This is a genomic window from Planococcus sp. ISL-109 (assembly GCF_018613655.1).
In the GTDB taxonomy this organism is placed as follows: Bacteria; Bacillota; Bacilli; order Bacillales_A; family Planococcaceae; genus Planococcus.
Genome location: NZ_JAGGPW010000012.1, coordinates 1 through 55,444, shown reverse-complemented (window position 1 = coordinate 55,444; position 55,444 = coordinate 1). Strand labels below are relative to the sequence as shown.

The 55,444-nt window shown below is 42.3% G+C and carries 70 protein-coding genes and 2 pseudogenes (1 of these 72 cut by a window edge); 34 read left to right on the top strand and 38 right to left on the bottom strand.

The genetic code is table 11. The annotated features are described in order from the left end of the window. From J7E21_RS10300 to J7E21_RS10290, 3 genes are all read right to left on the bottom strand, one after another. Nucleotides 1-458 carry the 5' portion of a hypothetical protein gene (locus tag J7E21_RS10300; protein ID WP_215107287.1) on the bottom strand. It extends 64 nt beyond the left edge of the window, so the window shows 458 of its 522 coding nt (coding positions 1-458); the start codon lies at nt 456-458; its stop codon lies off the left edge, out of view. A 126-nt stretch (nt 459-584) separates the two neighbouring features. Next, on the bottom strand, nt 585-980 hold the full coding sequence (locus tag J7E21_RS10295) for a hypothetical protein (protein ID WP_215107285.1): 396 nt from the start codon (nt 978-980) through the stop codon (nt 585-587). Nucleotides 981-1,474: 494 nt separating this feature from the next. Next, nucleotides 1,475-1,849, bottom strand: a complete 375-nt coding sequence (locus J7E21_RS10290) for a hypothetical protein (RefSeq protein ID WP_215107283.1) — start codon at nt 1,847-1,849, stop codon at nt 1,475-1,477. Between the two features lie 116 nt (nt 1,850-1,965). Here J7E21_RS10290 and J7E21_RS10285 point away from each other — a divergent pair, with 116 nt between their 5' ends. The 6 genes from J7E21_RS10285 (at nt 1,966) to J7E21_RS10260 (ending at nt 5,167) form a co-directional block, all read left to right on the top strand. Further along, on the top strand, nt 1,966-2,253 hold the full coding sequence (locus J7E21_RS10285) for a YjcQ family protein (protein ID WP_215107281.1): 288 nt from the start codon (nt 1,966-1,968) through the stop codon (nt 2,251-2,253). 283 nt (nt 2,254-2,536) lie between these two features. Next, on the top strand, nt 2,537-2,782 hold the full coding sequence (locus J7E21_RS10280; protein ID WP_215107279.1) for a hypothetical protein: 246 nt from the start codon (nt 2,537-2,539) through the stop codon (nt 2,780-2,782). A 149-nt stretch (nt 2,783-2,931) separates the two neighbouring features. Then, nucleotides 2,932-3,201 (top strand): hypothetical protein, encoded by a 270-nt coding sequence (locus J7E21_RS10275; RefSeq protein WP_215107277.1) that lies wholly within the window; start codon nt 2,932-2,934, stop codon nt 3,199-3,201. A gap of 45 nt (nt 3,202-3,246) precedes the next feature. Further along, complete coding sequence (locus J7E21_RS10270) at nt 3,247-3,714, top strand: transposase family protein (RefSeq protein ID WP_215107275.1); 468 nt, start codon at nt 3,247-3,249, stop codon at nt 3,712-3,714. Further along, nucleotides 3,701-4,804 (top strand): ISL3 family transposase, encoded by a 1,104-nt coding sequence (locus tag J7E21_RS10265; protein ID WP_215107273.1) that lies wholly within the window; start codon nt 3,701-3,703, stop codon nt 4,802-4,804. The genes J7E21_RS10270 and J7E21_RS10265 overlap by 14 nt, the downstream gene beginning before the upstream one ends. A gap of 42 nt (nt 4,805-4,846) precedes the next feature. Continuing rightward, a complete protein-coding gene (locus J7E21_RS10260; RefSeq protein WP_215107271.1) occupies nt 4,847-5,167 on the top strand; it encodes a hypothetical protein in 321 nt (106 codons plus the stop codon). Nucleotides 5,168-5,445: 278 nt separating this feature from the next. Here J7E21_RS10260 and J7E21_RS10255 read toward each other — a convergent pair whose 3' ends face one another. The 5 genes from J7E21_RS10255 to J7E21_RS10235 form a co-directional block, all read right to left on the bottom strand. Then, nucleotides 5,446-6,351, bottom strand: a complete 906-nt coding sequence (locus tag J7E21_RS10255) for a site-specific integrase (protein ID WP_215107269.1) — start codon at nt 6,349-6,351, stop codon at nt 5,446-5,448. A gap of 87 nt (nt 6,352-6,438) precedes the next feature. Further along, nucleotides 6,439-7,950, bottom strand: coding sequence for a primase C-terminal domain-containing protein (locus J7E21_RS10250; RefSeq protein ID WP_215107267.1), 1,512 nt, complete (start codon nt 7,948-7,950; stop codon nt 6,439-6,441). A 454-nt stretch (nt 7,951-8,404) separates the two neighbouring features. Then, nucleotides 8,405-8,758, bottom strand: a complete 354-nt coding sequence (locus tag J7E21_RS10245; protein ID WP_215107265.1) for a DUF5388 domain-containing protein — start codon at nt 8,756-8,758, stop codon at nt 8,405-8,407. After that, nucleotides 8,751-9,605 carry a ParA family protein gene (locus J7E21_RS10240; RefSeq protein WP_215107263.1) on the bottom strand — a complete coding sequence of 285 codons (855 nt, stop codon included), beginning with the start codon at nt 9,603-9,605 and terminating at the stop codon, nt 8,751-8,753. The genes J7E21_RS10245 and J7E21_RS10240 overlap by 8 nt, the downstream gene beginning before the upstream one ends. 683 nt (nt 9,606-10,288) lie before the next feature. Further along, on the bottom strand, nt 10,289-10,513 hold the full coding sequence (locus tag J7E21_RS10235; protein ID WP_215107262.1) for a helix-turn-helix domain-containing protein: 225 nt from the start codon (nt 10,511-10,513) through the stop codon (nt 10,289-10,291). A gap of 451 nt (nt 10,514-10,964) precedes the next feature. Between J7E21_RS10235 and J7E21_RS10230 the strand changes: the two genes are divergently transcribed. The 22 genes from J7E21_RS10230 to J7E21_RS10125 all read left to right on the top strand — a co-directional run bounded on the left by J7E21_RS10230 (nt 10,965) and on the right by J7E21_RS10125 (nt 30,814). Beyond that, nucleotides 10,965-11,456: a helix-turn-helix domain-containing protein gene (locus J7E21_RS10230; protein ID WP_215107260.1), complete on the top strand. Its 492-nt coding sequence runs from the start codon at nt 10,965-10,967 to the stop codon at nt 11,454-11,456. A 294-nt stretch (nt 11,457-11,750) separates the two neighbouring features. Continuing rightward, a complete protein-coding gene (locus J7E21_RS10225) occupies nt 11,751-11,942 on the top strand; it encodes a hypothetical protein (RefSeq protein WP_215107258.1) in 192 nt (63 codons plus the stop codon). 27 nt (nt 11,943-11,969) lie between these two features. Then, the gene (locus J7E21_RS10220) at nt 11,970-12,197 is read left to right on the top strand and encodes a hypothetical protein (RefSeq protein WP_049694980.1); all 228 of its coding nucleotides are present in this window, start codon (nt 11,970-11,972) and stop codon (nt 12,195-12,197) included. Nucleotides 12,198-12,268: 71 nt separating this feature from the next. Next, nucleotides 12,269-13,390: a hypothetical protein gene (locus tag J7E21_RS10215; protein ID WP_215107256.1), complete on the top strand. Its 1,122-nt coding sequence runs from the start codon at nt 12,269-12,271 to the stop codon at nt 13,388-13,390. A gap of 24 nt (nt 13,391-13,414) precedes the next feature. Beyond that, nucleotides 13,415-15,985 carry a VirD4-like conjugal transfer protein, CD1115 family gene (locus J7E21_RS10210; protein WP_215107254.1) on the top strand — a complete coding sequence of 857 codons (2,571 nt, stop codon included), beginning with the start codon at nt 13,415-13,417 and terminating at the stop codon, nt 15,983-15,985. Further along, nucleotides 15,982-16,200 (top strand): hypothetical protein, encoded by a 219-nt coding sequence (locus tag J7E21_RS10205; RefSeq protein WP_215107252.1) that lies wholly within the window; start codon nt 15,982-15,984, stop codon nt 16,198-16,200. Before J7E21_RS10210 ends, J7E21_RS10205 begins: the two co-directional genes overlap by 4 nt. Nucleotides 16,201-16,241: 41 nt before the next feature. Then, on the top strand, nt 16,242-16,640 hold the full coding sequence (locus J7E21_RS10200) for a hypothetical protein (RefSeq protein WP_215107250.1): 399 nt from the start codon (nt 16,242-16,244) through the stop codon (nt 16,638-16,640). 31 nt (nt 16,641-16,671) lie between these two features. Continuing rightward, nucleotides 16,672-19,254: a pLS20_p028 family conjugation system transmembrane protein gene (locus tag J7E21_RS10195; protein ID WP_215107248.1), complete on the top strand. Its 2,583-nt coding sequence runs from the start codon at nt 16,672-16,674 to the stop codon at nt 19,252-19,254. 46 nt (nt 19,255-19,300) lie between these two features. Next, entirely contained in the window at nt 19,301-19,594 is a 294-nt protein-coding gene (locus tag J7E21_RS10190) for a DUF5592 family protein (RefSeq protein WP_215107246.1), read from the top strand. Nucleotides 19,595-19,596: 2 nt separating this feature from the next. Next, on the top strand, nt 19,597-20,226 hold the full coding sequence (locus J7E21_RS10185; RefSeq protein ID WP_215107244.1) for a hypothetical protein: 630 nt from the start codon (nt 19,597-19,599) through the stop codon (nt 20,224-20,226). Between the two features lie 11 nt (nt 20,227-20,237). Further along, the gene (locus J7E21_RS10180) at nt 20,238-22,196 is read left to right on the top strand and encodes a VirB4 family type IV secretion system protein (protein ID WP_215107242.1); all 1,959 of its coding nucleotides are present in this window, start codon (nt 20,238-20,240) and stop codon (nt 22,194-22,196) included. 1 nt (nt 22,197) lies between these two features. After that, nucleotides 22,198-23,313 (top strand): lysozyme family protein, encoded by a 1,116-nt coding sequence (locus J7E21_RS10175; protein WP_215107240.1) that lies wholly within the window; start codon nt 22,198-22,200, stop codon nt 23,311-23,313. A gap of 3 nt (nt 23,314-23,316) precedes the next feature. Further along, nucleotides 23,317-23,946 carry a hypothetical protein gene (locus J7E21_RS10170; protein WP_215107238.1) on the top strand — a complete coding sequence of 210 codons (630 nt, stop codon included), beginning with the start codon at nt 23,317-23,319 and terminating at the stop codon, nt 23,944-23,946. Then, nucleotides 23,947-24,792, top strand: a complete 846-nt coding sequence (locus J7E21_RS10165) for a hypothetical protein (protein WP_215107236.1) — start codon at nt 23,947-23,949, stop codon at nt 24,790-24,792. It begins immediately after the preceding gene. Between the two features lie 209 nt (nt 24,793-25,001). Beyond that, nucleotides 25,002-25,256 carry a hypothetical protein gene (locus J7E21_RS10160; RefSeq protein WP_215107234.1) on the top strand — a complete coding sequence of 85 codons (255 nt, stop codon included), beginning with the start codon at nt 25,002-25,004 and terminating at the stop codon, nt 25,254-25,256. Continuing rightward, a complete protein-coding gene (mobP2, locus tag J7E21_RS10155) occupies nt 25,246-26,388 on the top strand; it encodes a MobP2 family relaxase (protein ID WP_215107232.1) in 1,143 nt (380 codons plus the stop codon). The genes J7E21_RS10160 and mobP2 overlap by 11 nt, the downstream gene beginning before the upstream one ends. A gap of 15 nt (nt 26,389-26,403) precedes the next feature. Continuing rightward, entirely contained in the window at nt 26,404-26,859 is a 456-nt protein-coding gene (locus tag J7E21_RS10150; protein WP_215107230.1) for a hypothetical protein, read from the top strand. An 18-nt stretch (nt 26,860-26,877) separates the two neighbouring features. Then, nucleotides 26,878-27,162 (top strand): hypothetical protein, encoded by a 285-nt coding sequence (locus J7E21_RS10145; RefSeq protein ID WP_215107228.1) that lies wholly within the window; start codon nt 26,878-26,880, stop codon nt 27,160-27,162. 32 nt (nt 27,163-27,194) lie between these two features. After that, nucleotides 27,195-28,142: a DUF3991 domain-containing protein gene (locus J7E21_RS10140; RefSeq protein WP_215107226.1), complete on the top strand. Its 948-nt coding sequence runs from the start codon at nt 27,195-27,197 to the stop codon at nt 28,140-28,142. A gap of 8 nt (nt 28,143-28,150) precedes the next feature. After that, entirely contained in the window at nt 28,151-29,581 is a 1,431-nt protein-coding gene (locus tag J7E21_RS10135) for an ArdC-like ssDNA-binding domain-containing protein (RefSeq protein ID WP_215107224.1), read from the top strand. A 227-nt stretch (nt 29,582-29,808) separates the two neighbouring features. After that, complete coding sequence (locus J7E21_RS10130) at nt 29,809-30,138, top strand: hypothetical protein (RefSeq protein WP_215107222.1); 330 nt, start codon at nt 29,809-29,811, stop codon at nt 30,136-30,138. A 313-nt stretch (nt 30,139-30,451) separates the two neighbouring features. After that, entirely contained in the window at nt 30,452-30,814 is a 363-nt protein-coding gene (locus J7E21_RS10125) for a YolD-like family protein (RefSeq protein ID WP_215107220.1), read from the top strand. 270 nt (nt 30,815-31,084) lie between these two features. Here J7E21_RS10125 and J7E21_RS10120 read toward each other — a convergent pair whose 3' ends face one another. The 10 genes from J7E21_RS10120 to J7E21_RS10075 all read right to left on the bottom strand — a co-directional run bounded on the left by J7E21_RS10120 (nt 31,085) and on the right by J7E21_RS10075 (nt 35,288). Continuing rightward, nucleotides 31,085-31,387, bottom strand: coding sequence for a hypothetical protein (locus J7E21_RS10120; RefSeq protein WP_215107219.1), 303 nt, complete (start codon nt 31,385-31,387; stop codon nt 31,085-31,087). A gap of 1 nt (nt 31,388) precedes the next feature. Continuing rightward, nucleotides 31,389-31,592: a helix-turn-helix transcriptional regulator gene (locus J7E21_RS10115; RefSeq protein ID WP_215107217.1), complete on the bottom strand. Its 204-nt coding sequence runs from the start codon at nt 31,590-31,592 to the stop codon at nt 31,389-31,391. A 527-nt stretch (nt 31,593-32,119) separates the two neighbouring features. After that, complete coding sequence (locus J7E21_RS10110) at nt 32,120-32,332, bottom strand: hypothetical protein (RefSeq protein WP_215107215.1); 213 nt, start codon at nt 32,330-32,332, stop codon at nt 32,120-32,122. Continuing rightward, nucleotides 32,307-32,471 carry a hypothetical protein gene (locus J7E21_RS10105; RefSeq protein ID WP_215107213.1) on the bottom strand — a complete coding sequence of 55 codons (165 nt, stop codon included), beginning with the start codon at nt 32,469-32,471 and terminating at the stop codon, nt 32,307-32,309. Before J7E21_RS10105 ends, J7E21_RS10110 begins: the two co-directional genes overlap by 26 nt. Before the next feature lie 125 nt (nt 32,472-32,596). Further along, on the bottom strand, nt 32,597-32,737 hold the full coding sequence (locus tag J7E21_RS10100; protein ID WP_215107211.1) for a hypothetical protein: 141 nt from the start codon (nt 32,735-32,737) through the stop codon (nt 32,597-32,599). Between the two features lie 67 nt (nt 32,738-32,804). Beyond that, nucleotides 32,805-33,200 (bottom strand): hypothetical protein, encoded by a 396-nt coding sequence (locus tag J7E21_RS10095; RefSeq protein WP_215107209.1) that lies wholly within the window; start codon nt 33,198-33,200, stop codon nt 32,805-32,807. Between the two features lie 167 nt (nt 33,201-33,367). Further along, the gene (locus J7E21_RS10090; RefSeq protein WP_215107207.1) at nt 33,368-33,700 is read right to left on the bottom strand and encodes a hypothetical protein; all 333 of its coding nucleotides are present in this window, start codon (nt 33,698-33,700) and stop codon (nt 33,368-33,370) included. Further along, nucleotides 33,693-34,196, bottom strand: a complete 504-nt coding sequence (locus J7E21_RS10085) for a hypothetical protein (protein ID WP_215107205.1) — start codon at nt 34,194-34,196, stop codon at nt 33,693-33,695. Before J7E21_RS10085 ends, J7E21_RS10090 begins: the two co-directional genes overlap by 8 nt. Before the next feature lie 267 nt (nt 34,197-34,463). Beyond that, on the bottom strand, nt 34,464-34,826 hold the full coding sequence (locus tag J7E21_RS10080) for a hypothetical protein (protein ID WP_215107202.1): 363 nt from the start codon (nt 34,824-34,826) through the stop codon (nt 34,464-34,466). A gap of 60 nt (nt 34,827-34,886) precedes the next feature. Further along, complete coding sequence (locus tag J7E21_RS10075; RefSeq protein WP_215107200.1) at nt 34,887-35,288, bottom strand: hypothetical protein; 402 nt, start codon at nt 35,286-35,288, stop codon at nt 34,887-34,889. 603 nt (nt 35,289-35,891) lie between these two features. Between J7E21_RS10075 and J7E21_RS10070 the strand changes: the two are divergent. Continuing rightward, a pseudogene (locus J7E21_RS10070) lies at nt 35,892-36,870 on the top strand (IS30 family transposase). A 402-nt stretch (nt 36,871-37,272) separates the two neighbouring features. Here the strand turns inward: J7E21_RS10070 and J7E21_RS10065 are convergent. The 14 genes from J7E21_RS10065 to J7E21_RS10005 all read right to left on the bottom strand — a co-directional run bounded on the left by J7E21_RS10065 (nt 37,273) and on the right by J7E21_RS10005 (nt 45,972). Beyond that, nucleotides 37,273-37,764: an SRPBCC family protein gene (locus tag J7E21_RS10065; protein ID WP_215107198.1), complete on the bottom strand. Its 492-nt coding sequence runs from the start codon at nt 37,762-37,764 to the stop codon at nt 37,273-37,275. Nucleotides 37,765-38,226: 462 nt separating this feature from the next. Next, nucleotides 38,227-38,352, bottom strand: coding sequence for a hypothetical protein (locus tag J7E21_RS16420; protein WP_285228744.1), 126 nt, complete (start codon nt 38,350-38,352; stop codon nt 38,227-38,229). A gap of 195 nt (nt 38,353-38,547) precedes the next feature. After that, complete coding sequence (locus J7E21_RS16295; RefSeq protein ID WP_251047948.1) at nt 38,548-38,784, bottom strand: hypothetical protein; 237 nt, start codon at nt 38,782-38,784, stop codon at nt 38,548-38,550. Between the two features lie 88 nt (nt 38,785-38,872). Then, complete coding sequence (locus J7E21_RS10055; protein WP_251047947.1) at nt 38,873-39,535, bottom strand: Crp/Fnr family transcriptional regulator; 663 nt, start codon at nt 39,533-39,535, stop codon at nt 38,873-38,875. Nucleotides 39,536-40,440: 905 nt separating this feature from the next. After that, nucleotides 40,441-40,584: a hypothetical protein gene (locus J7E21_RS10050; RefSeq protein WP_215107194.1), complete on the bottom strand. Its 144-nt coding sequence runs from the start codon at nt 40,582-40,584 to the stop codon at nt 40,441-40,443. 419 nt (nt 40,585-41,003) lie between these two features. Next, the gene (locus J7E21_RS10045) at nt 41,004-42,194 is read right to left on the bottom strand and encodes a LysM peptidoglycan-binding domain-containing protein (RefSeq protein WP_215107192.1); all 1,191 of its coding nucleotides are present in this window, start codon (nt 42,192-42,194) and stop codon (nt 41,004-41,006) included. 275 nt (nt 42,195-42,469) lie between these two features. Continuing rightward, entirely contained in the window at nt 42,470-42,622 is a 153-nt protein-coding gene (locus J7E21_RS10040; protein WP_215107190.1) for a hypothetical protein, read from the bottom strand. 336 nt (nt 42,623-42,958) lie between these two features. Then, complete coding sequence (locus tag J7E21_RS10035; protein ID WP_215107188.1) at nt 42,959-43,354, bottom strand: hypothetical protein; 396 nt, start codon at nt 43,352-43,354, stop codon at nt 42,959-42,961. 225 nt (nt 43,355-43,579) lie between these two features. Continuing rightward, nucleotides 43,580-43,738 carry a hypothetical protein gene (locus J7E21_RS10030; RefSeq protein WP_215107186.1) on the bottom strand — a complete coding sequence of 53 codons (159 nt, stop codon included), beginning with the start codon at nt 43,736-43,738 and terminating at the stop codon, nt 43,580-43,582. A gap of 154 nt (nt 43,739-43,892) precedes the next feature. Further along, nucleotides 43,893-44,324, bottom strand: coding sequence for a hypothetical protein (locus tag J7E21_RS10025; RefSeq protein WP_215107184.1), 432 nt, complete (start codon nt 44,322-44,324; stop codon nt 43,893-43,895). 21 nt (nt 44,325-44,345) lie between these two features. After that, nucleotides 44,346-44,453, bottom strand: coding sequence for a hypothetical protein (locus tag J7E21_RS16550; protein ID WP_215107182.1), 108 nt, complete (start codon nt 44,451-44,453; stop codon nt 44,346-44,348). 183 nt (nt 44,454-44,636) lie between these two features. After that, nucleotides 44,637-45,044 (bottom strand): hypothetical protein, encoded by a 408-nt coding sequence (locus J7E21_RS10015; protein WP_215107180.1) that lies wholly within the window; start codon nt 45,042-45,044, stop codon nt 44,637-44,639. Between the two features lie 508 nt (nt 45,045-45,552). After that, nucleotides 45,553-45,693: a hypothetical protein gene (locus tag J7E21_RS10010; protein WP_251047946.1), complete on the bottom strand. Its 141-nt coding sequence runs from the start codon at nt 45,691-45,693 to the stop codon at nt 45,553-45,555. A gap of 138 nt (nt 45,694-45,831) precedes the next feature. Further along, nucleotides 45,832-45,972 carry a hypothetical protein gene (locus J7E21_RS10005; protein WP_215107176.1) on the bottom strand — a complete coding sequence of 47 codons (141 nt, stop codon included), beginning with the start codon at nt 45,970-45,972 and terminating at the stop codon, nt 45,832-45,834. A 1,425-nt stretch (nt 45,973-47,397) separates the two neighbouring features. Between J7E21_RS10005 and amaP the strand changes: the two genes are divergently transcribed. From amaP to J7E21_RS09990, 3 genes are read left to right on the top strand one after another with little or no spacing between them, the layout of a single operon-like run. Continuing rightward, nucleotides 47,398-47,949, top strand: a complete 552-nt coding sequence (gene amaP, locus J7E21_RS10000; RefSeq protein ID WP_215107302.1) for an alkaline shock response membrane anchor protein AmaP — start codon at nt 47,398-47,400, stop codon at nt 47,947-47,949. A gap of 11 nt (nt 47,950-47,960) precedes the next feature. Continuing rightward, on the top strand, nt 47,961-48,170 hold the full coding sequence (locus J7E21_RS09995) for a DUF2273 domain-containing protein (protein ID WP_215107174.1): 210 nt from the start codon (nt 47,961-47,963) through the stop codon (nt 48,168-48,170). 25 nt (nt 48,171-48,195) lie between these two features. Beyond that, nucleotides 48,196-48,642, top strand: a complete 447-nt coding sequence (locus tag J7E21_RS09990) for an Asp23/Gls24 family envelope stress response protein (RefSeq protein WP_251047945.1) — start codon at nt 48,196-48,198, stop codon at nt 48,640-48,642. Nucleotides 48,643-48,886: 244 nt separating this feature from the next. Here the strand turns inward: J7E21_RS09990 and J7E21_RS09985 are convergent, their stop codons facing one another. From J7E21_RS09985 to J7E21_RS09970, 4 genes and pseudogenes are all read right to left on the bottom strand, one after another. Beyond that, nucleotides 48,887-49,732, bottom strand: coding sequence for an IS3 family transposase (locus J7E21_RS09985; RefSeq protein ID WP_215107172.1), 846 nt, complete (start codon nt 49,730-49,732; stop codon nt 48,887-48,889). After that, nucleotides 49,668-50,231 (bottom strand): helix-turn-helix domain-containing protein, encoded by a 564-nt coding sequence (locus tag J7E21_RS09980; RefSeq protein ID WP_215107171.1) that lies wholly within the window; start codon nt 50,229-50,231, stop codon nt 49,668-49,670. Before J7E21_RS09980 ends, J7E21_RS09985 begins: the two co-directional genes overlap by 65 nt. 79 nt (nt 50,232-50,310) lie before the next feature. Further along, a pseudogene (locus J7E21_RS09975) lies at nt 50,311-50,514 on the bottom strand (ATP-binding protein); the annotation flags it as partial. Nucleotides 50,515-50,789: 275 nt separating this feature from the next. Then, nucleotides 50,790-51,044 (bottom strand): SHOCT domain-containing protein, encoded by a 255-nt coding sequence (locus J7E21_RS09970; RefSeq protein WP_215107169.1) that lies wholly within the window; start codon nt 51,042-51,044, stop codon nt 50,790-50,792. Between the two features lie 627 nt (nt 51,045-51,671). Here J7E21_RS09970 and J7E21_RS09965 point away from each other — a divergent pair. Then, nucleotides 51,672-52,286, top strand: coding sequence for a recombinase family protein (locus J7E21_RS09965; protein WP_215107167.1), 615 nt, complete (start codon nt 51,672-51,674; stop codon nt 52,284-52,286). Between the two features lie 66 nt (nt 52,287-52,352). After that, on the top strand, nt 52,353-52,541 hold the full coding sequence (locus J7E21_RS09960; RefSeq protein ID WP_215107165.1) for a hypothetical protein: 189 nt from the start codon (nt 52,353-52,355) through the stop codon (nt 52,539-52,541). 564 nt (nt 52,542-53,105) lie between these two features. Here the strand turns inward: J7E21_RS09960 and istB are convergent. Both istB and istA read right to left on the bottom strand, forming a co-directional pair. Further along, nucleotides 53,106-53,849, bottom strand: coding sequence for an IS21-like element helper ATPase IstB (gene istB, locus J7E21_RS09955; protein WP_215107163.1), 744 nt, complete (start codon nt 53,847-53,849; stop codon nt 53,106-53,108). Then, on the bottom strand, nt 53,846-55,393 hold the full coding sequence (gene istA, locus J7E21_RS09950; protein WP_215107161.1) for an IS21 family transposase: 1,548 nt from the start codon (nt 55,391-55,393) through the stop codon (nt 53,846-53,848). Before istA ends, istB begins: the two co-directional genes overlap by 4 nt. Between the last annotated feature and the right edge of the window lie 51 nt (nt 55,394-55,444).

The following is a 55,444-nucleotide window of genomic DNA, read 5'->3' as shown; positions in this document are numbered from 1 at the left end:
AAAGCCTCTTCCTCGGAAGCATCCAGTTTATTATTGGCGCTTAAAATTCCCCAGTAGGTAACTAGATCTTGAAACAGCACCTCTTTAGACTGAATGAAACTGGAATCGAGGAAATGAGCATCATTTTCCATCGCTACTTCATTAATCGTACTTGCAGTTTCAAGTACATCAGAAGTGAAAATATCCGAAAGAAAAGCTCCGTCAATTTCGGTGTCTGTTTTCTGTTTATGGCTGACATTCGCGACTGCAAGAATTCGAAGAAAAGAAGAAATCTGAAGATCTTCCGTATTGCGGAAAGAATTGTTAAACCAAGTTTCAGCTCTTCCGGTTCCCTCGCTCAAGTCTCTGTGAGTCAGCTGGACTTCTTTTGACTTCAATTTCTCATCAAAATTCGTCATCAGCTGGTATATCGCAGCTCGTTTGATCATTTTCTGTACAATAGAAACGTTGATAAGCACTCCTCTTTTCGTTTGTATTAGGCCTTATCAAAAGAATAAATCATAAACAAAAGCAAGAAGTGACCTTATAAGGTCATTTCTTGCTTTTGTTTGAAATTTTATTTTCTACAGTTTTCTGTTGTGATATCAGTCTCTTATGACTCCAATTACTTGAATTTTAAGGTTTTCTGCTAACTTCCGGATTTCGGACAAGCTTAGCTCCCCTAAATCGACACTATCAGCTGTATATGTATTTCTTGCGAAGAGAAGGGTTCCCGCTAAACGGAGCACCGTATCATCAGGCGCTGTAACTTTAAAAACTGGCTTTCCTTCTATAAACATTCCGCGATCACTTACGACGATGGCGATATCATCACTATAGTCGACGATATCAATGCCATCACACTCAAGTACTGTGTTGATTTTCTTCATTTGTGCTGGACCGGTTGCCGAAGGTATCTTTTCTATTCTTGCGAAGGGACTCATTTTTTCCACATCAAATCCAACTATATAAACTTGAATTTCTTCAGGTAAAGGACTCATTTCATCACCTCAAAAAAAGTAAAATTTCCAGAAATACGGATTACCCGAGCTAGATTTCCTGCACATTTATGGCTATATCTTTAGAGCTGTTCATTTCCTTCAAGTACTCAAGAACGCATCTTGAATTAACTGTAAATCTCAAAACTTGAGACCTCTTCTTTACAATTTACACAATAGCCTCTTCCATTAATCAATGGAACCGGACATCCGCATTCACAGGTCCCCATTATTTTTACTGATTGATCTAAAGGAACAAATCTATTTCCGCAATACTTGCATTTTTTCATATAATGATTATTTTCTTTGCTGCACTTAGAACACTTCAATGTCATGACCTCCTTTTGAATTTATTCTCGCCAGGTTAGATTTGTTTATTTCTTCTAACCGAAAGCATGCTATTTGAAGAATATATTAATAATTCATAGGAAATGAAACTTCTTACTTATACATATTGTAATGAAGTCATTTATGCTTTAAGTCCAATATACTGTATCCTATTGATATTCTCTGATTAGATTTTTAATACTAGTTAAGGATCCTCTGCCTAAAGCTTCGTAATAAGCCACATGTTTTTCAACTGCTCGCAATGCAACAGTTAATTGGTTGTTCCCATAATCTCTTTTTATTCCATCTAAATAAAACTTTGTGGCCTTTTGATTGATCGTTCGCTTATACTCTGATCCTTCCATCATTTTACTGAATACGTAAATGTAATCTCTAGCTGAAGTTTTATTCATTTGTGCATTATCCACTAGGTGTTCAATCGCTAGATTTTTTTCTAATTCTAAATGATAAACTTTTCTAGCAACATGATACGCACGTTCAATCGTTTGATCATTGATCACTTTGCGACGGGTCGTTAACTCCATATATACTCCCCCAATATTCTTAATATTTAAAGAGTATCATAAAATATTGTAGCTGGGTCTTCGCATTTATTTGTAAAATGTGGCTATATAGTATTTGAAGTCAGGAGGTGATACTCATGAATAAAGAGAAATTACGCTTTGCCGTAGCCAAGGAGATAGATAGAGGGAATAAAATAATCTCTGAGAATGATTTTGGTGTTACTGAAGAACAGTTTGATGTAGCTGTTGGGTTTTTATCTAGAGAAGATTACTTGAAAGGTTTTTCATATGGCGATGACAGACCTATATTTATTGATGGTGCAGCGTATTTAACAGAAAATGGAGAGAACTACTTAAAAGAGAAGAATGGATGGTCAAGAACATATAACAGCTTAAAAGAAATAAGAGACTGGTTAAAATTATAGTCATTTTTTAAGTAGTGCAGTTTATATTGCACTACTTTTTTTGACTCTCTCCTCTTCATTATAAGATCGAATTGAAGGTAGTTTTCAATGGATAACTTCATACGAAGTAAGCAAAATCGAATAAAAGTCTTCGCGTAAAAATAGCGATAACACCGTTATTCCTCTGTTATCTATTTACCTTTATCAATCATGAAATGACAACTTTTGATTGATGTATAATGCATTTAGAAGCAAAAGATATTTATTTCATTTCTGAAGAATAAATCTATAGAGGGGGTAAAAAGTGGAACATAGAATTTTTAACACAGAGGTTATATTAGTAGAAATTGAAAAAAATAAACCTTTCGGTAATGGGACATGGTCTGAAACATGGGATTGGGAAATTATAATGGCTAACTATGAAGAAACCTATAAAGGAAGAGCTGTAGTGGATAGCAGGAAAGTTAATCTTCCATGGAGAGAATTAAACAGTATGGACCCATTGACAGAAATGATTGAGGCTTGCAAATATTATATGGAAACTCATTAAAACACAAAGTAACTCTCTTGATGTTTCCAATGTAGTTGTGAATTCACGGCTTACTTTCATGGTCATTTAAATAATTACACGATAAGAAAAGTTAACGTTCAGCAAATTTGCTAAGAGAGATAAAAATTTAAAAAATGGAGTGTGTTTTAATGGAAAAAGGATTTAAAGAATATTTAAAACAAGAAGGAATTAGCAATCCAGAAAATCCTACCAAGTCCGATATAAAAAAAACATTGCAACTTCTACCCTCTTCCGCAATTGCAACTAATAATGTATTAGATGAAACCTTGATTAAAGAGTATTATAAATACCTTACAGGTGCACTACCTACCATGATGAAAACGTTGAATGATTTAGCATCGCAAAGTGGTTCTTACGCTTTTTTGGTGATGCTTCTTTTTATTGTTTTTTGGGTATAGGAATACCAAAAACTTGAAAGGTCGCTGAACAAGATGAAGATATCAATGGAAGAAGCCCTTTTCCATTTAGACGAAAACCTCCATCTTCTTTATCATAACCAGACAGAAGAAGAACTCTTTTTCATTGTTGAAGTCCAATCCTTATCGGCCCTATGCCCCGTTTGCCATCAGCTTTCTCGTCGTAGCCACAGCCGGTATTGCCGGAAAGTGGACGATTTGCCCATTACGGACCGACATGTTCATTTTCAAGTCCTGATTCATAAATGGTTTTGTGATAACCCGGATTGTTCTACAAAAGTTTTTACGGAACGGTTAGCTTGGCTTCAACCTTATAAAAGAAAGACCGACCGTTTAGAAAATTTGATTGAAAAAATCGCTTTTTCCACGAATTGTTTAACTGCGGAAAAAGTTTGCCGGGCGATGCACATTCCCCTCAGCCACGATACATTGCTCAGACGAGTCAAAGCAGCTTCAGTTGAACTCACACCGTCGCCCTTTCGTGGGCATCGATGATTTTGCTTTTAAAAAACGGTTCACTTACGGAACCCTCTTCATCGATTTACAGACGCGTAAACCGGTGGATATGTTAGATACACGACAACCTACTGAAGTAACAGAGTGGCTCCAAAAACACCCGGAAATTGAGTTAATTACCCGTGATGGCTCCAAACTTTATGCCGCAGCTGTTAAAGCAGCTTCTCCAACCATACTGCAAGTGGCAGATCGCTGGCATCTTCTCCACCAGTTATTCGACGCGCTTAAGAATACAATTGGTACGATGTTGCCCGCTAAATGGGTGCCACCAGGCACCGCTGAATCAGTTTCCAATCAAGATGAAGTAACTATCAAATTGCGCAAACATGAACTGAAACGCATTCAGAATCAAGACCAAAAGTGGAGCCGTATCCAACAGGTCCAATCACTTTATAAAGAAGGTTATTCCAAAGCCGACATTCAGCGGCAGCTCGGTCTTTCGTTTGCGACAGTAGCTAAGTATCTGGATTATACAGAAAAGCCAGAAATTCAACGTACTTCTGCTTTCCAACAATTTCGTCCCTTAATTCGCACATTGATTTTAGAAAAACGACCGAGTGGATATATTGAAGAAGCTTGTCGTTCTAACGGATTCAATGGGTCAATCTCGACTTTAAATAATATGATTTCCAATGAACGGAAACAAGCAAAAAAAGGAAGGCCAATAGCGATTTCAATTCGTCAGAAGGTCATTCATATTCTTTGGGATACTGAAAAAGCGAAGCATCTCGAGAGGATTAACAATCTGCACCCTGAGATATTGAAGACTTTTCCACAACTCATAGAGCTCGATGAGCTTGTTCATTCATTTCGAAAATTGGTTAAGGAGAAAAAGACAGTGAATCTGATGGACTGGTTGGCAAACATAAAGTTAGCAGATTTCTCTTTTGTCCAATCCTTTGCCAATGGCATCCTCCAGGATTTGAGCGCAATCAAATTAAGCATCGAAAAAGATTGGAGCAATGGCCCGACAGAAGGACAGATAAATCGTCTAAAAATGATTAAACGTATGATGTACGGGAGAGCTGGTTTCCAAGTATTGAGGAACCGAATTCTTTACCAGTGGTAACTATTTTGAAATAACACTCCCGATTTTTGACTAGGGTGATAAGTGACTTCCCCAAAAAAGCGTAAGAACCCGCAAAGTTTAGGAAAAGATGTTATAAGATCCTTTGAAAAAAGAATTGATGCATTAAATAAAAGATACGAAACTGAAAAAGACCAAGAATTAATAGAAAAGATTCGAGAAGAACTATCTGAAGTATATGACAGAATAGAAAAAGAATCAGACAAACAAAGAGATTGGTTAGAAAAATTGGCACTTGGTGCAATGGGTACAGCTGTGGTCCTTGGAGGAATTGCTATTAGTATCAAACATAAAGAAACAGGCAAAAAAATTATGGAAGAAGGAATAAAAACCATACAAAGATAAAATATTGTTGTTCTACAATTAATTGGCGCAATTTTTGAATAGATATGTTTAAAAAAGAGTGGCTTTGCTACTCTTTTTAATTTCCCATTTTTTTAAAGTTGAGATGAATACGGATTTCATTGTACGATTCCATGAAGAGTAAGTGAAATCGAAAAAATCTAATAGGGAATAATACCTTAGGTTCTGACATTCCTCTATTACTTTAATTGAATTGAACCCCTAATGGGACACTTTCTAAAGTGTGTCCCATTAGGGGTTCAATTCAATTAATCCGGCACTCATTTATAACGCTCAAAAACCAGCTTTAAAGCCGATGTAAGCGACGCAGGTGTAATTCCCAATAACCCCGCCATTTCATCAAACGACTTCTCCTGGACCTTGTAGAGATCGTAAATATAAGCAATCCGAACCTCTTCCGTCTTAAACGACTTCGGCAACAGAGCAGTTAAGCCAGAATAAATATCCTTCATGTTGTTCCGCACATAATCCGGTCCGTATTTCTTATCCGATGCGACCAGGTAATCATGCTCACGGAAAACAGCTCGCTCCATCGCCTGGACAATCACCGCTATTTCTGTAGGATCCTCGAAAGTTAACTGCCAAAAAACAGCCTGAGACGTCACAAAGTTCATTTCCACTCGGTCACCCAAATCACGAAAATTCCTGCTCCTTAACTTTTCAATCTCCCGCATTCTAAATCCGGCCATCGCAAACAGAAAATAAAGCTTCGCATTCAACATCAAGGTCGGATATTGCAGCACCTTTTTCTTTTCCAACGCAAACTCCGAATACAGAAGCTGTGCCACCGGTTTCTCAATTACCAATTCATATTCAAATTTAGGCATGAAATCAACCGGCACCTTACCGACCTTCCACAAATAATGAAAATACTGGCGAATATGGGACAATTTCCGTTTGACTGTACTCGCTTTCAACCCTTTCGCCTTCTCTTGATCCAAATATGCCCGGACATCGGCAGGTTTGATTTCATACGGCTCCAGTTGCTTGTTATTCCGCAGGTTCAAAAAGCGAACAAAGGACTTCAGCAACTCCAATTCTGTCACCAGCGTACCAGGAGAAATGCCTTCTTTTAACCGATACTCTTCATAGCCATACAACATCTTCATCCCCCTGCCCTTCTTTATATGTATTTTAACAGGTTCAAAGAAAACTCCCAAAACCAATACACTAACCTACAAAAAAATTACTAACCTAAAAATAAAGACCCAAAATAAAACACGTATACAGATATGTATTGGCAGACTGGACACTTACGAAGAATTGAATTTTTTTCCAGGTAAAGACTGGTTTTCAGAGAACTTCGTCAGCAACGTCAATTGATTTTCAAGTTCCCATAAGGCACTTGCATTCTCACGCGATCCGTTCATTAAGTTAATGGCTTCGTAGTACAGGGCACGGTGCTGCTGGTTGTATTCGAGGGCACACTGAAGAAGCACCGCGACAGAGGTCAAGCCGGTCTGTGCACTGCGGCCTTTTCCGATTCGTTTGATGAGGAGTTTCTTGGATTTTCGGATGACTTCGTTAAACGTGCTGCGAGGAATGCCGACCGCTTCGCACACGGCACTCTGTGTTGTCCATATAATTGGCTGGACCGTACTAGTTTCCGATTGGATGTAGGCCAGCAGGTCCCCTTCCCATTCGTCGTAATGGCTACGGACACGATCTTTCCGTTCCTTCTTGAATTTGTACCAGCCTCCAAGGTGGTTCGTCACGGGTACACTCTTCCCAGGTAGCCAGGCCTCTAGAAGTTCCTGGATATAGGCCTGGCTTGCGCCTTTGAAGCGGCCCTTGTAGGCGCTCTTCACGATTTTCTGGACCTCACTGTGTCGTACAGGCGTTTCCAGAGAGGAATTGTATTCATCCAACAGGTCCAGTGTCTCCCCCTGCCCTTTCCCGGAGCTATAACAGGCCAGTGCTAGCGTATACATCAGGTTGTCACGTCCGATTTGTCCTGAGTTTCCTTTCACGTGACGTGTAGCCAGTAACTCTTGGAACCATTCAGCGTGTGTTGGATCAAACGCCTCCCCTTTCGATTCCACTACAAATAGCCCGCGGTTCTGGTCATCGTCCTGCCGTTTCGACCAGGCAATTAGGTTGTGCATGGAAAAGACCATCTTGTCGGAGAACCAGCGGACGTTTTCTTCCGAAGGCATACGGAAAAAGCCAAAGTCATTGCAGGAAAGATCCACGCCCTGCAAAACCTCGGCTAAGCTGCGCCGGATGTTCTCGGAAATGCGTTTAGCCACCTTCAAGCCCCGGTAGTCGTTCTGGTTGCTGATGAACAGCGGCGTCTCCAACACAAAATAGACCTGGAACCCTTTCGGAGTCTCCAGGACCATGGTCGGAATTCCCACGCTGTGATCGAGTGCAGCGGTCAGGATTTCCGTATACGGCTGCTTCTTCGTATCGATGTCGACAACGAAGGTATTGATTTGCTGCAGGTTCGTTTCGGTATGTCCCTTGAGATGCCGCCTTTCTTTATCGCTATACCCTAAGTAGTTATGCACATTGGGGGTCCAATGAGAAAGTTCAAAAGAATCCTCCAAGAGAGTCTCTTTCGATGTAACCACATACCCCTTTACACCAGATGATGTAGATAGATCTTCCTTAGAACGAACTACTCCTATAGCACCCTTTTTGTGTATAGATATTTTCTTACTGGCTTTTAGTATTAGAGGAAGGGAGGCAGAAGAACCGACTTTTTTATAGGCAGCTAAACCCTCATGTAGAACTATATCAATGATACTGAAAATCTTTTTCATGCTCTTCTAACTCCCTTCTAAATCGCTAACTACATAAAAGATTCTAGTTATTTTTAAATTATAGAAGAGCTTAACCCCTTATACAACAAGGCTTTTCAATGTTATTCAAAGTAATCTACAAATCTATAAATCTACAAGTCTACAAATAAATCAATCTACATATCTACTTTTATTTTCTTCTTCCAATTTACAAGTCTACAAATCTACAAGTAGATTTGTAGACTTTACAGATTTTAAAAAAACGCGCCATAAAGGAGTTTTGACCGTATTATAAAAGTAAAATCTACAAATCTACTTGTAGACTAATATAAAAGTAGATAAATCTCTATTTATCTTAAAACTTCAATCTACAAATCTACAAGTAGATACATATACAAATTTACAAATAGATTTGTAGACGATTTTTTATACGCAACCAAATTAAAAAAGAGAGAAAATATGAATTATTTTCTCTCTACTTATTATTTGATTTACTTTTGTATAAATCGAGAATAATCTCTAATTGTTTCTTTTCATCCTTAGATAGAATATTCGAGACGTATTCATCAATTAGAACATCTGTTAGCTGATCGACTGTATCGGCGATTCCCAAGGTAACCATAGCATTTAGCTTGTTTTTCATTGCAACACTCACACGGACTGTAGTGGTTTTTTCTGCTACAGTTGGAGTATTTTTAATAACTGGTTTTTTTTCGACAGCTTCTTCTTTAATTTGTTCTGGAAGATCGTTTGATGAAAAAATTGTTCTAGGAGTTAAGGTCTGGCTACGTTCAATCTTTTTTGGTTTTCTTTTAAGTAAGTCAGACATCTATATTCGCCTCCCGTGGAGTAGGGAAATCTGCTGAATCTGTAACAGCCTTTAATCTCTCTAAAAATTCATTAGCAACATTGGTATAATTAGAAATCACATTACGATCATGCATATCATCCTCAGTTATTCCTGTCATATCAAATCTCTTCAGTCTTTCCATATTCTTTACAATACCTCGAAATAGATTATGCTCTCCAAACAATTCTTTAGCATTTTCTAAAGTTAAGGTGTCAACTGCTGCCTGATTTTTTAGAAGCACTGGCAATATTCCCAGGATATCTAAGTCTGCATCATAGTCATCTATTAATGTTTGAAGATATTTCGTAAATGCCTCAGCTCCCTGTAAACTGCGTTCTTGTGTTTGTAAAACAACAACTACATATTGTGAAGCATATAAAGCCGAATCAGTAATTATTGAAAACGTCGGAGGTACATCAATAAAAATAAAATCAAAGTCTTTCTTTAATGGCTCAAGCAATGAAGAAAAGAATTGAACTCGATCAACTTCAGATGGGAACTTTTTCTCTAAAAACTTTGGATATAGCGCAAAGTCGCTGAAGCTGGGAAGTAAGTATAAATTTTCTTTAATCGGTGTAACAATACTGCCTAAATCTTCACTTTGAATAGCAGACATTAGTGTCTTTTCGAAACTAATGATTTCATCCTCCAAATGAGTTTTTGTTCGTAAATAAAGGCTTGTGGCATTTGCTTGTGGATCCTGATCGCTTAGCAACACTTTATACCCCATATTCGCTAGACAATAAGCAATCATAGTACTATTTGTGGTTTTGCCGGTACCACCTTTAAAATTCCCGAATGTAACTATAGTACACGAATTGTTCATTCTTACTCCTCCTTATTTAAAATCTGGTAACTATTGTTATATCAATTTGTAGATTTGTAGACGACTAAATAAAACTGATAAATTTAATCTAACACTGTTAAACCATACATACAATGAAATATCGAGGAAACATTAATATTTTCTCGATTAGTCTACTTGTAGATTTATAGATTTGTAAATTAGTCTACAAGTAGACTAATCTTATACAAATTATGTGTCATAACTGCGCACCCCTTCAATGCAGGCAATCCGAAAACATTGAGGCTCTATAAGCCGCTGACAATTCGACCTTTGGTAGTGCAATGGTATTGCTATTGGTACTTGGTATAACAAGCCCAGCATCGATTACTATAGAGATTGGGGCGTCCAAAATTCATCGAACCAGCTTCTTTCACACAGGAATCAAATTTACGCTAAGGGCTTTTATATAGATACATGCTGACGACTTTGGCAATTTTTATCATCGGATGGATGTGACTGAGATTTTTCTACACGAGAGGGGAATATCACTCGAAGAAGATCTGAACTCTGCAAAATTCAACTTGGGCCAAGGTGAGAAATAAAGTTAAATTACTTTTAGTAAAGCAACTTTAGAGCAAACCAAAAGGGCTGAGAAGTGATTCTCAGCCCTTTTTATATTTTCTTTTATTAAGACTTAAATTTTTTCTTGCTTAGTAACATACTTAATCTTCAAACATCTTATGGTTAAAAAACTCCGATAAAGTCATTCCAAAACCATGGGATATCTTTTTAATCGTACTAATCCGTGGAAACTTAGATCTACCAGCCATGATTTCAGATATGGTTGATTGCTTAACGCCAGAGCGTTTAATCAATTCATTGGTTGTCCATCCTCTTTCTTTTAGTAGCTGCTGTATACGAGTCGTTACGGCCTCATCAATTTGCATACAATACCTCATCTCATTCACATTCTAATAAATATCTCGAATTTTCAGACGCGACAGGGTTCGCATGTCATTCAGAAATCTTTAATCCAAGATATTTTACCATCAAACGAGAAGTGCTAACAATGGTAATAGACCTTTTTCCAGAAAAAAGATCAAAAGTTAAAAATGATCAGATGGTCATTGCTAGGGGGGTGTATCTTCCTAATGCTTGCATTCGAGAACTTCCTATTTTAAAAAACTCGTTACTTTTAACTCCCTTATCCGATGATATCCCCTGTTAAATTTGATAAACAGATTCTTCTGAAAAGCCTAATGTTAAGGCTTTCCCATACTTTAGTATCAGTATACCGTTTTATTTAACAGTATACTGTTGTAATAATATCGGTATACTGTTAAACTCTGACTAATCAACCACAACACCCCATGATTCGATAGAAGGGAGGGGAAGGAAATGCCAGTATGGTTTGGCGACTGGATCAAGGAACAACGGGTGGCACTGGGCATTTCTCAGTCCGAGTTATCCGATAGGACAGGCAAACAGATTCCGCAAAGTACCATTAGCATGTGGGAGCAACGGAAGAATGAGAACCCTTCCGCCCAAAATGTAAAGCTGCTTGTGGAGTCACTTGGAATATCAATGTATAACTTTCCCTGGGAACATGTACTGTTCAAAAACAAGAACACTGAAACGAGGTGCAATCAGATGACAGAGCGGTTTTATCTATATGAATTAGCATCGGCATCCAGTTTAAGAACGTTTGAAGGAAAAACGTACGAATTGAAAGGCGCTATCGGCGTCGAGAAAGAGTCCGGAGACGTTCGGCATATCACGGATCTCTATTATCGAACAAGATCAGTGATTTCAGACAAACAGCTTCTGGCTAAAAGAAAGCACGCTCATGACGAATTATTGAGAGTAAATGGAATCAAAAAAGTGAAATAAGCACTCAGTAGCACACCCTTAAGAACAGTAAGCAAGACAAAAAACAACTTCATAATACGTGTCTGTCGCAACTGGCAACTTGCGGTATGGATATACGACGAAATGGTTTGGCCAAAGTCTCCTAAAATTGGCTGTTGTTTTGTTGCCAGGTTATAGTTCTCGGTTACCTAAAAACCTTGTGCGTTGCAGCTATAAGCTGCATAGAGTTAGCGAATGAACCTGCTAGAAATTCGCCTATCATTACTGTTCTTAAGGGTGTGCTACTACCAAACAATTCGAAAGGTGGTTTTATGAATGGCAGCAACAAAAGAGCAAAAGGAACTGAAGACGAATGCTGAGGATCTCTTGGCATATAACGGCAAAGATTACGACGACTGGTTGGAGGAAAAGCACCAGGAAGTGATTGCGGAAAACATTCCGTTGTTGATGAATCTTTTAAAGAAGGAACGAAAAGCCGTTAGTCCTGGCTCGGCTTCACAAAACTAAGAGACAAATGGCAAGGGAGAGTTTTATATGGATGGATTAATCGAAACCGGTTTAAGTATATTGGAATGGGCGCAACGATTAGGCTTAATTGCTGCAGCTATCGCTTTTTGTATCGGAGGTTTCACTTTAATGCTGGGCGGAGACCGCGGACGTGGGAAAGCCATCGGTTGGTTTATCGGTGCAGCAGTCGGATTGGTCATCGTGATGGGGGCTTATGGTCTTGCAGAAGGCATCGACAGCAACATTAAATTTTAATAAGTACTCAGGAAGAGCCGCTCCGAAATGAGTGGCTTTTTTCTATTAATCGGTTAAAGGAGAGCTGCTAGATGTTGAAAATATTATTTGTAGGCGCACCAGCGGACTCAATACCGAATCACGAAAAAATGGAGTTTGACCGAGCGGTTGCACTGACGCACGAATTGGAATTGAGTTATCGCAATGAACAGCGGGGAGCAGCTGCCGAGTTTTTTGTGATTGGCAAAGACGGCCTGGATCTCTATAAAGGCGTGTTCAACTTCGGGTCCTATGATTACCCGAACATTTATCATCAAATCAAAGACAAGGCAACGAAGATCCGCGTGGATAAAGAAAAACAGGCCGACAAGCTCTTTTTGCTTGAACAGATTGAAAAGCTGACGCCCGAAGAATTTAAAAAAGAAGAAAAAATAGACCGGATGTTAATCAATGTCGATAAAGACCGCATTTCCCGTTTGAAAAAGTGGCAGCGAATCACCGTATACTCACTGGCTGCCGTCCTAGGAGCGGGGCTGCTGTTCCTAGGAGTTTTGTATTTCCTGCAGAAAGCTCAGTATGAGGAAGCCCTGGAGGAAGGACGCAGCATTGTCAGTCAGCAGGAGGAAACCATTGAACTTTATGAATATGGCCTTTTAGGAGAAGACGAAGAGTTCCTGAAATCTCTCGAAACGAAGGACGAATTAACCGAAAGCCAGAAACGTATACTGGCCACTCTTTATTTAGAGACATCCGAATTCGAAAAAACCGTTCATATCATGGGCGATACCGTATATGTGGAAACGCTCATCCTGAAGAATCCACAATTGGACAAAGAGGAAAAGATTAAGAAAATCAACGAGTTCAACCAGCTGTATCCAACAAACGAAGCGCGATTCGATTTGGCTTACTTTGAAGGGGATTACGAACTGATGATGAACCTCCCTTCTATTAACATGACGGTTGAACGTTCTGAAATGAAAACTTACGGTCTCCTGAAGCTCGGGAAGATCGAAGAGGCGAAAGTGGAACTGAACAACAACAATAGCGATGAATTAAAGCAGAAAATCGATTTGTACGAAGTGCTGACAGCCGAAATCAAAACGCTTGAGACAAACTTAGCAAATGCAAAAAAAGACGCGAAGAAGGATGACAAGGCGATTAAAGACATCAACACGGAACTGAAAAAGAAAAAAGACGAACTCGCTGCACTTTAGTTGAAGAGGGGAGATTAATAGAACATGTTCAATGACCGTTTCAATTATTATCTAAAGAAGATTGGGATTCCGTTGCTGCTCCTGGCAGTGTCGTTCTCAATCTTTTTTCTTATACTGAACTTCATCGTTAATATGGTTGTTGAAGTATTCCAGAAAACACTTGGCACCGGCAATCTACTAGAAACAGAACCGGTCAACCTGGCAGCAACCATGATTTACAGCTTACCTTTCCTGGGTACAGCATCCTTCGTTTACATGGTGCTGTTGCTAATTTCTTTCGTAGCAGCTGCAGTAATGGTCTTCAAATACATCACGAACTATGGGCAAATCAAAAAAGAGCAAAAAGGCAGCGCCCGCTTTACCACGTTCAAGGAAATCCAAAAACAGTATCGAGATGTTCCCGAAAAAGGGGAGAAGTTCAAAGGGAGCGGCGGGGTGCCAGTGGGCCGCTACAAAAAAAGAATTTTTATCGATGACAGCCCGGTAAATAATATGGTGATCGGGACGACGCGAAGCGGGAAAGGCGAAACGTTCGTCTTTTCGGCCATCGACATTTACAGCCGCGCAGAGCAGCAAGCCAGCATGATCTTGAATGATCCGAAAGGGGAGCTGTACGCCGCATCTAAAGATACGCTCGAAGGGCTTGGCTATCACGTGGAAGTATTGAATCTCATGAATCCGATTCAAAGCATGTCTTATAATTTACTGCAGCTCACCATCGATGCATTTATGGAAGGGAACTTCTCCTTATCGCAACAATACGCCCGCTCCGTAGCTTTCATGCTTTATCATGACCCGAAAGCGAAGGACCCGTTCTGGGCGAACTCGGCGACAGATTTATGTACCGCGCTGATTCTGGCTTTATGCGAGCAATGCAAGCAGGAGCGGGAAAAAATCAATATGTACAATGTAGCGTTGATGCTCTCGGATTTAGGAACGCGCATGGTGGAAAATGAAGAAGGGGAGGAGGTCAGTGCCCTGAACGATTTCTTTTCCAAGTTTCCGGAGAATCATCCAGCTAAAATGCAGTACGCCACTATCAACTTCTCCAGTGGCCAAACCAGAGCCAGCATCTTAGCTAATGCCAATGCAAAACTCGGCGTCTTCACGCTGGACGGTACGGCGAAACTGACGTCACGAAATTCGTTCGATATGTCGAAAATCGGCTTTTCACGCTGGATTAAAGGAAAGACCGCTCCAGACACACGGATCCACGTTACGTTTTCTAATAATAAAACGACAACCATCCGCACCGACGCGGATGGCATGTTCACTATGTTCCATAAGAACCCACTGCAGATTGGCGACTCCTTTACGATAACGGCTGGGAAAGTGGAAACGGTTGTGAACATCACCGGACTGATTGAGCGGGAACGGAAAGATGGCCAAATGATTCATGAAGGTCTTCTAGAACATGAAGTGAACAATGAAAGTCTAGAGATTATGGCTATCATGGAATTCGATAAGCCGACAGCAATATTCATGATTGTCCCGGATTACGATGCCACGTTGAATGTCATTGCTTCGCTTTACGTCAAACAAGTTTATACGAACTTAGCCCGAATCGCATCAAACTCTGAAGGAGGCAAGTGCCATCGAGAAGTCATCTTTATCCTGGATGAATTCGGGAACATGCCGGCGATTGAAGGCATGGCCAATATCGCGACCGTCTGCCTTGGGCGAAACATCCGCTTTAACTTGGTTATTCAGGCATATGCCCAGCTGGAGAATCTGTATGGCGATGATTGGAAGACCATTGATGGGAACTGCGGGAATACACTCTATCTGTTGACTGCGGATGAATCAACAGCTGAATTGATTTCCAAGAAGTTGGGGGAAGAAACTATTCTCACGAAGTCCCGCTCCGGTCAGACCCTTTCCATGAGCAAATCCAAAACGGAGAGCGTTGATGCCAGGAGGCTGATGACGGCCACTGAAGTTATGGGATTAAAAGAGGGGGAAATGATTGTCATCCGTATTATCAAGCGGCAGGATAAGGACCGGAAACGGATTAAGTCCTATCCTATCTTCTTGAGCGGTAAGACCGCGCTGAAGTACCGCTGGGAATACCTGTCGGAGTTCTACAACACCGATAACTCCATTAATGATATCGACATCCCGTGCGAACATTCCATGACCGATCTGAATCAGCTGCGCGCTTCCTTCTACACCAATAATTTTGCCGACAACCTGCAGGCAGTTGAAGATGGCAAAGAGAATGAACTAACGAATCAAGAGGAACAAAAGCAGTTGTTAGAAAAACGAAACGCCGTTGAAGCGGATGTGGCTTCAGCCAAACAGAACAGCAGCTCTTTAAGGCACCAGAAACGAAAAGTGGAAATGCAAAAAGAAGCTGAATTTAATGGTTATGTGAATGAGCACTATAAAGTGGAGCAGCTCTTCAACAGCACCTTCCTTCGAAATGTTGACGCTGAAAATCCGGAACATTATATGGACATGGGCATCGTCGACTTTCGGGAATTGGTATTGGCCAACGACCATCAAATCGAAAACAAGTTCTGCTCCGTGATTTTAACGAAGATAAACGGTATCTTAACAAAACTAAAAGAAGAACAGGAGCGTGTAAACGTATGAATGAAAAAATGGAGCTGCTGGACCGCTATTTGCTGACCCGTGAAAATCGGCTCAATGCAGGGGACGTGTTAACTGTTAAACTGATAGATGGAATGTTGACAGTCTATAAAGAAGAGGATCTCGAAAGCGGAAAGAAGAAGCATGTTACATTGGTTGAAAAGTTCGATGATCAATTGGACATGACGATCGAGGACTTACTTGTGAATCAATTATAGGTATGACGCATTATCATAACTAATATGTAGGAGTGGTTTTAGTGAAAAAAATTGTGGTTCTACTGGCTGTTGTTCTGATATTGACAGGCTGTGGCGAAAAGGAATACTTCAAGCAGATTTATGTCGAAGATGTAAAAGAATACATGGAAGCAGATAAAGATGGATTTATTTTGGTCGTGAATGAAAACAACCAAGATTTCCAAGAATACGTGAAGAATGCAGCAGAGAGTGAGGAAGTTGAAATTAACATGTACAACGCTTACCAGTCGGAAGAAGGAGCGAAAGACAATCGCCCTGTATTGCCTTTTGATGGCTTTGATCGATTCAATGAACTTTATTATGTCGAGGACAATGAAGTGAAAGGGAATTTGGATATGGGCAGTTATGAGGACGTGAAGTTGACAGAAGAAATCAATCATTTTGTGGATCTCCAAAAATGATTTCCTGCGGTTTGATGAGGAGTGAAGTTACATGAAAGATGCAGCAATTGTAGAAAAAATTGAGGAATTTGGCGAGTTTTTAAGTATTGGTACCGTAATTAGTGACATGGTTCGCTGGTTGGGGTGGGTGTTTGTCAAAGGGCTTGCCTTTATAGTAGATGGACTCGAAAACGTGACAGACGATGTATTACTCGTCAAACAATTCTTTCAGAATCCAGAAATTGCGACGTTCGTTGACACGATACGTCCTTTTTTGTACATTCTTTTAGCGTTCAGCCTGCTCTATACGGGTTATTTACTGATATTCCAGAAGAAATTTGATCGCGAAGGCATGGCTATGAACTTGTTTATTGCGCTGGCCATCGTTGTGGCGCTGTCTCAAGGAATGGGCAAAGCCAACGAATTTACCGATGATGCTATCGACGCAATCAATACGACGGAATTGTATGATGAAGGTGAAGGTAGCTTATCTGACAACATCATTTCACGGCAACTCACGGATTTATTGGAATTCGATAAAAAAGAATGGGAAACAACCGAACTCGATCCACCGAATACGCTGCCACTCTCTATGATCGGACATCTATCGGTTACAGAAAAACTAGATGGAGAACGCACTGAATTGGAACTCACACCACAAGGACAGGACATTGTATCTCACAAATTAACATGGTCTGTAAGTGAAAAAGAGTTGGTGGAGCTGGAAGACAGCACTTTGATGCCTTGGACAAACGAATTTTATTACCGCTATGACATCAACTGGCTCACGCTGCTGACAACGTTGGCCGTCATGGCGTTCACGCTTTTCTCAATCGCATACAAACTGGCCAGGCTGTCTTTTGAATTAACGTTCAACTACATCCTGGCCTTACTTGTGGCCCCGGCCGATATACACGATGGCCAAAAAACAAAGAAAATCATGCAATCCATCTTAAATACCTTTCTCGTAATCATCTTGATTTTTCTCTCAATGAAGATTTATATGATTGGTACAGCCTACGTGGCGGCGGAATTGGAAGGCTTAGCGTATTTGATTGCCTTAATCGCCTTCTCGGTCGCTGTTATAGACGGACCGAACATTGTGGAGCGGTTATTCGGCATTGATGCCGGCCTTAAAAACGGCTGGGGCGTCTTGGCTGGCGCTTATGCCGGTGGCAAGTTGATTTCTGGGGCCGGAGGAGCGGTAATGAACACAATGAGCCGCTCCACTGGTGCCAGTGATTCTGAGGGCTCCGAAAAAGGCAATGGCCAGGGTGAGAAATCGGCCGGTCATCAGAATAAAAATGGAGCAGCTATTGAAAATGCCGTGTCGCCGAATGATGGTGAAACAAAAGGTGCGGCACAAACAGGATTGGCTGGCAGCGGAATTGCGGCGGGCTCAGCCATTGCTGGTGGAGCTGCCGACAAAAAAGGCATTGAGAAAAACGATGAGGCTCCTTCTCCGAATCATAATATTGAGCTTTCAAAAGGCAATAGGATGGAAAGTACGGAATTGAACGAAGGAGCAGGAAACGACGATGCCGCTCCTGGAAATGTTAATTCAGACAAAGCTAGTTCGTCGGACAACGAAAAATCTCCCCAGGAGCCCTCACAAGCCGCGGGAGCATCTGGAGGACATATCCCTTCACCTAACGATTTAGAAGGCGACGATTCTAGCACTTCTGGAGTCCATGCAAGACCGGTCGGTTCAAATGGTTCTGTTCCTTCACCAAACGATGCAGATCGTACAAGTGGCGGATCATCACCAGCATCAGCTGTTGGCAACATCCAGGATGAACGTATGGAACAACGAACAGCAGGCCAATCGGATGACGAAACCGATAGCATAAATGAGCAGGCGGAAGGCAATTCGGCAGTTCATGACAGTTCGGTAGGAAATTCCAGTTCTGGTCCAAGTGCTGCAGCAAGTCCGAATGCTGATAACTTAACTACGCCGTCTTCCGCGGCAGGAAAAAGTCAGAACGACACCCATAATGCTCCTTCTGGACGGCAGCAAAGCACAAACAGCGTCAATCGCTCCGGTGGTGATCAAGCCATCGATGAAGAGGTCATCGTGAACGATACCCAGGGCACTACTACGCAGGGATCCAGTAACGTTAGTACAAATACGAGTGGCGCTTCTAACACGAGTGCTGCAGCAAGTCCGAATACCGGAAACGCAGCTGTACCTTCTTCCGCAGGAGGACAAAGCCGCAATGAAACCAGCAGTGCACCTTCTGGACGGCAGCAAAGCACCACCACCATCAACCGCTCCGGCGGTGATCAAACGATTGATGAAAACGTCATGGTGAACGAAACACAAGGAAACACTACACAAGGCGCCAGAAACGTGACCTCGAATACGAGCGGTGCTTCTGGTGCGGGCGGATTCAATTCCGGTACGCCCGCTGCTTCAGGCGCTTCATCCACATTGGGCAGCGGATCCAGCCGGACGATCAATCAAGACAGTGCTTCTCGCGAAAACATCGTGAATGAAACAACAGTTAACCGGAATCACCAGCATCATACGGACCAAACAAACGTGAACGATATTCGCAGGCCACATACGCATAATTTGAACCAAGAAGGTTCGAGCACAATAGACCGCATCAAGAATTACCGGAGAGGGAGATAGCTGCTTGCAACTGTCTCTTTTTTCGTTCCTAAAGGAGCTGGCATCAATGAGGATCTACCAAATACCGAATGAAATAACGACTGAATTGAAAATTAACAAAGCACTGTACCTGTTCGATCTGTTTCTGATCATCGGCTTGATTGTTTTCCGAATGATTGCTTTGCCGTTCGTGCATTCGTCGCTGGTCTGGCCGTTCACCCTATTCCTAATTCTATTCGGGCTCTTCTTGATCATCAGACCCACAACGAACCCGCAGAAACGAATGAATCAAGCGATTTTGTATGCGATGGTCCGAAAAAAAGATACGTACAGCGCAATTGACTACGAGGAGGGGAACTAAAGATGGCCCTATTTGATGAAACGACGAAACGCACAAAATCCAAATGCCGGACCGCCCTACTGGACGAGCGAGACATTGCAGCAGAGCGGAAAGCGCACAGCACCCAAAAGAAAGTCCTGTCATCGTTTGCGGACATTTCACCAATCGTCGACATCACCGATTCCGAGTTCTTTGAAATGCGAAACGGTGAATTCATGGAGATTCTTCAAATCACCAGCAAGGACATCTATTCCCTGAACGAAACCGACAAAGACAACGACATCTATTCACTTGCTCACTTTTTCCAAGCGTATTTGCCAGCCGTTAAAGTCATCCCGCTCAATACACCGGTCAATTTGGAGATTCCAAAGAGGCATGTCATGCGGGACATCAGACGAAATCAGAATCCGTATTACCTGCCATATCTGGAAAAGAAATTGAGAGACTTAGAATTTCTAGAAAACAACCGGACAGACCGGGAGTTTTTCCTTTTCATCTACGGAAACAATGAAAAAGCCATGCTGGAGAACAAAGTCCATGCGCGAAAGCTGATGGCGCGAAGCAACCCGCTCATTGAATTACAACTGGAAAAGAAGCTGAGCATCCTGTATCAATTGGCCAATTTAAATTCCAAACCACTATCCGACGTATAGGAGGACCAGACATGCTGAACTTTTTAAGTACCTTACTGAAACCAAAGAATGACGACGAGGTGAAAGCGGAAAAGGGATTCAATCCCTATCTGCTTTCGAAAATCCAACCACAGGGTGGCATCAAGTTTGAGAGCGGCTATGTGAAGACAGGGGATGGGTATGTCTCTTGCATTCATGTCTATAAATACCAATCACTTGTCGGCGACTTCTGGCTCGAAGAATTGATGCGGATTGAACATGCGGTCGTCACACTGGACGTTGCCACAGCCGACAAGAAAGAGATCATCGAATCGATCAATAAATCCATGGCAGAACAAAATACCCGCTACCAAACGGCAAAAGACAACGTCGACCGCATCGATGCCAGAGCCAGTTACGAAGAGCTCGATGGGGTCTACAAACAAATCACCAAAGGCGAAATCATGAAACGGATACATCTTCGGGCTTACGTGAAGGCCAAGACGTTCGAAGAGCTGGAACAGCGTGTGCGGCACGTATTGGATGAACTGGAAAGCCTGAACTTCCGAGGCTCGGTCTTGCTGAACGAGCAGGATTATCTGTGGTCCGGTATCTTTGCCAGTTACGACAATCAATTGCAGTTCGTCAACAAGCGAAAAGGGAAGGAGATTCAAGCCTTGTCGGTTGCCGGCGGCTATCCATTCCATTACACCAGCCTGACTGACGAGCACGGTACCTATTACGGAACCACCGAGACAAACGGCAGTGTCGTTTTTGACATCTTCCATAAAGACAAAAATCGAAAATCCTATAATGCCTTGATGGTCGGGAAGATGGGCTCTGGGAAATCCACGTTATTGAAAAAAACGGTGATGGATCAAGCCAGTAAAGGCAACAAAGTGCGCATCCTGGATGTGACCGGCGAATTCAGAAGCATCGTAGAGGAGATGGGCGGCAAAGAGATTGCATTAGATGGATCCCGCGGAATCATCAACCCGCTCCAGGTATTCAAGACGGTGACCAATGAGGAAGATGGTTCCACAAACGAAACGCAATCCTTTACACAGCACCTATCGAAAATGAGTGTGTTCTATAATTTCATCAACCCGCAGGCCAATGCGACCGAAAGTACGGAGTTTGAAATCCTGCTGCGGAAATTGTACGTGGAACGGAAATTGTGGTCTAAAGATCCGGATGAAATCATTCCAATCACCCAATTTCAAGCGAGTGAATACCCGACATTCTCAGACCTCCTTTTTCTAGTAAGAAAGGAACTGTACAAAGATTTTGAGCAGCAGATCCGGCATGAGAATTTAGCGCAGGAGCGGGAGCTGCGGCTATCGAATATCGAGTTGTCCTTGACGAACCTGGTGGACAACTATGGCAGTATCTTTGATGGCACATCTTCCATCGAAAGCTTCGACGATGAAGGCATTGTGTCGTTCCCTTTACGGAATTTAACCAACTTGAAATCGGAAATCTACCAGGCACAGATCTTCAGCATTCTGAACATGCTATGGGATAGCATGATTGCAGAAGGTGCTCCTCAGTTCAATGCGTACAACAAAGGAAAACTGGCTTTTGAAGACGCTTCAAAATTTCTCGTCCTGATAGATGAAGGGCATCACCTCATCAATACGCGCGAAGTTTCTCAGCCGGCGGTGCTTTACCTGAATAAGTTCATGCGGGAAGCCCGGAAGTATTTCGGTGGTCTTTTCTTCGCCTCGCATCTCATTTCCGATTTCGTACCGGATGGTTCCAATAATGAATACGCTGAAAACGTCAAAGCCTTGTTTGACTTGACACAATACAAATTTATCGGTCAGCAAGACGCCCAATCCTTATCGGCCATCCAGAATGTATTCAAGGGTCAGCTGACAGAATCAGAGACGCGGGTCATTCCCCACCTTGAAACTGGGAAGGTGGTTCTTTCCATCTCGGGCGATAAAAACATTGTCTTTTCAGTGGATGTATCGAAACGAGAACTGGCGATGTTTGGTGGGGGTGCATAAGATGGGGCAGGCCCGTTCAAAGGCACAACTAGCCAAGACCGCATTAAAGCTAGCCATGCTGAAATACAACCCCATCGGCATGCAAGTCAAACTGATCATTGCAGGATCCGCTTTGGCAATCGGTATCCTCCTGATTTTCACAGCCGGCCTCTTCTCCATGTTCTCCAGTTCCAACGATACCTCTTCGGGAGTTGGGGTAGGCGTTGGACCGGCATCGGTTTCTCCAGAGGTGGCCCAATACCGGGATGCTATTTCTAACGAGCTCACTACCTACAACATGGAAGACCAAACAGAACTTTTGCTGGCGTTGATAATGCAGGAATCTGGCGGGAAAGGGAACGACCCCATGCAAGCCAGTGAATCGAAATGTGGTTCGATTGGTTGCATCACCGATCCGGATGAAAGCATTGCTTATGGCGTGAAGCACTTTGTTTCGGTCTTTGAGAGTGCCGAGAAAGACATCAAACTGACGCTGCAAAGCTACAACTTCGGGAGCGGCTTCATCGATTATGTATTGAAAAATGGCGGCTCCTACACCAAAGAGCTAGCTATTTCTTTTTCACAATTACAGTACCAAAAACTAGCACATACCGGCATCTATAAGTGTCATCGTCCGGAAGCCATCAAGCACAATGCGTGTTATGGAGACATCGGATATGTGGACGCCGTATTGAAGTATTTGCCGTCTGCCAGCATGGGGAATTCGGACATGATTGCAGAAGATTTAGCATCACCCGTTAATCGGAAATTGCATGTCACTTCTCCTTATGGGTGGAGAAACATTGGAGCGGGACCGGAACATCATGACGGAATCGACTTGCGCTGCACCGAAGCCGATTCCATCCATTCCGTCAAAGCGGGAACAATTGTATACGCCGGAACGTATGGCGGTTACGGGAACGTCGTCACCATTCAGCATGCCGCCAACTCGTTCTCCACCTATGCACATTTAAGCCGCATCAGTGTCCAGGCAAACCAAAAAGTGGAGAGTGGAAATCAAGTCGGCATGTGCGGCAATACAGGTCGTTCCTTCGGGTCGCATTTACACTTTGAAATCAAAACGCAGATGTGGGGCGGGTATATGGATCCCGCTCCTTTCTTATTTAAGGAGGTCTAACACATGCAGCTTACCCAAAAATCATTGTTGATTCTCCTATCTTTTCTTCTAGCCATTTCATTGGCCGGCAATCTCTACAGTTTTTCTCAAGATGATGGAAAAAGCAACGAAGCGCAGAGTCAGGTGGCGAAATACGAAAGCAAGTTAGTAGAAAACGAGAGAGAAATTGCATCACTGCCGGAAGAACTCGAAGCCAAAGAAGTCACTGCTCCAGTTGATCCTGAAGAAGTGGCTCCAGCAGCTCCAGAGCCCGAACCGGAAACATCTAAACTCATCAATACTGCCCAACGGTTTATCGAATACGCGTTTGAAACTGAGCCGGAGACACATGTTACGCGGAAAAAGTTGGCTCTGAACTACATGACTGAGAGCCTCTATGAAACCTTGTATTCTTCGGATGGAATGGATGAAGAGCAACAAAAAATAGCAGTGAACGTTAAAGAAGTCACCGTTTTCCCGGATAGCCAAAATGAAAAGGAAGCCATCGTGTTTTATGTCTATGAAGAAGAAATTCTTTCTTCCGGATACAAAGAGCAAAAGGAAATGTACGTAAAACTCTCCTTTACAATAGAAGGAAATCAATTAAAAGTGGCGGAAATCAAACCGCTCGAAAATGAGTACGGAGGGATCTAAATGGCTAAAAAGAAAAAAAAGAACCTGAAGCTGAACATGTCGAATCTCTACATCACGCTGGCCTTCCTGTTCATCCTGGGGTTCGGATTTTTTGGAACTTCGAAGCTATTTATGGCTGAAGACATTCCAGTTCACCAAACCGAATTGAATAAGGAGTTTGATCTAAAGGCAAATGGAAAGTTCACGGTAAAAGAATGGACCTACGACAAAGAAGAAAAAATGATGGAAATCATGCTAATCACGAATGGCATAGAGGATTATCTGACCATGCTGGATTTCACCGCCGTCAGCCGAGAGAATCTTTCTGCAGAGCTGCCGACAGAGATCATTTATGACGAAAGCGATATCTATATCATCCACATCAAGGAGGTCCCGAAAGACTTCAATCAGATCGCCCTTCGGTTCAATAAAAGCGACAAGAGTTATGACAAATTTTTTGCAGAAGGTGAAATGGAAGAAGAGCAAGATAACGTGATTTCCACCATCTATACGGACCAGCGAATGGTTAAAGAGGAATCGATACCTGACCGGAACTTTACGGAATATGCCCTGGAAATTACCGGTGAATTAATTGGAGAAGCGGAACGGGAAATCCAAGAATTAAAAGAAAAGAGTCGGATGACCGATGACATCATCGGCGAGATTCGCGAAGAGATCGAGCAGCTGCAGGTGGACCTTCTGTATCAAACTATTGATGAACAAGTCGAAACGAACAATGACGTTTTCCAGCTGCAGAAGAGCATCGAAGACTATGACAAAGAGCAGCAAACCATGGACGACGACATCAAGAATATTCGTGCGAAAGTCGAACGCTTGAAGCAAAAGCAGTACGATTTGAACATTTAGAAGAGGCCTCCATATGGAGGCAAACGGCTTTTTTAAAGGCTTCCATATGGAGGCCTTTAGCTGTTTTTCATGATATCACTCAAACCCCAGGCTCCGCCTGGTCTAGCGCTGAAAGTGATAGCAGTTTTCCCTTATGCTCTTCCCTTCCCTACACCCACCACTAGCCTATATCAGTATTCTGATAACCAATGAACGAAGGAGGTTTTGACATGGACCTATTAATTCGGGATATCGATCCCCATGCGGTCAAAAAGATTGATGAATGGGCAAAGAAAAAGAATGTTTCGCGGCAAGTCTACCTAAAAGAATTGATTGAAAAAGCGACGATGCTGGAGATGATTTCGAACGCGGAAGACAGTTTCGAGAAGCAGCTCCAAGTCAATACGTTGTTCCTGGAGAAAACATCGGATAGCCTCAATGGCTTGGTCGATATTCTGAAGGAGTTGATGGCCGATGACGAATAGACCGGCTATTGTCATCAAGTCAAAATTTATTGTTGGCAGTGGTGGAGGGACGTCATTTAATAACTACTTGAATTATATGGACCGGGCGGAAACACACGACAAGACCAATGATTTTGAGAAGTACCAGGACTACATGAGCAACGAAGAGAAGTCCACCGGGCTCTTCACGTTGAACAAGGATAGCCTCAACGATGAGGACAAGGTTTACTTCAAGGAAGAATTCAAAAAAGCACAGGAGAGCGGGAGTGTCTTATGGCAGGATGTGATTTCTTTTGACAATGAGTGGCTGAAAGAAAGCGGTGTGCTTGAGGAGAAGAACATCGACAATAAGCAGATTCAAGATGCCACCCGCTCCGCCGTCCAGGACATGCTGAAGAAAGAAAGCATGATTGATTCGGCCATCTGGACAGGAGCTATCCATTACAACACGGATAACATTCATGTCCATGTCGCCATTGTGCAGACAAAGAACTTCAAAGAGCGGGGCAAACGAAAACAGGGTTCCATTGATTCCATGAAATCAAAAGTGGCCAACAAAATAACAGACCGCTCCAAACATAACGAAAAGCTCAATGTGTTTATCCGGGAGCGGGTCATCAATTCCAAGCGGGACGATCCACTGCTCAGTTTAAAGAATCAGGTCATGAACCGCGAGTTAGTCCGGCAGTTTAAGAAAGTTCATCAGCTGCTGCCGGAAGACAAACGGATGTGGCGCTACAATATGAACGCCCTTAAAGAAGTCCGGCCGGAGATTGATAAGCTGACAACGCTCTATATTGAGAAGAACTTCAAAACAGAATTCAAAGACTTTCAGAAGCAGCTGGAGAAGGAAGTTGAAATCCATAAACGGATGTACGGCAACTCTGAGAAGTCGGAGAACTATCGCGAGACCAAAATGACCGACTTGTATATGCGGATGGGCAACACCATCCTCAAAGAAGCAAGTGCGTATGACTGGAAACAAAAAGAGCAGATTAGAAAAAGCAACAAAAAGCCGAGTGCACTTTTTGTTCAGCGCGATCTCAACAAGGCGGTCTATCTGGTGAACCGCTACGCCAAAGATGATTTGGAAAACAGCAAAAACCAGCGAGCTTATGAACAACTGCAACAGGAACAGGAATACGAAAGATAGAAAGGGTGTGGCATCATGGATGAATCCTATCAGCACGTTAAAAATCAGCACCGTTACCGCATTGACGAAGATGTACATCAATACCTCAAGGATTACGCAATAAAGAATGAGCTGCCGCGTGAGAGCAGTTCTCGGGCTTTGGAATTGGTCGTCAACGAACACAAGCAACTGGTTTCTGAAAAGGTCAACGCAAATTTATTATCGCAAATCATTTCACATAACGTTACGACCGCTGTCGAAGAAATGATGGGAGCCGGCATCGCAAAAGAACTCGAAAAAGTGCGATTGGGAACTAACAACACAGACCGCAATACGCAAAAACTCATTGAATTGGTGCAGGGGCTTCTCCAGCTACAGAACATCGACCACATCATGACGACGGATATGAACGCGCCTCCGTTTTTAAAACAGGTGGATGATTTGATTGATTCGCGGATCACCGAACAGAAGCAACGGAAAGACAATCAATAGAAAAGGGAGCGGATGACTATGGCCGTATTTAGCCACAATTACACACTGGGTTTAATCAAGGAAGTCGGAGAAAAGGATGTCCTGATTTCGGTGAACGGTAAAGATATCGAGGTAGAGCTGAAGGAGACCGATCGTGAAACGCTCCTACACATGGTGACAGAAAATATTTTCCTGATTCCCGTGGATTCCGACACGAACCAACTCATCTTAAACATCGAAGAATCGGCTGTGCGGGAAACGTTCCCGGAAATGGAGTTGCCCGAACTGATGGGAGCGTCTGAAGAAGTCGACGAAAAAGAGTGATCTTTTTCGAGTAATCAAAAGGAGTGATTAGGGTGGGGGATCGAGTGGACAGAGAAGAAGTTCGAAAAGCCAATGATATACATGTACTGGATTACTTGCATTCGAAAGGCGAGAGCATGGAGCGGCAAGGGCATTATTACCGGCATCCAGAACACGATTCACTTGTCATCAAGGATAGTGGCCATTGGTACTGGAACAGCCGAAGCAAGGGCGGATATGGTGCCATCAGTTTTGCTCGGGAGTATTATGACCTGACCTTTCAGGATGCCGTCCGGGACGTCAATGCACAAGATCATTCTCAGACATTTGCCAAAGAAGCGGAGCGGCACACCGCAAAAGAATTTGCATACCCGCTGCATCATGAGGTCGAAACGCAGAAGAACATCTCTCGGTATTTAACCGATGAGCGGAAGCTAGATCCGAAAATCATAGCTGATCTGATTCGGAATGATTTGCTGGCGGAAGATAAATTGAAGAACGGCATTTTCAAATGGAAGGATTCTGAAGGCAAGGTTGTCGGAGGCGATCGGCAAGGCACCGTAAAGATGAACAACAAGCGCGGTTCCTTCAAACAGATACTGGCCAACAGCAAAGAAGACGGCGGGTTCCGGTTGGATATCGGCTCGCCAAATAAGATTGCGTTATTTGAAAGCCCGATTGATGCACTCAGTTATTTTGAGTTGAAACGGCCAGAAAATATCCGGTTGCTGTCCATGTCGGGACTTAAAGACCAATCCGCTACCGCTGGAATTCGAGACTTGATTAAGGACTGCAAGGAGCGCGGAGCGATCGTGGAACAGGTAATCTTTGCGGTCGATAACGATGCAGCAGGGGAGCAGTTTGTGAATCGCTGGTCTACTTACCTAACAAATTTTGAAGTAGAGAAACCGAAAAATAAAGATTGGAACATTGATTTGGTGGAAGCGAAAACAATGACGAAACAGTTGGAACCGAAGAAAGCAGTCGAATTAGAAAGGTGAGGACTTGAATGGCATTCAAAGGCAAAAAGAAAACGCCTGAAGAGAAGATAAAGGAAATCGAAGAGCTGACAGCGGGTATGGATCAGCAGATCGAATCGTATTTTGTTTCTGAAAAAGCGATGCGGGAACACTTGGCATTCATGGCCAACTTTCACAACTACTCGCAACGCAATATGACGTTAATCGATAAGCAGTTCATGGGAGCCCAAGCAGTGGGCTCCTTTAATTTTTGGAAAAGCAAAGGCGCGGCTGTCCAGAAAGGGGAGAAGGGAATCAAAATCTTGGTCCCGACGCCCGTCCAGTTTTTCAAAAAGAATGGCATCGATGTGCCGGTATCAGCAGCCAATAAGCAGGAAAAAGAATTGATGGATAAAAAGCAACTGGAAACGTCCAAAAAAGTCTTCTTTAAAATCGGTCATGTATTCGAATACACGCAGACCAACGCTCGAGAATTGAATCTGTCGGTCTCTGAAATATTTGGGAAGTACCACCGGGATGGCAGCCTGGAAACCAGCAAGGAAATGATGACCGCATTGAATAAGGTCGCGTATCAATTGGATTTCACTATTGTAGACGAAGCGCCATTCGAACTTGGAACGGCCAAAGGGGCGGCTGCTCCGAATGAAAAGATTATCGCCTTGAATCCGCGGAACACAGAATTCGAAAATGTATCCGTGCTGATCCATGAGCTGGCGCACGCCAAGATGCATACACCGGAACGCTCCCAGGAGCTGTCGACGAGCGAAAAGGAATTCCAGGCCGAAATGGTTTCCTATGTGGTTGCCAACCGGTACGACATCGATACAGAAGACTTCACGCTTTCCTATTTGGCCAATTGGACGCAAGGGGCCGAATTAAAAGACAAGGAGCGGCTGCTGAATGAAGTCCGCAGTACTGCCAGTGAATTTATCGACGAAATCGACTCGCATTTTGACCAGGTAAAAGAGAAGGAGCTGCAGCAAAGTAAAGCGGATGATATCGCCTATAATCTTACGGACCGAGCATTGAAGGCGCATGAGGCTCATACCGGAAAAGAATTGACTAACGAGGAACCAGCTATGTTTATACACGGCATCAGCACAGATTTCAAGCCTTTCGGAGAGGTGAATAACCTAGACTTCGATCAGTACAAAGAAGAGCGGACAGCCTATACCGTGGCCATCCCACAAGATACAGGTCTTACTCTGGTCATCAGCTCTCAATACGAAAAGGGCGCATATATTCACCCGCTCCACCAATTAGATAAAGAGCAGCTGGTGGACAAGGAGACGTACGCGACATTGGAAAACGGGTACCATGATGCGCTGCTGAAACAAGACGATGACTATATCAAATCGTTCGCAGCTCGGTTGAGAACCGAAATTCACAAAGAAGATGCTCCTTCAGCAGACAAGAAAAAACAGAATCTAAAAACAAATACAGTTGAAATCGAAAGGTGAAGAAAAAAATGAGTTAAGAAGTCATTTGTCAGAGCAACCAGCAGAAAAAATTCCATTCGAATTCAAATGGTAGGGAATCAATAAGAAAAAACAAGAAGTAAAGGCTGGTCCTTTTCCGCTTCTTGTTTTTATTCTTTTTTAAAAGAAAATTCAGAACTTTTTCTATTGCTTTCGAACGGATTCAGCTATACTAATTAAAAACCAATTTTTGGAGAATGGGGAACGACATGAAACATTTGCCAACTGTTAGCCGAGCGAAAGAAGAAATTGAATATTTACAGGACTATGTGTTACTTGCCGAAACGTATCACGCGAACACGCTAGAGAAAAAAATCATTAAATTGTATGCCTACACGGGAAGCCTTCAAAAAGTGACTGCACAGATAAACGAAGAGCGAGAAGCTCAAAACCTATCGCTGATTGACGCCACCTTTGTTTCTCGCTCCATCCAAAGCAAACCAAAGGACCCCTTGCACAAGTTGCTCCGAGCTAATTATTTACAAAAGACGAAGCATATTCGAACAAAATCAGCTGAAAGAGGTCAATACAGTTATTAATACTCTTCTAGGTGCTAATAGGGACAACCGAATATAAAATGAGTTGATAAAGAAAAGGGAGTCCGTGGACTGTCTCTTTTCTTCTGGTATTTAAATTCCTAATTTCACAGAAGAAAGTACTGTTTTATAAGAAGAGACAGGTACGCACAAATTGAAAGAATCATTTTTAATCAAAAAGTTAAAGAACAAAATCAGCTAAAATCCTCATCCTTATTCGGATGAGGATTTTTTATTTGCCAAAAAAAGATTAGACAAGGAAATTTAGCGGTATAATAAGAACATATGTTCCTTATACACTTAGGAGGTGGTCACGATGAAAGGAAATAAACATCTGAAAGTGCAAGGCGAAATTAAAGACCGGGGAATGATTAAGTGGCAAGGAATGATGCTGACCGAACATGTTGAAATGATCCGCGCTTGGTACGAAGAGGATAAACATGATGCAAAACCAGATTTGGATGAAACTGACCTGCAGCTATTGGAGGAAGAGCTTGTATTGGCTGCCCAACGGAAGTGCCACGTGAAATTGAAGTCGTGGAAAGAAAGGAGGTTCCATTACCATATCGGTATCATTCAGGAATTAGATCAACATAGCCGTTCCATCACTTACCAAGATCCTTCTGGCATGCACCGATTACCGATGGAAGAATTGGTGAGCGTCTGGTTAATTGATTGAAAAAGCGCTTATTCTTGTTGGATAGGAATTTAGTAAGGAGTGAGGTTCTGTTTTTCTCTGGATCGAATAGTCTATTAAGATGGCAATGCTATCGCTAAAGCAGAAGAAGGGTCGCAGTTATTCAGGTAACTTCGGCTCTTTTTGTTCGTAAAAGTACACTTTCACAGACAGAAAAAGAAGCTCTGGCTTGAGCTTCTTCTCTTCCGATAATCCGGCAATATGTAAACCATTTCTTCTGTATCAATATTATCTTTAAGTTTATTCTTACATTTAGAATTTGAAATTATAATAATAAGTGGAAAATGCCCAACCAGCTAAATGGATCAACATCAGCGTCCCTAATAGTGACACAGCAGTCAATTGAACACCCAAAATCAGTAATGCAAATAGAATGTACATGGATAGTAAAGTAATTTTCCAAGCACTTGAAAAGGATTTAGTGGTGATATTTTCATATCTCTCATCAAGCCCTCTATTTTCTGCTGCTTTCTTCCGTCCCCACCAAAGGCCAAAGAGTCCTCCTGAAGCTCCTACTATTAAACCCAAAAAACCTAACATTTGATTCCATTCCATTTTATTCACTTCCTTTCTCAAAAATAAAGACATCTTCAATTCGAAGTTGAAATAACTTGGCTATTTTGTAGGCAAGTTCTAATGAAGGTTTATAACGACCATTCTCTATCGAGATTATAGTTTGTCGAGAAACACCTAACTTTTCAGATAGTTGCTCTTGTGTAAAACCAAATGATGTCCTAAGTTCCTTTATACGATGTTCCATATCTCACCCCTCCAAGTAAAGTTTACTTTACGTAAAGCATACTTTACTTTTGGTTATATGTAAACCAAATTTCAACTAAAAATCTAGTGGAGTAATCTTTTGCATACAAAAAAGAAGAAGCTCTGGCTCAAGCTTCTTCTCTTCCGATAAGGAGTCATATGTAAACTCTTTTTAAATTATACTATGATGAAATAATCTTATTGCTTATTTATTGTTTCATCGCGTTCTAGTTAATCTATTTCCACACGGCCATTTGCAAAAAAATGATTCTACCTCTTTTATTTGGCCCCAAAAAGGACAATGCCATTTTATTGACATTGTCCTTCAGTATCTTTTGTTAGCCCTTGAGCTTTTCTGCATTTTCATTTCTTGGGTTCTGTAATAGCGACCTAACCAACCCACCAGCAGAAAGACGATAACATTGACGGGATTTTCCTGTGAAAATCTTGGCAGATAGAAGATGCACGGCCACCTAACCGAGTCTGTCGGCACTTCGCTCTGATCCCTCGTTCGCAGCTGTTCTGACCCTATACGCTGTCTTGAAGCATTTTCTCAACGCCTTTGTAATTGTCATAGCATTCTCCCCGGTAGCGTCCCTCCAAAAAACCTAACAGTGCTTCTGGTCCGATTGAAAACCGGCGCTCTATAGTTTCCAAAGAGCTGTCTTTGTTGTGGTAAAGATACAGCATCGTATAGACATCCTCATCGCGGAAATTAGCCAAGTATTTGCTGGGTGTCATCTGAGGTCTCCTCTCTTTCAATGGCATCCCACTTTCTATTCAATCGCTTATACAATTTGTACCCGGCGATATATTCCTCATAACCACGCATCTCCCAATTGAATGTATCTTGTACTTCCGCAGATTGATATTTTCCCATGAGCTATTCCTCCTCGAATCGTCTGTTTAAGAATTTGGTGTTATTTCTTTTGTGCCGACTACTTGAATTCCTCATAAGTCTCCGTGCAGCAAGCGCATATCCCTAGCTTGGAGATATTCCATGAATCAGTGCCCATGTAATTTTGAGGGATTTTTTTCTTTCTCTTCTTTGTATTGTGTATAACCTTGGATGAACTCTTCGTATGATTGCAGACGTCGCTTATTCACATGCACCATTTTCACAGGATTCTTTACTCCAACAGCCATTCTGTCCATCTCCCTTTTCTTTTGATGGCCTACAGGTCCATCCAGTTCTTCTCCCGACAGCTTCCGCTCAGCAATTCTGCCAGCTTTGATCCAACTCCTGCCACGGGAGGAACATCTCCCGATTGCCCTTCAAGTAATAAGGAATAACACCATACAGTTCGTTCGGACAACTTTTAGACAGCTGCAGTAAATGCCGGAAAACTTGTTCAGACACTTCGTATTTCTCCATGCAATTTAGCAAGGCCTTTACTTTTTTAGTTGCCTGTTCCATCCCTATATCATCGAGTTGGACCCAGAATGTTTCAACTTGAGTCTGTTTCTCCCTGCCCGTGAAACAAGTGATTTCACGCGCCAACCTGGCGAATAACGTAATGGAGGTCAACCCATTTTCCATGTTTACATCTTTGGATTTGAGAAAGAAATAAGTGACTGACTTCTGAGGAATCACCTGTTTTTGTGCCATTTTCTTGGTTCTCCTTTTTCCTTTTCAGTGAGGTTCTTTATGAAAACGAAACCAGCTCCGAACGGGGGGGATAATTTTGAATTATTAGAACCGCAACCACTTTTATCATGGGAGATCCGTGTTGACTACCTATTCATCAGACTGGAATGGTTTTACAACTTGATTTACTAATGGATTAAATTCTCAACTACAGTTTTACCTTCAATTTCTTCTGATCTTTTTATGATTTGACCTTTTTCATACATGAAGTGAGCTGTCTTTTTAGAAAGCGTTTTTTTGTTTACGTTGTCCAGAAAGCCGATAGAGAGCCATTTTCCGTTGGCAGTTTGAACAAAGTCCAGAAGCTTGAAATTCACTTCTTCTGCTAACATTTCAGTTACCTCCAGTTTCATTATCATCTTCGTCCCCTTCCAGTCGCTGGCGTATCGATCCCATGGTTTAGGCGTCTTCTCTTGCAGCTTCATATCCACAATTTTCTTTTCGGCATATTCTTCAAACACAAGCACCTGCCCCCTTTCTAGAATGCCAATAGTGCATAACTGCAGAATTATCGGGCAAATCAAGAATTTCTTGCAATGCAATGACCGGAATTTGCTGTTCAAGAACCAGAAGCCCCTCAAAAAGACGTCCTACAAAATGTTCCACGGGTTCAAGCGATTCGAGCTGCAGACAGCACAACCCATGTTCCATCGCCCTCACCTGTTGCAAGTAGTTTGTTGGAAATAAGAGGGCCTGTTGTTTGAGCGCTGACGTGAAAACGGGAACTTCTTCAGACACCAGGAAAACTTCAGCCATGTTAACAGCAGACTCGCCTTCCTGAATTCCATAGAAGGATACTTCCATATTCAGCGAACAGCAAAAACCGGATTTGCTGTTCTCCAGTTTGACTGCTCGTTTCTTCCTGAAACTCCATATTCCCGAAGTCCATTCAACTTCTGCGTTCATTAATTTGCTTATTTTCGCTGCTTCCTGTGCCAATAAATCTGTTCCTGCCACTTAGACCACCCCTTTCTCTTTTGTACTGTTTGTAGCCGCTGATATACTCCTCGTACATCTGTAAATAGCTTTTAGTTTGGTTATCCATACTTGTTTCTTCCTTTAAAATAGCAGTCATCCGATTCATCCTCCTCAGAATTGTTCATTACAATGATTAGTCATCCAGCTGGCAGGGGAAAAGAGCAATTATTCCGAATTCTCACTTGATAAAAAAACAGCTAAATATAAATTTCACTTGTATCTGCTTTGGCTATTTAGGATGCGATTTCAGGTAATGAATTCCTTGCTTGCGGATTTCAGGTGATAGGGCGTGATGTAAAAAAGCTCTGTCGGACTGCTCTTCGATAATTGACATAAGCTATAGAAGACACTTTGTGTGAGTTCGTATCGCTGCTTGCAATCTGGTAATGCTCTTGCTTTTTCAGATGTGTGTCCCAACTTCACCTCATCTATGTCCACCCATACGGCCTGAACCTGAGTCTGTACCTCCCCTTCTTTTCTAAAGGAAGTTTCTCTTGTCAGGCGAACAAAGAAAGTGAGAAAAGCAACTCCATTTTCAACATGCACATCTTTGGCTCTGAAAAAATAATAGCCAACTGATTGTTGAGGCAATTGTTCCATCTTTTTCATTTTCACTTCTCTCCTCTCTTCTAAACCAAGAATTGTCGTACGTTCCTCTGCTCACTTCTTTTATCCCAGTCTACAGAGCGCTTCGGAAAGGCGTTCAGCAAAATCTTCGAAAGGTTCCTGGGATTTTAAACGGAGGCAATACATGCCACGCTCCATTGACAGGTGCTGCGAATAACTGATGGGAAATAAAATAGGATGCTGTATCAGTGCCTGTGTAAAAATCGGTAGTTCTTCGGGAAGAAGAAAGACTTCAGCCTCATTAACAACCTTCCGGTCATCTCGAAATATTCTAAAGGAAACTGTTAGGTCCAGTGACCAGCAGACACACATATCAAGGCTCCTGTGCACGTCAATCATCCGTTTCTTTTTGAGCTGCCAAAATTCTGCATTCAATTCCACTTCTGTGCCCATAAATTCGATTACTTTCTCAGCCGTTAATGCCAGTGAATTTGTTTCTATCACTCCAACCACTCCTTCCACTCTCTTCAATCAATTTGCTGGCATGCTAATCCGTTTACTGCGATTTCCCATAACTACTGCTTTCTAAGCTACCGATTGCCTTCCCTGAGATAAAGGCGAGTAGACTTTCTTAAATTAAGTTATCTGATTTACTTGCATTTCCTAAGTATTAAAAATCCAGCCAATGATATGAGCTGCCTGTGCCACTGAATCTGTTCCTGCCACTTAGACCACTTCTTTCTCTATTAACTGTGCAAAATTGATAATCGGCGCATCTTTCTATAAATCGGCATAAATTCTGCTAAACAGAACGGCCTTTTGATAGAATCTTTTTAGCGAATGCCGGATCAGTCAATAAAAGAGTCCGGGTTTCTGAACCTTTATCTTCCAGATACAAAGCGCGTAAATATCCAAATAATTAAGGTATATATACCCGATACTTTAACCCTATACTATCCATGTATTTTGTACTGTGACATTTCTCACGTCTGAAGATTCTTTTTAAATATCGCCGATTGTAAAATTAAGCTAGACAACTGAAAAAGCCATTCGTGGTACACTCTAAATGTATTTTCCGACCAAAGAAAAACATAGGAGTGATCACGAATGACCTACACACATCTTAACACGGATGAATTGGTGATGATAGAATCCTACCACCACCAAAATACACCTGTGGCGATAATCGCTGAGCGCCTGAACCGTTCCAGGCAGCCGATCTACAATGTCGTCAACTTCCTGAAATCAGGGTATACAGCCCTCGACTTCTACACACAATACAAGAAAAATAAGAAACGCTGCGGTCGATGAAAAGTTGTCTTGCCGAAGAAACAAGTTGCCTATATTCAAGACAAGGTAGCTCAGGACTGGACTCCGGATGTCATTGTCGGCCGTGCAGAAACGCCAATCAATTGTTCCGCGCGCACGCTCTATCGCATGTTCAAAAATCAGGTCTTTGATGCAGCCACACTGCCGATGAAAGGGAAACGGAAACCCAATGGCCACCAGGAACGCCGGGGAAAGCAGGAACGCCGGGGAAAGCAGGCGTTCAAACGGCATATTTCCGAAAGGGAAGCCGATTATCCTTCTTTCCAAAAAGAGTTCGGGCACATCGAAGGTGACACCATTGTGGGCGCTCGCCACAAAAGTGCGGTGATTACGCTGGTAGAAAGGCTGACGGAAAGTCATCATCGCTTTGAAGCCTGCAGGACGCAAGGCATGCGATATTGAAACCGCTTTGAATCAGTGGTTTCAAGGGGTCCCGAGAAATCTGTTCAAATCCATCACGTTTGATTGTGGGAAGGAATTCTCCAATTGGAAACCGCTGTGCAACCGGAACGACGTCTCGATTTACTTTGCGGATCCCGGAACACCTTCTCAGCGCGCCTTGAATGAACATTCCAACGGGCTCCTTCGTAAAGACGGCTTGGCAAAGGAAATGGACTTCAACCAGGTCGATCAATCGTTCATTTCCACGGTGGCTGACAAGCGGAATAATATTCCGAGGAAATCGTTGAATTACCGCACACCATTGGAAGCATTTTTGAATCACCTGAATGGGGTAAACTTGTCTAGCTTATATTGACAAACGGAAAATTGTAAAATTTCAGACAAAGACCAACCTCAAGGGTGAACCGCACCTCCGTTATTAGACACAACTAACAACGGAGGTGCGGGGTGCGGTTTTTCTATGGCTAGATTTTCAGTTGAAGACAAGCTAGAAGCTGTTCGGAAATATGTGGGTGGTCATGATTCGCAAAAAAAACCTTGCGAAATGCTATGGCGTTGATCAGAGGATGCTCAAGCAATGGATTGATTTGTATCTGATTCACGGAAAAGGGGGATTACGGCCACGCTATACAAATTACACACCCGAGTTTTAAACTGAACGTACTGAAGTTTATGAACGATACCGGGGCGTCAGCTTATGAAGCAGCTGCGATTTTGGAATGCTTTCCGTAAGAGACTTCAGTTAAAGCGGTATTCTCTAATTTTTTTCTAAAAAATTCTTGAATTCTTCGTTCATGTTTACATAGCCGATAGCTGTTTTATATATCATTCCATTCATAAACAAAACTATTGGACCTTCGAATTTTTCTATTTGCTTAAACCTGATTAGATTCTCATCGATATATTCAATGATAAATTCATGAATACCTCTATATCCAATAAGCAAAGATCCTCCACCCCAAACTACTTTCTTACCATCCTCTATTTCAAAAACAGTGGGTTTAAAATTCATTTCTTTAAGACCAGGTGATTTTACTTTTATCATCATTTTATTTCCAACCTTTAATTCACCCTTTGCCACAGGAATAAAAGAATTCCATTGTGTCCAAGATTCAAAATCTACAAGTGCATTCCATGCTTTATCAACAGTAGTATTAATTTCTACCCAAGACTCTAAAATTCTAGTTAAGCGATATTTTTTCAAGATTATTTCACTTGTTTTCCCAATTTTTAAATTTTTTACTTCCATAATTTTCACTCCCTCTTTTACTTATTGTGTTATAAATCTATTACAAAAAGTTTTGCAAGCCCATATAAAGAAACCCTTATTTCTTTATATTCGAGAATTCCGAATATTTTTTGATTTTTTGTTTTATTATAGATTATCATCTCCTGAAAATGCTTATTAATTGATTATTAAAATTCCTGTGTTCCTGTTAAAATCCGTTCGTAAAAGTACACTTATACAAACAAAAAGGAGAAAAGATGTGCTGCGTTCAGCCTCTTCACTCCCTTTTTTTATCCAAACGACTTCCGATAAAGTGGTCATATGTGAACTTGTTTTCTTCACCTTATTGATTCAGCAAAGAATATTTTAAAAATCAAAAAGGAAGACCCAATGGCTCATTTTAAGTATTTGGTCGTCCTCTACCTTCACTTTTTCTTTGACGGATTCTTTTTCGCTTTGTTGAATTTTAAAAATCATTATTATTTACATTGCTGTCTTTTTCGAAAGAGTTTTTTTGTTTTCATTGTCCAGAAAGCCGATGGGAAAAGTTTTCCCGTCGACAGTTTGAACAAATTCCAGAAGCTTAAAATTCACTTCTTCTGATAACATTTCAGTTACCTCCCGTTTCATGATCCTCTTCTTCCAGTCGCTGGTTCAGGAGTCCTCTTTTGCAGTTTCATATAAACACTTTTCTTTTCAGCATATTCTTCAAATACAAGCATCCGCACTCTTTCTTGCATGCCAATAGGGCGTAACTGCAGGTCATCGGACAAATCAAGGGTTTCTTGTAATGACCGGAACTTGCTATTCAAGAACCAGCAGCGCCTCATAAAGACGTCCTGCAAAATGTTCAGGGGGTTCAGGGGGTTCAGGGGGTTCAGGGGGTTCAAGCGATTCGAGCGATTCGAGTTCCAGACAGCGCAATCCATGTTCCAGCGTCATCACCTGCAGCAAGTAGTTTGCCGGAAATAAGAAGGCCTGTTGTTTGAGCGCTGACGTGATAATGGGAACTTCTTCAGGCAGCAGGAAAACTTCAGCCATGTTAACAGCAGACCTGCCATCCAGAATTCCGTAAAAGGATATTTCTATATTCAGTGAATAGTAAAAACCGGATGTGCAAGCTCTTCTGCTAATCGATTTTGCATAAAAAGATTGGACAGTTTTCACAATTTATTTCTGACTTTAAATGCTCAATGTCATGGAGAAGGATTTTCCCTTCACTTAAGGTTAGTATTCCGCGCTTTTTCAAATCCCCCTGTATCCGGTTGACCATTTCTCTCGTCATTCCACAGAAATTCGCCAAGTCTTGGTTGGTCAGCATCAGATTAATCAATATTCCTTTTTCTGTTTGTAAGCCATAGCTATTGGAAAGTCTGATTAGCGTCGAATACAACGCTCCTTTTTTGCCATGCAGCAGCAAGTCCCGGAATTTCGTCTGGGTTTTCTGCTGATCAATGCCCATCCACTTCATAAAGGCAATGGACAGTCGTCCATTAGACAGTAGCGCCTCTTCAAGATCATTTATCGGAATATGAAGAATTACCGTATCTTCGATTGCACGTGCATCCAGCATGTATTTTGGTGTTTCAGAAAAAACAGTCGCTTCTCCGACCATTTGGGAAGGACCGCAGATCTTCAGCGTAAGTTCCTGGCCGTCCGGCGTTACTTTTTCTATCCGGATTTTGCCGGAGCGAATGATGAAGAACCCACTGACGGCATCTCCTTCACGGAATAAATAATTATCTTTTTTTAATTCTTTGACTTGATGGCGTATGGACAGCAATTCTTCCATTCCTGTTATTGCATCTACGCTTCCTGTATCAACCATTTAGACCAATCCTTTCGGTTGCCTTCCCTTGAGAAAAAAGCGAGTAGACTTTCTTACATTAAGTTAGATGATTTACTTGCGTTTCTTAAAAAAACTCAACCGGATTATTATTCAGATAATTCAGTAAACTATACAGACTAGATATTTGTAAAAAAACCTATTTTTACCTGTAATGAACTAAAAAATTATTATTTAATATAACTTCACCATTACAATAAACCTAAAGTATAACCTTGAATATGTAAAGTTGTTTCACATTATTCTTTCAATTCAGATTTTTTAAATGTTATTCTTATATTCTTTTAGTCGCAATGAACTTACCTTTAAACAAACGAAAAAAGAAGATGCATGAACTCCCGCATCCTCTTCTCCTTTAAAATTCAATGCTTCCCTTCTTGCATCGTCAACTATAGCTACAGCGTGATAAATGCCCCATTCCTAGTTAGATTGAATCAGAACGGATTACAAGTTAACGGGTATAACGATGGTCCTTTTTGGCAGTCAATTGTCGTTCACTTAGTGAAAAAATTCCTGCTGTTTTTGCAAAAAAAAAAAGAGAATATATAATAGTAATCTAGTAATCTTAAAAAAGAAAAATAAAAGCACTGCGTCGAAAATGGTTGCATTAGTCGCCAGCGATCTTCATCGCCGAAAGATCCACAACGTTTTATTTGACTGAAGAACGGCCCTAACGCATTGGCGTTGTAGTCGTCTCGGAAGACAACTTGGAAAAATCATTGAACTCGAACCCGATTTGATCATAACCCCTGATGCTTACTAACGTTGCATAGCTCCCAGTTCCTGAGTAGATAGTATTGAAGTGTGGCCGCGGGCCGATCGGCTGGTCCGAAGCGATGGATTTCATTCGCTCAGTACCACTTCATCCACGTCTCGATTTGCGTTTTGTTCTTGTTGCCGTACTTTTCCAAAATTTCCTTTGTCGTAAGCTTCCCCCTCATTTTTCCTTTCATGACGGCCCATTTGGTTTCACTTGAATACACGTTTTTGCCCATGCAAAAACACCTCCGATTTCAGTACTTGTGATAAATGTACCCGTTCAAAGGTGTTTTATAGTGTCCCAATAATTTAGGCTGGTCTAAGAACCACTTATGGTTTTTTAGGAAAAGCATGCTTTTGTGGAAATCGTTCCTTTTTAAAACACATGTGGTTTAAACTTTCTGTTCTTTTCGAGTTTCACCATTAATTCTCTCGGCCTATTTAAGTTGTCCCAAAAGCTTCTGATCCGAAAAGGGCGTAAGCGCAAGAACAACGAAGTCGAGACCCGGGGCATGATGTCGCAGCTCAAACTCGCTTTGGGGTTGAGCTCCCGCATTCTAATTCTTCATTTTGATCAAGTGAAAAGCGGGTTTTCGGCATATCGGCACACAAAAAAACGCCCTCAGCAGAAGGCGTTTTTTCTTGTGCTTAAGCGTCAGCGCGGGATAATGAGCACTTGCCCGACACTGATCAAATTGACGTTGGTGATTTTGTTGGCCGTGGCGATAGCTGAGACGGTCGTATTATAGGTGCGTGCGATGCTGTAAAGTGTGTCACCGGCTTTTACCGTGTATTTGACGGTCGTCACTGGCGGCGGTGTTTGTGTTGTCGGGATGATCAAGACTTGCCCAACGTGGATCAGGTTTACGTTGGTGATTTTGTTGGCCGTAGCGATAGCTGAGACGGTCGTATTATACTTGCTGGCGATGCTGTAAAGTGTATCTCCCGCTTTCACCGTATATTTGACGGTTGTAACTGGAGGAGGTGTCGGTGCTTTTACCGGAATCACCAATACTTGCCCAACGCGGATCAAGTTGACGTTTGTAATGTTATTCGCTGCTGCGAGTGCTGCGACTGTGACATTATACTTTTTCGCGATGCTGTAAAGCGTGTCCCCGGCTTTGACGGTATAAGTGGTTGCGCCTGTCGGAGGCAATTTCAAGAGCTCGGAAATGGTCACGAATTTGTAGCCTTTCGCTTTCAATTTGCTGATCATTCCCGGCAAGGCGCCCGGTGTTCCGGAAGCTCCTGCACCAGTGTGCATCAGAACGATGGAGCCCGGTACGATGTTGTTGACGACTTTATCGGTGATTACAGTCGATGATAAGCCTCTCCAGTCAATGGTGTCGATGTTCCACTGTATGGTGTGCGTATAGCCTGCATCCCCGACGCCTTTCAGGACGGTAGCATTGTAAGCACCGAATGGAGCCCGGAAAATAGGTTTTGTCGATTTGCCCGTGACATTTTTGTAGGCAGTTTCTGTTTTAGCTAATTCACTTTGCATAGCGGCGATGCTGATTTTTGTGAAATCCGGATGTGAATAGGAATGATTGCCGACCTGGTGTCCAGCGTTTGCGATATTGCGGATCCAGCTCGGGTGATGGTTGATGCCAGTCCCTGTAACAAAGAAAGTAGCTTTGACGTTATTCGTTTTTAGAATATCGAGGATTTTGTTGATGTTCGTTCCATCCGCGCCGTCATCAAAAGTTAAAGCGACCACTTTGCTGGTCGTGTTGCCTTTCGTGACGAACGTCGAAGAAGCGGCATCAGCTTGACCTGTGAATGACAGCAGTGAAAAGAGTAATAATCCCGTGATAGCTAACAACTTGCTCCATTTGAAAAACATTGTGCTCACCCCTTAATTTAGTTGGTCGGCAACCGGCTTATGTATGTGAAGAAAAGATGTGTACAAGAAGCCGATTCTAATGACTTACTAAAATCCTCTGCTCAACGGCTTTGTAATTGTCATAGCATTCTCTCCGGTAGCGTCCTTCCAAAAAACCTAGCAGTACTTCTCGTCCGATTGAAAACCGGCGCTCTAAAGTTTCCAAAGAGGTTCCCTTATTGTGGTAAAGATACAGCATCGTATAGACATCCTCAGCGCGGAAATTAGCCAAGTATTTACTGGATGGCATCTGGGGTCTCCTCATTTGCAACGGCCTCCCACTTTTTCTTCCATTGCTTATACAATTTGTACCCGGCGATGTATTCCTCGTAGTAGCACATACTCCTATTGACTGTCCCTTGTACTTCTGTGGATTGATTTTTTTCCATGAGCTATTCCTCCTCGAATCGTCTGTTTAAGCAGTTGGATTTATTTCTTCTGTGCCGACTACTTGAATTCCTCATAAGTCTCCGTGCAGCAAGCGCACATCCGTATCTGGGAGACATCCTATGAATCAGTGCCTATGTAGTTTTTCTTTCTCTTCTTTGTATTGTTTATAGCCTTGGATGAACTCCTTGTACGATTGCAGACGCCGCTTATTCACATGCGCCATTTTCACAGGAATCTTTACCCCAACACCCATTCTGTCCAACTCCCTTTTCGATTGCCGCGTAACTGGCTCAACAACAAATCCTTTTCGTTTGATGGCTCCCGGTAGCTTCCGTTCAGCGATTCTGCCAGCTTTGTTCCAACTCCTGCCACGGGAGGAACATCTCCCGATTAGCCTTCACGTAATAAGGAATAATGCCAACTAGTTCGTTCGGACAACGGTTGGACAGTTGCAGTAAGTGCCGGAAAACTTGTTCAGACACCTCGTATTTCTCCATGCAAGTTGGCAAGGCCTTCACTTTTTCAGTTGCGTGTTCCATCTCTATCTCATCGATTTCGACCCAAAATGTTTCAACTTGCGTCTGTTTCTTCCTGCCCGTGAAACAAGTGATTTCACGCTCCAACCTGGCGAATAACGTAATGGAGGTCAACCCGTTTTCCATCTGAACATCTTTGGATTTGAGAAAGTAATAAGTGACTGATTTCTGAGGAACCAACTGTTTTTGTGCCATTTTCTTGGTTCTCCTTTTCCCTTTTCAATGAGGTCTTGATGAAAACGAAGCCAGCTCCGAACGGGGGGGGATTTTGAATTAGCAGCACCGCAACCCCTTTTACCCTGGGAGAACTATCCTGCGGCTTGCCTATTCAATAGTTCAGGCAGTCTAAAGAGAGCCAGAATGGAATGGTTTTACAACTTCATTTAGTAGGATATAAAACTTTCAACTACAGTTTCACCCTCAATTTTTTCTGATTTGCCCTTTTTCATACATGGAGTGAGCTGTCTTTTTAGAAAGCGTTTTTTTGTATTCGTTGTCCAAAAAACCGATAGAAAACCATGTTTCATCGGCAGTTTGAACAAAGTCTAGCAGCTTAAAACTCACTTCTTTTACTAACATGTCGGTTACCTCCCGTTTCCTTATCATCTTATCCAGTCGTTGGTTCAGGCGCCTTCTCTTGCAGACACTTTTCTTTTCGGCATATTCTTCAAACACAAGCATCCGCACTCTTTCTTGCAGGGCAATAGGGCATAGCTACAGATCATCGGGCAAATCAAGAGGTTCTTGCAATGACCGGAACTTGCTGGTCAAGAACCAGCAGCGCCTCATAAAGACGTCCTGCAAAATGTTCAGCGGGTTCAAGCGATTCGAGTTGCAGACAGCACAATCCATGTTCCATCGTCACCACCTGCTGCAGGTAGTTTGTCGGAAATAAGAAGGCCTGTTGCTTGAGCGCTGACGTGAAAATGGGAACTTCTTCAGACAGCAGGAAAAATTCAGCCATGTTAACAGCCGACTCGCCTTCCTGAATTCCGTAAAAGGATACATCCATATTCAGTGAACAGCAGAAACCGGATGTGCGGTTTTCCAGTTTGACTGCTCGTTTCTTGCTAAAACTCCATATTCCCGAAGTCCATTCAACTTCTGTGTTCATTAATTGGCTTATTTCCGCTGCTGCCTGTGCCAATGAATCTGTTCCTACCATTTAGACCAATCCTTTCTCTCATTAACTGTGCAAAATTGATAATCGGCGCATCTTTCTATAAATCGGCATCCGGTTGACCACTTGTCTCGTCATTCCGCAAAACTTCGCCAGGTTCTGGTTGGTGAGCATGCGATCAATCTAAAGTGGGAAGCATATGTTCTGCTAAGCTGGATCAGGGATATCGAATCTTCGGTTCACTGTTTTTTCAGTTGTTGTCATTTCTCAACATGTTAGGCCTTCGCTGTTTTAGCGCACTGGCAGGGGGAAGAGCAATGATTCCGAATTCTCATTTGATTAAAAAAATACAGCTAATTATAAATTTTGCTTGTGCCTGCTTTGGCCATTTAGGATGCGGTTTCGGGTAATGAATTCCTTGTGCGTGGATTTCCGGTGATAGGGCGTGATGTGAAAAAGTTCTTCAGGACAACTCTCGGATAAACGACATAAGCTATAGAAGACACTTTGTGTGAGTTCGTATCGCTGCTTGCCATCCGGTAATGCCCTTACTTTTTCAGATGTGTGGCCCAACATCACCTCATCTACGTCCACCCATACAACCTGAACCTGGGTCTGTACCTTCCCTTCTTTTCTAACGGAAGTTTCTCTTGTCAGGCGAACAAAGAACGTGAGAAAAGCCCTTCCATTTTCAACATGCACATCTTTGGATCTGAAAAAATAATAGCCAACCGATTGTTGAGGCAATTGCTCCATCTTTTTCATTTTCACTTCTCTCCTCTAAACCAAGTATTGTCGTACGTTCCTCTGCTCATTTCTTTTTTCCCAGTCTACAGAGCGCTTCCGAAAGGCGTTCAGCAAAATCTTCGAAAGGTTCCTGGGATGTTAATCGAATGCAATACATGCCATGCTCCATTGTCAGGTGCTGCGAATAACTGATGGGCAACAAAATTGGATGCTGGATCAATGCCCATGTAAAAACCGGCAGTTCTTCGGGAAGAAGAAAGACTTCCGCCTCATTAACAACCTTCCGGTCATCTCGAAATATTCTAAAGGAAATTGTTAGGTCCAGTGGCTCGCAGTCACACATATCAGGGCTTTTGTGCACGTCGATCATTCGTTATATAAACCTATTACTTTAAACCTATACTATCCACGTATTTTGTGTTGTGACATTTCTCACACACGAGGAGTTTTTTGAAAAATTGAAAACTTCGGATAAAAAAGTCATCCTCATGCTCATGGGCAAGCTCTTCTGCTAATCGATTTTGCATCAATAAATCGGGCAGTTTTCACAAGTTGTTCCTGACTTTAAATGCTCACTATCTTGAAGAAGGAGTTTTTCTTCACTCAAGGTCAAAAATCCACTCTTTTTCAACTCATTCAGCATCCGGTTGACCATTTTCCTCGTCATTCCGCAAAAGTTCGCCAGGTCCTGGTTGGTGAGCATGCAATCAATCTAAAGTGCAAAGCGTATGTTCTGCTAAGCTGGATCAGGGATAGCGAATCATCGATTCACTATTTTTTTAAGTTGTGGTCATTTTTCAACATGTTAGGCCTTCGCTGTTTTAGCGCACACAGCAGCTTTTTCCATTTTGTACTGTTTGTAGCCGCTGATATATTCCTCGTACATTTGCAAATAGCTTTTAGTTTGGTTATCCATACTTGTTTCTTCCTTTAAAATAGCAGTCATCCCATTCATCCTCCTCAGAATTGTTCGTTACAATGATTAGTCACACAGCTGGCAGGGGGAAGAGCAATGATTACGAATTCTCATTTGATTAAAAAAATACAGCTAATTATAAATTTTGCTTGTGCCTGCTTTGGCTATTTAGGATGCAATTTCAGGTAATGAATTCCTTGTGTGTGGATTTCTGGTGATAGAGCGTGATGTAAAAAAGTTCTTCAGGACAACTCTTGGATAAACAACATAAGCTATAGAAGACACTTTGTGTGAGTTCGTATCGCTGCTTACCATCCGGTAATGCCCTTACTTTTTCAGATGCGTGTCCCAACATCACCTCATCTATGTCCACCCATACAGCCTGAACCTGGGTCTGTACCTTCCCTTCTTTTCTAAAGGAAGTTTCTCTTGTCAGGCGAACAAAGAAGATGCATAAACTCCTGCATCCTCTTCTCCTTTAAGATTCAATGATTTCCTTCTTGTTTCGTCAAAGGTAGCTACAGTGTGATAAATGTCTCGTTGCCAGTTAGATTGAAGCAGAACGGATTACAAGTTAATGGGTGGAACGATGCTCCTTTTTGGTAGTCAATTATCGTTGCACTTAGTGAAAAGATCCCTGCTTTTTTTGCAAAAAAAAAAGAGAATATATAATAATCTTAAAAAAGAAAAACAAAAGCAATGCGTCGAAAATGATTGCATTAGTCGCCAGCGATCTTCATCGCCGAAAGATCCACAACGTTTTATTTGACTGAAGAACGGCCCTAACGCATTGCGTCGGACGCGAACATCGTAGGCATCGACGAATGGCCGAATGCCAACCCCCTCTTCCTGGAAACAGCTGGAGGGAGAGAAGATGTGCTTTAACTAGCCTCTTCTCTCCCTTTGTAATCAAGTAGCTTCTGATAAACCATTGTTTATGTGAACCTATATCTTTTTGAAATCCCGGCTTTAAAAGCTTATAAAACAGCCTTTTGAATGTATTTTTTTCTAGTAACTCCAGCTTTGCTAGATTCTCTGTAGAAGCCAATGAAATTAGATTGTTGACTGTATCTTACTTGGCATTAAGCTACATTCACATTCAATAGAAAAGTTTAAGCACTTCACTCCATCCTTTTTCTTTCAAATGTAAGATGATGCCTTTTTACCTTCCTGGAAAAAATCTAAAACCCCTCTTTTTTGCCTAAAAAAAGGTATTTTTCATTGACTGTCTAATGTTATATCAAGTAGGCTTCTTGTTTCATAGTAGGCAGAGAGTTATCAGGCAGCCTTACTGTCTGTATCGTAACTCTCAGTCCAAATACTGGGGGGGTGATTTTTTTCTTGATGTCTCTTACTTCGAGTGGTGACGGCTCTAAGTTGCAGATTGCTTCAAGTAATAAAAAAAGAGAAACATGAAGAGGGTACACAGCCTGATGTTGAGAGGGGGCAAACACCATTAACCCGTTTAATCGCTTTTTACTAATTGTCTTCGGAGTAACTGGGTTACTAAGTATATTAGTATTGGCATCGGTCATTTTTGAGATCCCATACATCTCACCGTGGGTTCAGTCTTTTGATGGCACAGAATGGTTCTTTTATACGGTACTTTCCGCGAGTATATTTATTGGCTTCATCTTTCTAATTTTACTTCTATCTGGCCTTTTTTCTCCTACGCCAGAAAAGCAGATTATCATTCAAACGGGTGAGGGCAACATTGAAATTTCCAGAAAAGCAATAGAGTCTGTTGCGCTTCGTTCAGTTAAAGAACTTAGTGGTGTACGAGACCTTCTTGTCCGAGCAACCATTAATCGGAAACAGAACGCTGTGTCGATTAAAGTGAGTTGTCAGGTATTCGATCAAACCAAACTGCCATCTCTAGGCAAACAAATGCAAGAACGCGTAAAAGAATCCGTAGGAAGTCTGTTAGAGATCCCTGTTGAAAACGTTGAAATTATAATTGGGGAAACCAAAGAGCTCCATAAAAAACAAACGCAGCGTGTCGTGTAAGGGGGAGGCTGATGAAAACATCTGATTATTTGATGCCCTATCATGGTCGCTTGGCTGGACTGTTAATTGGGGTTATTATTGCGAGTTTATTTCTGACAATTGACGTAGGTCCAACTCTTTTTATCTTGGCATGTGCCGCTATCGGGTACATCATCGGAAAATGGAAAGATGGAAAACTGGATACAGCATCGTGGTTTCAGTTTTTGAAAAACAAACGATAAACTAACACGACAGGAGAAGATAAAAATGAAAGAAACTTCAACAACAAACAACGAGGTAAGCGTCCACAAAAACAAATTAACATTTGAAGAACAGGTTATTAAAAAAATTGCAGGTATTTCTGCGAGTGATATTAGCGGAATCTTGTCAATGAGTGGTGGGTTTATGAGTGGCATTGCGGACCGCTTTCGTGCTTCTGGGGATATCACAAAGGGAATTGACGTCGAAGTTGGCGAAAAGCAAGTAGCACTTGACCTAAAAGTCATTGTGGAATATGGAAAAAGTATTCCGGCTATCTTCGAAGAAACGATTGCCCAAGTCAAAAAATCCATGTTTAACATGACAGGTCTTGAAGTAGTGGAATTAAATATGCACGTAGAAGATGTGATGACAAGAGCCGAATTTGAAGAAACAAGTAAATTCGAAGAAAAAAATGCCCCTGAAGCCGGAGAAGTGACAAGAACCCTCGAATAACACCTATAATCAGTAAGAAAAAACAAGCGTGTGCCCAGTAAGATGGCGCATGCTTGTTTTTTTGAATGAACCTAGAGTAACTGGTTTCCTTCTTTGATTTTGAAAGTTGAGTATTGCGGAACGAAAAAGCCACTTGTGCGGAGTTTTGAGCCACTAATTGCGGAGAATGAGGCCAGTAAATGCATAGAAGAGAGCCACTGGTTAAACTGCGCCGGGTAGTGACCCCTAAAAGTTAGAGTTATATTTATGCAGCCAATTTTTGTTTGATGCGTTTGTTGTTGTAGTAATAGATATATCGTTCAATCCGCTGCTTTAATTCTTCGTACGAAACCAACGCTTCTCCGTAATACATCTCCTGCTGCAGGAGGCCGAAGAAATTTTCCATAGCCGCATTGTCGGCACAAGTCCCTTTTCGGGACATGCTTTGGAAGATGCGTTGTTTCTTCAACGCTTTCACCCAGGCAGGGTGCTGGTAATGCCAGCCCTGATCGGAATGGATGGTGGTCCGGTAGACCGCTTGCTCCTCGACGGCCGGCAAGACTCGATACAGCAACTCCAGAACGAAGTCGAGGGTTGGCCATTTTGACATACTCATCCCGATAATTTCGCCGTTATACAGATCCATAACCGGACTTAAATACAGCTTTTCTTCTCCTGTACATTTGAATTCGGTGACGTCCGTCGTCATTTTTTGCAAGGCATGTGGTGTGGAAAACCTACGGTTCAACCGGTTTTTGGCGATGGTTCCGACTTTTCCCTGATACGATCTATAGCGGGATTTCCGGATGAACTTTACGCATTTCAAGCCCAATTCGCCCATGAGGCGCTGCACTTTCTTATGGTTGACGTCGTATCCCTGTGCCTGTAACTCCAGGTGGATCCGGCGGTACCCGTAACGACCTTCGTGTTTGTCGAAAAGGGCCCGGATGACCGTTTTCCAGTCCCGGTCGCGGTCTTCCGAATTGAACCGCTGCCGGTGGTAATGTAGGTCGCTTCTGGAAGATCCACGATCTTCAACACATCTGTTAATCGGAACTCTTCTTCTTGGAGTTCGAATGCCAGCGCTGCTTGTGCTTTTCGAGGAAGGCATCCGGATTCTCCTGGAAAGCGTCCAACTTTTTTAAATACGCCACTTCCAGACGAAGAAGCTCATTCTCCCGTTCCAATTGTTCTTCACGGGACAGCGGCTTTTCGAGCTTGACCGGTTTGTGTTTTGATTTTTTTGACATAGAGGGTCGTCCTTTCGCACGTTTTTCCAAGCCTTCTACCCCTTCGGCTAAAAATTTACGCTTCCAATTCGCGATCAGTGGTGGATTTTTCAACTTAAATCTGATTGCCGTCTCTTGGTAAGAAGCACCTGTTTGTTTCATAAAGTGTAATACATCCACCTTGAATTGAACAGAATACACCTGATTCGTCTGCTTCTTCCGCAACCCCTTTTCCCCAAAAACCTCATAAGCCTGTACCCAGCGTTTAATCGGAGCAGAATTAGGTATTCCGTATTTCTGGGCTAACAGGTTATACCCCACCGAATTTCCCAAGTATTCTTTCACCAACTGCAGTTTGAAATCCTCACTATATTTTGCCATAGAAAAAACACCCCAAAAGTTAGATTTGAACTCTAACTTTTGGGGTGCACTACCCCGGTGGCTCTCTTCTATTATATGGTCAACGAGGAGCGACTAGACTATGTCGTTCACGCATTGATATCTCACCATCGATCAGTATTTTATAGGAGTCATGGACAATCCGGTCAAGAATCGCATCAGCCACCTGGGCTTGTCCAAGTTTGGAATGCCACCCTTCGGGCGAGAACTGCGTACAGAAGATGGTAGAAGTCCGTTTGAGCCTTGCGTCGATAATTTCTAAAACATGATGTTTGGGGTTCAGTTCACATGTCTCGCAAAGGCACGCCTGCTTATAATTCCTGAATCGAAACGCTGTATCTCGACGGAATACACAGCACGACCAATGCATATGTCATTCGAATCGTCGAAGAAGACCTAGATTATTAAAACTATCTCCGAATCCAGACAAAACTAAACAACCAACCGCCGGTGAAATACCGGCAACTGGCTGCTTAACCGTTATCAAAAGGTGTTTTCTTACTATCGCAAAAACGCCACTCAGTGCCGTTAATGCGCCACCTATTTTTTAGTGTCGTATCCCTCTAGTTCATGCAAACGTTCCCGGTATTCTTCGGTGCTGATTTCCCCCCGTGCATAGCGCTCTTTCAGCAAGTCCGTTGCACTGGAAGAAGAACGGCTACCACCTTCTGCATTTGGGGGTTTTCGCATGAAATAGACTATCAGCACCACGGCTAGGACGACAAACAATAGCAGAAAAAGCGCCAAAAAGAACATAGTACCCCAATTCCCATTATGCATTCCGTAATTCCACATTGCTGTTTTGCTCCTTTCATGATGTACTACCCGGTACTCTCCCGTTTTCTAAAACCTTTGGCTTAGATGATTTGAGGTAGCTGCAATTGGAACATCCTAACTTCTTTCGCCGTTCCAATTGCAGCTGTTTTCTTTATCATTAGTGTATCATAAAAAATTATGAATATTTCGATAATTAAGAGAAGACAACTGTTTTTCCAATTTAGAACCGCAGTCAAGTTTCCACGGGCTAAAATCTTGTTTCCTGTCTCTGGATCGCAATATAAAGAAAAGTGGCATTATTTTATTGACATTGAAGCTCTATATTAAATCCTACTCAAAATTGAATATAGAACGTAAAAGACGTTTCCTTTCACTGTTAGTTTGATGTCTTACAATTTCAGTGCAGTTCACTCTTTGCATAATTTAGTTACAAAATAATCCTTTTTTCATTTATAGAAATTTCTCTGTTCAAAAAAGCGTTCGTAAAAGTACACTTTTACGAACGCTTTGAAAACGGCTTAAAATGACCTGAAAAGACGTTCGTAAACGTATCAAAACACTTTACGAACGTTCGCGAATTCACACACACTTTTACGAACGGTTTTCAGGTATACTGAGAGAAAGAATCGTTTATAGAGGTGAATTATGGAACATCGCAAATTTGGTTACATACGTGTTAGCAGCAAAGATCAAAATGAAGGACGTCAATTGGAAGCCATGAAAAAAATGGGTATTAATGGACGAGATATCTATTTAGACAAACAAAGTGGAAAGAACTTCGAACGAGCCAACTATCAATTATTAAAACGAGTCATTCGGAAGGGCGACATTTTGTATATACACTCCCTGGATCGGTTCGGCCGGAACAAGGAAGAAATTCTCCAGGAATGGAATGACCTCACGAAAAACATTGAAGCTGATATTGTGGTCCTGGATATGCCGTTGTTAGATACGACACAATACAAAGATAGTATGGGGACTTTTATTGCCGATTTGGTTTTGCAGATTCTTTCGTGGATGGCAGAAGAAGAACGCGAACGTATCCGGAAACGGCAGCGTGAAGGAATCGACCTGGCGTTACAGAATGGCATCCATTTTGGCAGACCAACCGTTTTTGCTTCAGAGGAATTTAGAGAGGTTTATAGAAAATGGAAAACTGGGGAAATAACTGCTGTGAGAGCTATGCAGGAAGCTGGAGTGAAAAAGACGAGCTTCTATAAATTAGTGAGAGAATTAGAAGCAGAATCTGTTACATTATGATATAGAAGAAACTAAAAAAAGTGAGACTTCAATTTGAAGTTTCACTTTTGGAAAAGGAGAAAACATATGAAAAAGTATATTTGTAACGAGTGTGGAGGAGAATTCTCCAAAAATCAACTCGATTTAGAATTATTAGCAGAGGGTGAGACTTTCTGCAAAGGTTGTGCTAGCAGCTTAATGGAAAGTGGAAGAGACTATGTAGATCCTGATCATAATTTTGAAACGTATGAAGACTGGGACAAAAATGGACGTTAACTAAAGTAATAAAAGCATTAAGAGTAGACCGACCTTAATATAGTTGGTTAAGATTTTTTATTATTTCTTTGCTTACTATATTGAGCACTATAGTTTAACTACCTTCCGAAACGATATATCTTTTTGGAAAAATAATTTTATATCTACTCGATATGAACCCATTTTTGATCAATCTTTTGACAAATTGGGTTCTTATTACTTTTTATACCATGTGATTTTGGAAGACGCTTATGAGCAACCTTGTTTATAAGCTAAACAAGCGCCTCACTCACAGTCACTGGCTCTATTGTCCACAAACATTGGACTAAAACTCCGCACAACTTACTCATTCTATCTGCAATACTCATTCTGGAATTTCCTCCACCTTTTTTCAATATGAATTTTTCTATTGTGGTAACGTTTCCGAGTCTCTAAAGTGTCCTTCTGAATTGCCTGAAGAAGGACAAGCTCGAGAACCAGTCGTGCCATGAAATAGAACCAAGGCGGACACGTTTGAGAACCACTTCGGACATCAGAGAACCACTCATAAGAATAAAAAACCGCCCTCGGGCGGCCTTCTTATTCTTATGAGTGAATCCCGAGTCTTTCACGCATGGAAATCTTTCCGTCAATGAAAATGGAATGTGAACTATGAATCACCCGATCAAGGATGGCATCGGCCAACGTTGCTTCGCCAATTTGTTCATACCAACCGCCTGGTTCAAATTGAGAACAGAAGACGGTGGATGCGTTCTGATACCTGGCTTCAACGATTTCCAAGACATCTCTTGCCTCATTTTCAGTCAAAGAGACAAGCATCCACTCATCTAAGATCAATAAGTTTACCTTCCGGTAAGCTTTCATGGTTTTTTGGTAAGTTCCATTCAATCGCGCAAGGGCAAGCTCATCCAACAGATCCGGCAGCCGGATATACTTGGCGCTATAACCCGTACGGCAGGCACTGACACCCAATGCACAGGCCAGATAGGATTTTCCGTTCCCAGAAGCACCCTTAATAATGACGTTCTGCTTGTCCCCGATATAATTGCAACTGGCCAAGCGCAGGATGGTGGTTCGATCCAGCTTTCGGTCTTCGTGATACTGGAGGTCTTCGATGCAAGCGTCTGGCATGCGCAAATTCGCCTGCCGGATCAGCCGTTCCAGTTTGGTGTTCTTTCTGCGGATGTATTCACTGTCGATCAATAAATTGAAACGATCCTCAAAGGACAATTCTTTGTATTGGGGGTCGTTCATCTGGCTGTAATACGTGTCCGCGATGGCACTCAAGCGCATTTCATTCAGTTTGGTAATGGTGGATTCAATGGTCATTTATTTTCCCTCCCATAATAATCGGCCCCTCTGACAAACCCGTGCTCTTTTGAAAGGCTGATGTTTTTATTTCTGGATGGACTGGCAGTGATGACGTCACGCTCAGTCTTTAGAATCGTCTTAATCGTATTCAGGCTCATCCTCGGTGAGAAGGACAATGATTTTTCACAAGCGACTTCCAGTTCTTGCTCACTGTATTGCGTTCCAAGTTTGGAAATCGCCAGACACAGCTTTAACGCCTGTTTTTCATTTGTCCCATTTTGTAAGATCGTTCTGATAGCTTTTTCCGTAGAGGGTCCGATGGACGCTCCCCACTCGATGAAATGTGCAGGCGTAAACGTCACAAACTGCTGATGTTTGGGAGGCAAGTGATCGAAAGTGGTTTCAGTTTGCCCCTCTTTTCCGAAAAGTCGTTTATGGGAGGCGATTCGGAAATGCTTAAAGAACACCTCCACCATCGTTCGTGTGACGCGGATTTCCACCACATGCTTGATGTATTCGTAAGGTACGGAATAATACATCTTGTCTTCCGAAATATGATAATCTAACTGTACAATGGCTTTTTTCCAGTGAGCCATCTCGTATTGGGAAGCCGGAAGGGGGAGAAGCGCGAACTTCTCTTCTTCCAAAAAGGCTGTAAGCCGGCTTCCTTTTTTCTTTTGAAATTCTTTCTGATTAAATTCTTCCAACTTAAGCCGGACGGCTTCATTCAATTCATGGAGCGAAAAGAAAACCTGATTCCTCAATGACGCGATAATCCAGGTTGTGATGATGCCGACGGTGCCTTCTACACTTGGCTTATCCTTCGGCTTCCGAACCCGCGCCGGCAGGATGACCGTCTGGTAATGTTCGGCCAACTCCTGATAGGTGCGATTGATGATTGGTTCGGTAGGAGAGGGCTTTTCAACTCCTGTCTTCAGATTATCGGGCACCAGGGTCCGCGTGACACCCCCGATGAATTCAAAGGCATGAATATGTCCCGTGATCCAACTCAGCGAATCCATCGAATAGAAACCTTCTACATACGAGTAGGAACTGCATGGCAGTGTTGCCGCAAAGAGATAAACCTGATGAATTTCACCCGTCTCCTGATCCTTAACTTCCATGGAGGATCCAGCCCAGTCGACTTCAAGGGATTCAGCCGGTTTTCTTTTGATTCGCATGGTCGCCTTGGTCGAAACGGCAAACTGATTGTACGCCCTACAAAACTGGCGATAGCTGTAGGGGATCGTATTTCCGTTCCGGCTTACGAGCACATATTCATGCCAAAGTAGGGACAAAGTGACTCCATTCTTCGCCATTTCTCTATGGACGTAGTCCATATCCGGTAGATACCGTTCATCAGTGGCATGCTTCTCCGGAAAGAGGAGTTTTTGCAGCTCTCTATCTCCAATCTCTTCCGGCAAAGGCCAAGAAATCCCTTTCTCTTTTGCCTTCTCCAGCACCTCGGTAATCGTATTCCTCGAGCACCTACAGCTGGATGCGATTCCCCGTTTCGTCACATCTTGAGAATCCAATCTGAGAATCTCCCGATATTTGACCATAAAAAACCTCCTATGCAATTTATTTGCGGAATATTCCGCAAACTCATTATA

Excerpts from the sequence above, each read along its gene's own strand:
- J7E21_RS10295 (WP_215107285.1), bottom strand. The coding sequence starts at position 980 with ATGAGTCCTTTACCTGAAGAAATTCAAGTTTATATAGTTGGATTTGAT.
- J7E21_RS10290 (WP_215107283.1), bottom strand. The coding sequence starts at position 1,849 with ATGGAGTTAACGACCCGTCGCAAAGTGATCAATGATCAAACGATTGAA.
- J7E21_RS10285 (WP_215107281.1), top strand. The coding sequence starts at position 1,966 with ATGAATAAAGAGAAATTACGCTTTGCCGTAGCCAAGGAGATAGATAGA.
- J7E21_RS10275 (WP_215107277.1), top strand. The coding sequence starts at position 2,932 with ATGGAAAAAGGATTTAAAGAATATTTAAAACAAGAAGGAATTAGCAAT.
- J7E21_RS10270 (WP_215107275.1), top strand. The coding sequence starts at position 3,247 with ATGGAAGAAGCCCTTTTCCATTTAGACGAAAACCTCCATCTTCTTTAT.
- J7E21_RS10250 (WP_215107267.1), bottom strand. The coding sequence starts at position 7,950 with ATGAAAAAGATTTTCAGTATCATTGATATAGTTCTACATGAGGGTTTA.
- J7E21_RS10245 (WP_215107265.1), bottom strand. The coding sequence starts at position 8,758 with ATGTCTGACTTACTTAAAAGAAAACCAAAAAAGATTGAACGTAGCCAG.
- J7E21_RS10240 (WP_215107263.1), bottom strand. The coding sequence starts at position 9,605 with ATGAACAATTCGTGTACTATAGTTACATTCGGGAATTTTAAAGGTGGT.
- J7E21_RS10235 (WP_215107262.1), bottom strand. The coding sequence starts at position 10,513 with ATGCAAATTGATGAGGCCGTAACGACTCGTATACAGCAGCTACTAAAA.
- J7E21_RS10230 (WP_215107260.1), top strand. The coding sequence starts at position 10,965 with ATGCCAGTATGGTTTGGCGACTGGATCAAGGAACAACGGGTGGCACTG.
- J7E21_RS10225 (WP_215107258.1), top strand. The coding sequence starts at position 11,751 with ATGGCAGCAACAAAAGAGCAAAAGGAACTGAAGACGAATGCTGAGGAT.
- J7E21_RS10220 (WP_049694980.1), top strand. The coding sequence starts at position 11,970 with ATGGATGGATTAATCGAAACCGGTTTAAGTATATTGGAATGGGCGCAA.
- J7E21_RS10215 (WP_215107256.1), top strand. The coding sequence starts at position 12,269 with ATGTTGAAAATATTATTTGTAGGCGCACCAGCGGACTCAATACCGAAT.
- J7E21_RS10210 (WP_215107254.1), top strand. The coding sequence starts at position 13,415 with ATGTTCAATGACCGTTTCAATTATTATCTAAAGAAGATTGGGATTCCG.
- J7E21_RS10205 (WP_215107252.1), top strand. The coding sequence starts at position 15,982 with ATGAATGAAAAAATGGAGCTGCTGGACCGCTATTTGCTGACCCGTGAA.
- J7E21_RS10195 (WP_215107248.1), top strand. The coding sequence starts at position 16,672 with ATGAAAGATGCAGCAATTGTAGAAAAAATTGAGGAATTTGGCGAGTTT.
- J7E21_RS10190 (WP_215107246.1), top strand. The coding sequence starts at position 19,301 with ATGAGGATCTACCAAATACCGAATGAAATAACGACTGAATTGAAAATT.
- J7E21_RS10185 (WP_215107244.1), top strand. The coding sequence starts at position 19,597 with ATGGCCCTATTTGATGAAACGACGAAACGCACAAAATCCAAATGCCGG.
- J7E21_RS10180 (WP_215107242.1), top strand. The coding sequence starts at position 20,238 with ATGCTGAACTTTTTAAGTACCTTACTGAAACCAAAGAATGACGACGAG.
- J7E21_RS10175 (WP_215107240.1), top strand. The coding sequence starts at position 22,198 with ATGGGGCAGGCCCGTTCAAAGGCACAACTAGCCAAGACCGCATTAAAG.
- J7E21_RS10170 (WP_215107238.1), top strand. The coding sequence starts at position 23,317 with ATGCAGCTTACCCAAAAATCATTGTTGATTCTCCTATCTTTTCTTCTA.
- J7E21_RS10165 (WP_215107236.1), top strand. The coding sequence starts at position 23,947 with ATGGCTAAAAAGAAAAAAAAGAACCTGAAGCTGAACATGTCGAATCTC.
- J7E21_RS10160 (WP_215107234.1), top strand. The coding sequence starts at position 25,002 with ATGGACCTATTAATTCGGGATATCGATCCCCATGCGGTCAAAAAGATT.
- mobP2 (WP_215107232.1), top strand. The coding sequence starts at position 25,246 with ATGACGAATAGACCGGCTATTGTCATCAAGTCAAAATTTATTGTTGGC.
- J7E21_RS10150 (WP_215107230.1), top strand. The coding sequence starts at position 26,404 with ATGGATGAATCCTATCAGCACGTTAAAAATCAGCACCGTTACCGCATT.
- J7E21_RS10145 (WP_215107228.1), top strand. The coding sequence starts at position 26,878 with ATGGCCGTATTTAGCCACAATTACACACTGGGTTTAATCAAGGAAGTC.
- J7E21_RS10135 (WP_215107224.1), top strand. The coding sequence starts at position 28,151 with ATGGCATTCAAAGGCAAAAAGAAAACGCCTGAAGAGAAGATAAAGGAA.
- J7E21_RS10130 (WP_215107222.1), top strand. The coding sequence starts at position 29,809 with ATGAAACATTTGCCAACTGTTAGCCGAGCGAAAGAAGAAATTGAATAT.
- J7E21_RS10125 (WP_215107220.1), top strand. The coding sequence starts at position 30,452 with ATGAAAGGAAATAAACATCTGAAAGTGCAAGGCGAAATTAAAGACCGG.
- J7E21_RS10120 (WP_215107219.1), bottom strand. The coding sequence starts at position 31,387 with ATGGAATGGAATCAAATGTTAGGTTTTTTGGGTTTAATAGTAGGAGCT.
- J7E21_RS10115 (WP_215107217.1), bottom strand. The coding sequence starts at position 31,592 with ATGGAACATCGTATAAAGGAACTTAGGACATCATTTGGTTTTACACAA.
- J7E21_RS10110 (WP_215107215.1), bottom strand. The coding sequence starts at position 32,332 with ATGACACCCAGCAAATACTTGGCTAATTTCCGCGATGAGGATGTCTAT.
- J7E21_RS10105 (WP_215107213.1), bottom strand. The coding sequence starts at position 32,471 with ATGGGAAAATATCAATCTGCGGAAGTACAAGATACATTCAATTGGGAG.
- J7E21_RS10100 (WP_215107211.1), bottom strand. The coding sequence starts at position 32,737 with ATGGCTGTTGGAGTAAAGAATCCTGTGAAAATGGTGCATGTGAATAAG.
- J7E21_RS10095 (WP_215107209.1), bottom strand. The coding sequence starts at position 33,200 with ATGGCACAAAAACAGGTGATTCCTCAGAAGTCAGTCACTTATTTCTTT.
- J7E21_RS10080 (WP_215107202.1), bottom strand. The coding sequence starts at position 34,826 with ATGAAAAAGATGGAACAATTGCCTCAACAATCAGTTGGCTATTATTTT.
- J7E21_RS10065 (WP_215107198.1), bottom strand. The coding sequence starts at position 37,764 with ATGGAAGTAAAAAATTTAAAAATTGGGAAAACAAGTGAAATAATCTTG.
- J7E21_RS16420 (WP_285228744.1), bottom strand. The coding sequence starts at position 38,352 with ATGTTATCAGAAGAAGTGAATTTTAAGCTTCTGGAATTTGTTCAAACT.
- J7E21_RS16295 (WP_251047948.1), bottom strand. The coding sequence starts at position 38,784 with ATGGCTGAAGTTTTCCTGCTGCCTGAAGAAGTTCCCATTATCACGTCA.
- J7E21_RS10055 (WP_251047947.1), bottom strand. The coding sequence starts at position 39,535 with ATGGAAGAATTGCTGTCCATACGCCATCAAGTCAAAGAATTAAAAAAA.
- J7E21_RS10050 (WP_215107194.1), bottom strand. The coding sequence starts at position 40,584 with ATGGGCAAAAACGTGTATTCAAGTGAAACCAAATGGGCCGTCATGAAA.
- J7E21_RS10045 (WP_215107192.1), bottom strand. The coding sequence starts at position 42,194 with ATGTTTTTCAAATGGAGCAAGTTGTTAGCTATCACGGGATTATTACTC.
- J7E21_RS10040 (WP_215107190.1), bottom strand. The coding sequence starts at position 42,622 with ATGGAAAAAAATCAATCCACAGAAGTACAAGGGACAGTCAATAGGAGT.
- J7E21_RS10035 (WP_215107188.1), bottom strand. The coding sequence starts at position 43,354 with ATGGCACAAAAACAGTTGGTTCCTCAGAAATCAGTCACTTATTACTTT.
- J7E21_RS10030 (WP_215107186.1), bottom strand. The coding sequence starts at position 43,738 with ATGTTAGTAAAAGAAGTGAGTTTTAAGCTGCTAGACTTTGTTCAAACT.
- J7E21_RS10025 (WP_215107184.1), bottom strand. The coding sequence starts at position 44,324 with ATGGTAGGAACAGATTCATTGGCACAGGCAGCAGCGGAAATAAGCCAA.
- J7E21_RS16550 (WP_215107182.1), bottom strand. The coding sequence starts at position 44,453 with ATGCTCACCAACCAGAACCTGGCGAAGTTTTGCGGAATGACGAGACAA.
- J7E21_RS10015 (WP_215107180.1), bottom strand. The coding sequence starts at position 45,044 with ATGAAAAAGATGGAGCAATTGCCTCAACAATCGGTTGGCTATTATTTT.
- J7E21_RS10010 (WP_251047946.1), bottom strand. The coding sequence starts at position 45,693 with ATGACGAGGAAAATGGTCAACCGGATGCTGAATGAGTTGAAAAAGAGT.
- J7E21_RS10005 (WP_215107176.1), bottom strand. The coding sequence starts at position 45,972 with ATGACTGCTATTTTAAAGGAAGAAACAAGTATGGATAACCAAACTAAA.
- J7E21_RS09995 (WP_215107174.1), top strand. The coding sequence starts at position 47,961 with ATGAAAACATCTGATTATTTGATGCCCTATCATGGTCGCTTGGCTGGA.
- J7E21_RS09990 (WP_251047945.1), top strand. The coding sequence starts at position 48,196 with ATGAAAGAAACTTCAACAACAAACAACGAGGTAAGCGTCCACAAAAAC.
- J7E21_RS09985 (WP_215107172.1), bottom strand. The coding sequence starts at position 49,732 with ATGCCTTCCTCGAAAAGCACAAGCAGCGCTGGCATTCGAACTCCAAGA.
- J7E21_RS09980 (WP_215107171.1), bottom strand. The coding sequence starts at position 50,231 with ATGGCAAAATATAGTGAGGATTTCAAACTGCAGTTGGTGAAAGAATAC.
- J7E21_RS09970 (WP_215107169.1), bottom strand. The coding sequence starts at position 51,044 with ATGTGGAATTACGGAATGCATAATGGGAATTGGGGTACTATGTTCTTT.
- J7E21_RS09965 (WP_215107167.1), top strand. The coding sequence starts at position 51,672 with ATGGAACATCGCAAATTTGGTTACATACGTGTTAGCAGCAAAGATCAA.
- J7E21_RS09960 (WP_215107165.1), top strand. The coding sequence starts at position 52,353 with ATGAAAAAGTATATTTGTAACGAGTGTGGAGGAGAATTCTCCAAAAAT.
- istB (WP_215107163.1), bottom strand. The coding sequence starts at position 53,849 with ATGACCATTGAATCCACCATTACCAAACTGAATGAAATGCGCTTGAGT.
- istA (WP_215107161.1), bottom strand. The coding sequence starts at position 55,393 with ATGGTCAAATATCGGGAGATTCTCAGATTGGATTCTCAAGATGTGACG.